Source organism: Micromonospora coxensis (assembly GCF_900090295.1).
Taxonomy (GTDB): domain Bacteria; phylum Actinomycetota; class Actinomycetes; order Mycobacteriales; family Micromonosporaceae; genus Micromonospora; species Micromonospora coxensis.
On sequence record NZ_LT607753.1, the window covers coordinates 969,524 to 1,025,158 of the forward strand.

50 protein-coding genes, 1 pseudogene and 1 riboswitch (1 of these 52 running past the window's edge) are annotated in these 55,635 nt (G+C 74.5%); of the genes and pseudogenes, 21 read left to right on the forward strand and 30 right to left on the reverse strand.

The window, feature by feature from the left end; translation table 11 throughout:
* A protein-coding gene (locus GA0070614_RS04310) for a sensor histidine kinase (protein ID WP_088974742.1) crosses the window boundary here: on the reverse strand, positions 1-44 show its 5' end (the start). Its footprint begins 1,195 nt before the window's first position; 44 of the gene's 1,239 nt are visible here — the first part of the coding sequence; it begins with the start codon at positions 42-44; the stop codon falls past the left edge of the window.
* A gap of 78 nt (positions 45-122) precedes the next feature.
* Positions 123-806, reverse strand: coding sequence for a DUF305 domain-containing protein (locus GA0070614_RS04315; RefSeq protein ID WP_088974743.1), 684 nt, complete (start codon positions 804-806; stop codon positions 123-125).
* A 138-nt stretch (positions 807-944) separates the two neighbouring features.
* Between GA0070614_RS04315 and GA0070614_RS04320 the strand changes: the two genes are divergently transcribed.
* Positions 945-2,417 carry an LVIVD repeat-containing protein gene (locus GA0070614_RS04320; protein WP_408630732.1) on the forward strand — a complete coding sequence of 491 codons (1,473 nt, stop codon included), beginning with the start codon at positions 945-947 and terminating at the stop codon, positions 2,415-2,417.
* A gap of 61 nt (positions 2,418-2,478) precedes the next feature.
* On the opposite strand, the gene GA0070614_RS04325 is transcribed toward GA0070614_RS04320, so the two are convergent.
* Positions 2,479-3,492, reverse strand: coding sequence for a carcinine hydrolase/isopenicillin-N N-acyltransferase family protein (locus GA0070614_RS04325; RefSeq protein ID WP_088974745.1), 1,014 nt, complete (start codon positions 3,490-3,492; stop codon positions 2,479-2,481).
* A gap of 103 nt (positions 3,493-3,595) precedes the next feature.
* Here GA0070614_RS04325 and GA0070614_RS04330 point away from each other — a divergent pair, with 103 nt between their 5' ends.
* Positions 3,596-3,817 (forward strand): DUF2188 domain-containing protein, encoded by a 222-nt coding sequence (locus GA0070614_RS04330; protein WP_088974746.1) that lies wholly within the window; start codon positions 3,596-3,598, stop codon positions 3,815-3,817.
* A gap of 107 nt (positions 3,818-3,924) precedes the next feature.
* On the opposite strand, the gene GA0070614_RS04335 is transcribed toward GA0070614_RS04330, so the two are convergent.
* From GA0070614_RS04335 to GA0070614_RS31625, 7 genes and pseudogenes are all read right to left on the reverse strand, one after another.
* Positions 3,925-4,854 (reverse strand): PfkB family carbohydrate kinase, encoded by a 930-nt coding sequence (locus tag GA0070614_RS04335; RefSeq protein WP_088974747.1) that lies wholly within the window; start codon positions 4,852-4,854, stop codon positions 3,925-3,927.
* 168 nt (positions 4,855-5,022) lie between these two features.
* A complete protein-coding gene (locus GA0070614_RS04340; protein WP_088974748.1) occupies positions 5,023-6,624 on the reverse strand; it encodes an asparagine synthetase B family protein in 1,602 nt (533 codons plus the stop codon).
* A 5-nt stretch (positions 6,625-6,629) separates the two neighbouring features.
* Entirely contained in the window at positions 6,630-7,586 is a 957-nt protein-coding gene (locus tag GA0070614_RS04345) for a DUF5715 family protein (RefSeq protein WP_088974749.1), read from the reverse strand.
* Between the two features lie 99 nt (positions 7,587-7,685).
* Positions 7,686-8,480, reverse strand: a complete 795-nt coding sequence (locus GA0070614_RS04350) for an isocitrate lyase/PEP mutase family protein (protein WP_088974750.1) — start codon at positions 8,478-8,480, stop codon at positions 7,686-7,688.
* A complete protein-coding gene (locus GA0070614_RS04355) occupies positions 8,477-9,439 on the reverse strand; it encodes a cytochrome P450 (protein WP_088979202.1) in 963 nt (320 codons plus the stop codon). The genes GA0070614_RS04350 and GA0070614_RS04355 overlap by 4 nt, the downstream gene beginning before the upstream one ends.
* A gap of 154 nt (positions 9,440-9,593) precedes the next feature.
* Positions 9,594-9,845, reverse strand: coding sequence for a hypothetical protein (locus GA0070614_RS31620; RefSeq protein ID WP_231933801.1), 252 nt, complete (start codon positions 9,843-9,845; stop codon positions 9,594-9,596).
* Positions 9,846-10,194: 349 nt separating this feature from the next.
* Positions 10,195-10,332 (reverse strand): annotated as a pseudogene (locus GA0070614_RS31625) (transcriptional regulator); the annotation flags it as partial.
* 137 nt (positions 10,333-10,469) lie between these two features.
* On the opposite strand from GA0070614_RS31625, the gene GA0070614_RS04365 reads away from it, so the two are divergent.
* The gene (locus tag GA0070614_RS04365; protein WP_088974751.1) at positions 10,470-12,722 is read left to right on the forward strand and encodes a family 43 glycosylhydrolase; all 2,253 of its coding nucleotides are present in this window, start codon (positions 10,470-10,472) and stop codon (positions 12,720-12,722) included.
* Between the two features lie 67 nt (positions 12,723-12,789).
* Here GA0070614_RS04365 and GA0070614_RS04370 read toward each other — a convergent pair whose 3' ends face one another.
* Positions 12,790-15,003, reverse strand: coding sequence for a glycoside hydrolase family 9 protein (locus tag GA0070614_RS04370; protein ID WP_088974752.1), 2,214 nt, complete (start codon positions 15,001-15,003; stop codon positions 12,790-12,792).
* A 115-nt stretch (positions 15,004-15,118) separates the two neighbouring features.
* Positions 15,119-15,646, reverse strand: a complete 528-nt coding sequence (locus GA0070614_RS04375) for a 2'-5' RNA ligase family protein (RefSeq protein ID WP_088974753.1) — start codon at positions 15,644-15,646, stop codon at positions 15,119-15,121.
* Between the two features lie 53 nt (positions 15,647-15,699).
* Between GA0070614_RS04375 and GA0070614_RS04380 the strand changes: the two genes are divergently transcribed.
* On the forward strand, positions 15,700-16,128 hold the full coding sequence (locus GA0070614_RS04380; protein ID WP_231933526.1) for a nucleoside deaminase: 429 nt from the start codon (positions 15,700-15,702) through the stop codon (positions 16,126-16,128).
* On the opposite strand, the gene GA0070614_RS04385 is transcribed toward GA0070614_RS04380, so the two are convergent.
* Together GA0070614_RS04385 and GA0070614_RS04390 are read right to left on the reverse strand one after the other, a co-directional pair.
* Complete coding sequence (locus GA0070614_RS04385; RefSeq protein ID WP_088974754.1) at positions 16,125-16,730, reverse strand: response regulator transcription factor; 606 nt, start codon at positions 16,728-16,730, stop codon at positions 16,125-16,127. The genes GA0070614_RS04380 and GA0070614_RS04385 overlap by 4 nt on opposite strands.
* Positions 16,727-17,878 carry a sensor histidine kinase gene (locus GA0070614_RS04390; protein ID WP_088974755.1) on the reverse strand — a complete coding sequence of 384 codons (1,152 nt, stop codon included), beginning with the start codon at positions 17,876-17,878 and terminating at the stop codon, positions 16,727-16,729. The genes GA0070614_RS04385 and GA0070614_RS04390 overlap by 4 nt, the downstream gene beginning before the upstream one ends.
* Before the next feature lie 362 nt (positions 17,879-18,240).
* Here GA0070614_RS04390 and GA0070614_RS04395 point away from each other — a divergent pair, with 362 nt between their 5' ends.
* Together GA0070614_RS04395 and GA0070614_RS04400 are read left to right on the forward strand one after the other, a co-directional pair.
* Positions 18,241-19,074, forward strand: a complete 834-nt coding sequence (locus tag GA0070614_RS04395) for a hypothetical protein (protein WP_231933527.1) — start codon at positions 18,241-18,243, stop codon at positions 19,072-19,074.
* A gap of 68 nt (positions 19,075-19,142) precedes the next feature.
* Entirely contained in the window at positions 19,143-20,936 is a 1,794-nt protein-coding gene (locus GA0070614_RS04400) for a DEAD/DEAH box helicase (RefSeq protein ID WP_088974756.1), read from the forward strand.
* A gap of 52 nt (positions 20,937-20,988) precedes the next feature.
* Here GA0070614_RS04400 and lon read toward each other — a convergent pair whose 3' ends face one another.
* On the reverse strand, positions 20,989-23,325 hold the full coding sequence (gene lon, locus GA0070614_RS04405; protein WP_088974757.1) for an endopeptidase La: 2,337 nt from the start codon (positions 23,323-23,325) through the stop codon (positions 20,989-20,991).
* Positions 23,326-23,652: 327 nt separating this feature from the next.
* Between lon and GA0070614_RS04410 the strand changes: the two genes are divergently transcribed.
* On the forward strand, positions 23,653-24,000 hold the full coding sequence (locus tag GA0070614_RS04410; protein WP_088979205.1) for a histone-like nucleoid-structuring protein Lsr2: 348 nt from the start codon (positions 23,653-23,655) through the stop codon (positions 23,998-24,000).
* Positions 24,001-24,912: 912 nt separating this feature from the next.
* Here the strand turns inward: GA0070614_RS04410 and GA0070614_RS04415 are convergent.
* Entirely contained in the window at positions 24,913-26,229 is a 1,317-nt protein-coding gene (locus GA0070614_RS04415) for a hypothetical protein (protein ID WP_172892366.1), read from the reverse strand.
* A 320-nt stretch (positions 26,230-26,549) separates the two neighbouring features.
* A complete protein-coding gene (locus GA0070614_RS04420) occupies positions 26,550-27,434 on the reverse strand; it encodes a PDDEXK family nuclease (RefSeq protein ID WP_088974758.1) in 885 nt (294 codons plus the stop codon).
* A gap of 101 nt (positions 27,435-27,535) precedes the next feature.
* Between GA0070614_RS04420 and GA0070614_RS04425 the strand changes: the two genes are divergently transcribed.
* The 3 genes from GA0070614_RS04425 to GA0070614_RS04435 all read left to right on the forward strand — a co-directional run bounded on the left by GA0070614_RS04425 (position 27,536) and on the right by GA0070614_RS04435 (position 30,186).
* Positions 27,536-28,639, forward strand: coding sequence for a DICT sensory domain-containing protein (locus GA0070614_RS04425; RefSeq protein WP_231933528.1), 1,104 nt, complete (start codon positions 27,536-27,538; stop codon positions 28,637-28,639).
* Between the two features lie 177 nt (positions 28,640-28,816).
* Positions 28,817-29,536 (forward strand): helical backbone metal receptor, encoded by a 720-nt coding sequence (locus GA0070614_RS04430; protein WP_088974759.1) that lies wholly within the window; start codon positions 28,817-28,819, stop codon positions 29,534-29,536.
* A gap of 176 nt (positions 29,537-29,712) precedes the next feature.
* Positions 29,713-30,186, forward strand: coding sequence for a universal stress protein (locus GA0070614_RS04435; RefSeq protein ID WP_088974760.1), 474 nt, complete (start codon positions 29,713-29,715; stop codon positions 30,184-30,186).
* A gap of 216 nt (positions 30,187-30,402) precedes the next feature.
* On the opposite strand, the gene GA0070614_RS04440 is transcribed toward GA0070614_RS04435, so the two are convergent.
* Positions 30,403-31,101 (reverse strand): CBS domain-containing protein, encoded by a 699-nt coding sequence (locus tag GA0070614_RS04440; protein WP_088974761.1) that lies wholly within the window; start codon positions 31,099-31,101, stop codon positions 30,403-30,405.
* Positions 31,102-31,325: 224 nt separating this feature from the next.
* On the opposite strand from GA0070614_RS04440, the gene GA0070614_RS04445 reads away from it, so the two are divergent.
* Together GA0070614_RS04445 and GA0070614_RS04450 are read left to right on the forward strand one after the other, a co-directional pair.
* Complete coding sequence (locus tag GA0070614_RS04445) at positions 31,326-31,892, forward strand: DoxX family membrane protein (RefSeq protein WP_172892367.1); 567 nt, start codon at positions 31,326-31,328, stop codon at positions 31,890-31,892.
* A gap of 211 nt (positions 31,893-32,103) precedes the next feature.
* On the forward strand, positions 32,104-32,481 hold the full coding sequence (locus GA0070614_RS04450) for an FKBP-type peptidyl-prolyl cis-trans isomerase (RefSeq protein WP_088979209.1): 378 nt from the start codon (positions 32,104-32,106) through the stop codon (positions 32,479-32,481).
* Between the two features lie 74 nt (positions 32,482-32,555).
* Here the strand turns inward: GA0070614_RS04450 and GA0070614_RS04455 are convergent, their stop codons facing one another.
* Complete coding sequence (locus tag GA0070614_RS04455; RefSeq protein ID WP_088974762.1) at positions 32,556-32,924, reverse strand: STAS domain-containing protein; 369 nt, start codon at positions 32,922-32,924, stop codon at positions 32,556-32,558.
* Positions 32,925-33,093: 169 nt separating this feature from the next.
* Here GA0070614_RS04455 and GA0070614_RS04460 point away from each other — a divergent pair, with 169 nt between their 5' ends.
* Positions 33,094-34,119, forward strand: coding sequence for an SMP-30/gluconolactonase/LRE family protein (locus tag GA0070614_RS04460; protein ID WP_088974763.1), 1,026 nt, complete (start codon positions 33,094-33,096; stop codon positions 34,117-34,119).
* 102 nt (positions 34,120-34,221) lie between these two features.
* On the opposite strand, the gene GA0070614_RS04465 is transcribed toward GA0070614_RS04460, so the two are convergent.
* From GA0070614_RS04465 to pdhA, 5 genes are all read right to left on the reverse strand, one after another.
* Positions 34,222-35,478, reverse strand: coding sequence for a L,D-transpeptidase (locus tag GA0070614_RS04465; RefSeq protein WP_408630757.1), 1,257 nt, complete (start codon positions 35,476-35,478; stop codon positions 34,222-34,224).
* A 203-nt stretch (positions 35,479-35,681) separates the two neighbouring features.
* On the reverse strand, positions 35,682-37,361 hold the full coding sequence (locus tag GA0070614_RS04470) for a right-handed parallel beta-helix repeat-containing protein (protein ID WP_088974765.1): 1,680 nt from the start codon (positions 37,359-37,361) through the stop codon (positions 35,682-35,684).
* 110 nt (positions 37,362-37,471) lie between these two features.
* Complete coding sequence (locus GA0070614_RS04475; RefSeq protein ID WP_088974766.1) at positions 37,472-38,911, reverse strand: dihydrolipoamide acetyltransferase family protein; 1,440 nt, start codon at positions 38,909-38,911, stop codon at positions 37,472-37,474.
* Positions 38,908-39,924, reverse strand: a complete 1,017-nt coding sequence (locus tag GA0070614_RS04480; protein WP_088974767.1) for an alpha-ketoacid dehydrogenase subunit beta — start codon at positions 39,922-39,924, stop codon at positions 38,908-38,910. The genes GA0070614_RS04475 and GA0070614_RS04480 overlap by 4 nt, the downstream gene beginning before the upstream one ends.
* Positions 39,924-41,126 (reverse strand): pyruvate dehydrogenase (acetyl-transferring) E1 component subunit alpha, encoded by a 1,203-nt coding sequence (gene pdhA / locus GA0070614_RS04485; RefSeq protein ID WP_172892555.1) that lies wholly within the window; start codon positions 41,124-41,126, stop codon positions 39,924-39,926. The genes GA0070614_RS04480 and pdhA overlap by 1 nt, the downstream gene beginning before the upstream one ends.
* A gap of 72 nt (positions 41,127-41,198) precedes the next feature.
* On the opposite strand from pdhA, the gene GA0070614_RS04490 reads away from it, so the two are divergent.
* Positions 41,199-41,705: an Lrp/AsnC family transcriptional regulator gene (locus GA0070614_RS04490; RefSeq protein ID WP_088974769.1), complete on the forward strand. Its 507-nt coding sequence runs from the start codon at positions 41,199-41,201 to the stop codon at positions 41,703-41,705.
* A gap of 6 nt (positions 41,706-41,711) precedes the next feature.
* On the opposite strand, the gene GA0070614_RS04495 is transcribed toward GA0070614_RS04490, so the two are convergent.
* Positions 41,712-42,686 carry a DNA polymerase domain-containing protein gene (locus GA0070614_RS04495; RefSeq protein ID WP_088974770.1) on the reverse strand — a complete coding sequence of 325 codons (975 nt, stop codon included), beginning with the start codon at positions 42,684-42,686 and terminating at the stop codon, positions 41,712-41,714.
* Between the two features lie 146 nt (positions 42,687-42,832).
* On the opposite strand from GA0070614_RS04495, the gene GA0070614_RS04500 reads away from it, so the two are divergent.
* On the forward strand, positions 42,833-43,453 hold the full coding sequence (locus GA0070614_RS04500; RefSeq protein ID WP_088974771.1) for an L-threonylcarbamoyladenylate synthase: 621 nt from the start codon (positions 42,833-42,835) through the stop codon (positions 43,451-43,453).
* 51 nt (positions 43,454-43,504) lie between these two features.
* Here the strand turns inward: GA0070614_RS04500 and GA0070614_RS04505 are convergent, their stop codons facing one another.
* Both GA0070614_RS04505 and GA0070614_RS04510 read right to left on the reverse strand, forming a co-directional pair.
* Positions 43,505-44,050 (reverse strand): hypothetical protein, encoded by a 546-nt coding sequence (locus GA0070614_RS04505; protein ID WP_088974772.1) that lies wholly within the window; start codon positions 44,048-44,050, stop codon positions 43,505-43,507.
* An 88-nt stretch (positions 44,051-44,138) separates the two neighbouring features.
* Positions 44,139-46,085: a Xaa-Pro dipeptidyl-peptidase gene (locus GA0070614_RS04510; protein ID WP_088974773.1), complete on the reverse strand. Its 1,947-nt coding sequence runs from the start codon at positions 46,083-46,085 to the stop codon at positions 44,139-44,141.
* 178 nt (positions 46,086-46,263) lie between these two features.
* Between GA0070614_RS04510 and GA0070614_RS04515 the strand changes: the two genes are divergently transcribed.
* Positions 46,264-48,513 (forward strand): VPS10 domain-containing protein, encoded by a 2,250-nt coding sequence (locus tag GA0070614_RS04515; protein WP_088974774.1) that lies wholly within the window; start codon positions 46,264-46,266, stop codon positions 48,511-48,513.
* A 63-nt stretch (positions 48,514-48,576) separates the two neighbouring features.
* Here GA0070614_RS04515 and GA0070614_RS04520 read toward each other — a convergent pair whose 3' ends face one another.
* Complete coding sequence (locus tag GA0070614_RS04520) at positions 48,577-48,807, reverse strand: hypothetical protein (RefSeq protein WP_088979210.1); 231 nt, start codon at positions 48,805-48,807, stop codon at positions 48,577-48,579.
* Between the two features lie 155 nt (positions 48,808-48,962).
* Between GA0070614_RS04520 and GA0070614_RS04525 the strand changes: the two genes are divergently transcribed.
* The 4 genes from GA0070614_RS04525 to GA0070614_RS04540 all read left to right on the forward strand — a co-directional run bounded on the left by GA0070614_RS04525 (position 48,963) and on the right by GA0070614_RS04540 (position 52,797).
* On the forward strand, positions 48,963-49,694 hold the full coding sequence (locus GA0070614_RS04525; protein WP_088974775.1) for a histidine phosphatase family protein: 732 nt from the start codon (positions 48,963-48,965) through the stop codon (positions 49,692-49,694).
* Positions 49,678-50,547, forward strand: a complete 870-nt coding sequence (locus GA0070614_RS04530; protein WP_088974776.1) for an NAD(P)H-hydrate dehydratase — start codon at positions 49,678-49,680, stop codon at positions 50,545-50,547. Before GA0070614_RS04525 ends, GA0070614_RS04530 begins: the two co-directional genes overlap by 17 nt.
* Before the next feature lie 146 nt (positions 50,548-50,693).
* The gene (locus GA0070614_RS04535) at positions 50,694-52,181 is read left to right on the forward strand and encodes a S8 family peptidase (protein ID WP_088974777.1); all 1,488 of its coding nucleotides are present in this window, start codon (positions 50,694-50,696) and stop codon (positions 52,179-52,181) included.
* Between the two features lie 115 nt (positions 52,182-52,296).
* Positions 52,297-52,797: a hemerythrin domain-containing protein gene (locus tag GA0070614_RS04540; protein ID WP_088974778.1), complete on the forward strand. Its 501-nt coding sequence runs from the start codon at positions 52,297-52,299 to the stop codon at positions 52,795-52,797.
* 49 nt (positions 52,798-52,846) lie between these two features.
* Here the strand turns inward: GA0070614_RS04540 and GA0070614_RS04545 are convergent, their stop codons facing one another.
* The gene (locus GA0070614_RS04545; protein ID WP_088974779.1) at positions 52,847-53,698 is read right to left on the reverse strand and encodes a metallophosphoesterase family protein; all 852 of its coding nucleotides are present in this window, start codon (positions 53,696-53,698) and stop codon (positions 52,847-52,849) included.
* A 46-nt stretch (positions 53,699-53,744) separates the two neighbouring features.
* Positions 53,745-53,993, reverse strand: coding sequence for an SDR family oxidoreductase (locus tag GA0070614_RS30125; protein ID WP_157744936.1), 249 nt, complete (start codon positions 53,991-53,993; stop codon positions 53,745-53,747).
* A gap of 96 nt (positions 53,994-54,089) precedes the next feature.
* Positions 54,090-54,179, forward strand: a riboswitch (ZMP/ZTP riboswitch).
* A gap of 18 nt (positions 54,180-54,197) precedes the next feature.
* On the opposite strand from GA0070614_RS30125, the gene GA0070614_RS04555 reads away from it, so the two are divergent.
* On the forward strand, positions 54,198-55,616 hold the full coding sequence (locus GA0070614_RS04555) for a glycine hydroxymethyltransferase (protein WP_088974781.1): 1,419 nt from the start codon (positions 54,198-54,200) through the stop codon (positions 55,614-55,616).
* The last annotated feature ends 19 nt before the right edge of the window (positions 55,617-55,635 follow it).

Sequence of the window (55,635 nt, forward strand, 5' to 3'; positions counted from 1 at the left end):
ACGGAGCGCAGCGGGCGGCCGAGGACCGTACGGTTCACGGTCACCCAGCGTACGTGCCGCCACCTGCGTCGATGCGCCCGATCGCCGGGGCGGACGGGCGCATCGACGGGACGGGTGGCGGCTCAGACCAGTTCGCGCATGCGGGCGATCTCGACCGCCTGCTCGGTGGCCACCGAGGTGGCGAACTCGTTGAGCTGCTGGTCGACGCCGACCGTGAGCAGGTCGGTGGCCATCCGCACCGCGCCGTCGTGGTGGTCGGTCATCATCCGTACGAAGAGCCGGTCGAACTCGGCGCCCCGGGCGTCGGTCAGCGCCCGGATCGCCTCGGGCGACTGCATGCCCCGCATGGTGCCGTGGTCGTGGCCCGGGACGTCGGCGGCCAGGCCACGGGCGCTGAGCCAGCCGCGCATCATGCCGATCTCCGGCCCCTGCGCGCCGCGGATGCGCTCGGCGAGGGCTCTGACCTGCGGGCTGCCGGCCCGGTCGGGGGCGAGCTGCGCCATCTCCAGGGCCTGCTGGTGGTGCGGGATCATCATCCGCACGAACCAGACGTCGAGGGAGTTGTAACGGGGCGCGGCGGTGTCGCGGACCTCGTGCGCGGGGCGGGCGACGGCCGACTCACCCGGCCGGCCGGGCACGATCACCGAGGGGCCGTCCGTCGGCGCGGGGGTGGGCGTCGCCCGGCCGGTCGCGCCGACCGTGACCGTGCCGGGGCGGTCGGTGGGTCGCAGGGCGAGCGCCAGGGCCACCAGCACCACGACCGCGACTGTGACGACGAGCAGGGTCCGTCCACGTGGGGCGGTCATGCCATTCCCCCTCCGGTCGAGGTGACAGCGATCGTATCCATTGACAACGGGGCAATCATGTGACCCAAATCACATCGATGATCGTCGCAGGACGGTAGGGTGTCCACAATCATCCTTGCCTTTCGAAGGGCCCTGCCGATGATCAGATTTCCCCTCCCCGGACGACGGCAACTGAAGATCGCCAGCATGGTCGCCACCGGCCTGCTGGTCGCCGGCGTGGCCACCGTTCCCGCGCAAGCGGCCGCGACGCCCGACGCGGAGGCGGCCGTCGCCTCCACCGCCACGCAGCCGGTCGCCACCAGCGCGCTCGGCGTCGACGAGATCTCCAGCAGCCCCAACCTGCGCCAGATCGCCAACCTGCCCAAGCAGGCGCCGTTCGACACCGCCGGCGCGTTCGGCACCGACATGGCCTTCCAGGGCCGGTACGCGTTCGTCGGCAACTACAACGGGTTCGTCATCTACGACATCGGCCGGCCCGCCGCACCGAAGATCGTGTCGCAGGTGCTCTGCCCCGGCTCGCAGAACGACATCTCCATCTACGGCAACCTGCTCTTCCTGTCCACCGATTCCTCCCGCAGCGACGACTCGTGCGCCAGCGTGGCCCAGTCCGCCTCGGTCAAGGAGTCCTGGGAGGGCATCAAGGTCTTCGACATCAGCGACAAGGCAAACCCGCGCTACGTCAAGTCCGTCGAGACCGCCTGCGGCTCGCACACCCACACCCTGGTGCCGGCGAAGGACCGCCGCACGGTCTACCTGTACGTCTCGTCGTACAGTCCGCGCGCCGAGTTCCCGGACTGCCAGCCGCCGCACGACTCGATCTCCATCGTCAAGGTGCCGGTGAAGAAGCCCACCGAGGCGGCCGTGGTGGCCACCCCGAACCTCTTCCCGGACGGCGGCTACGCGGGCATCCCGGGTCAGGCGTCGGCGACCAGCGGCTGCCACGACATCACCGCCTACCCGGCGAAGGACATCGCGGCCGGCGCCTGCATGGGTGACGGCGTCCTGCTCGACATCCGCGACCGCGAGGCGCCCCGGGTGATCAACCGGGTGCGCGACACGGTGAACTTCGCGTTCTGGCACTCGGCCACGTTCAACAACGCCGGCACCAAGGTCGTCTTCACCGACGAGCTGGGCGGCGGCGGCGCGGCCACCTGCAACGAGACCGTCGGCCCGAACCGCGGGGCGGACGCGATCTACGACATCACCGGCCGCGGCGACGCCCGGCAGATGGTGTTCCGCAGCTACTACAAGATCCCCCGGACCAACGCCGACACCGAGAACTGCGTGGCGCACAACGGCTCGCTGGTCCCCGTGTTCGGCCGCGACATCATGGTCCAGGCCTGGTACCAGGGCGGCGTCTCGGTCTGGGACTTCACCGACTCGGCCAAGCCGAAGGAGATCGGGTTCTGGGAGCGCGGCCCGCTGTCGGACACCCAGCTCAGCACCGGCGGCGCCTGGTCGACGTACTACTACAACGGACACATCTACTCCAGCGACATCCAGAAGGGCCTGGACGTGCTGGAGCTGAACGACTGGCGGACGTGGACGGCCAACCTGGTCCGCTTCCGTGAGCTCAACGTGCAGACCCAGGCCGGCTACCTGAGCTGGTAGGGGCGAGCGACACGCCAGGGCCCAGTCCCCGTCGGGGGCCGGGCCCTCGCGCGTACGCCGGTCAGCGCACCGGAAGCCGGTAGCGGCGCTCGCCGCCGCTGACCGGGACCACCCGCACCTCACCGCTGCGCAGCTCGTACGTCACCGACCAGCGGGTGTGCCCCTGCCGCACCGCGTCGAGCAGGCGCAGCGCCGCCGGGGCGTCCACCACCGCCCCGGAGCGCTCCAACTCGGCGGCGAGGATCCCGTAGCGCCGGTCGGCCCGCCGCTTCGCCTCCGGCACGTCGATCACCGGCACGTTGGTCAGCGCCTGCCAGCGCCCCTCGCCACGCTGCACCCGCATCGTGCCGTCGACGAACTCCACCACCGCCGACCGGCCGGCCGCGTCGGCGAGCAGGTAGTGCAGCGGCGGCCCACCCTCGAAGTCCAGGTTGTGCCGTTCGAACACGGCCACCGCCTCGTCCACCGTGGCCGCCCGGTCCAGCACCAGGCGCAGGATCCGCACCGAGCCGACGGTCGGCCGACCCGGCACCGGCTTCGCGGTGGCGTGGTCGTCGGCGGCCAGCCCCACCGCGAGCCCCCGCTCGTTCATCCCGTCGAAGGGCAGCAGCGGCGCGTTGAGCAGCCGCCGGTCCCCGGTCGGATCCGGCCCCACCCCGAGGTACGACATGTCCACCATCGACACCGACGCGTAGCCGTCCGGCGGGTCGGTGCGCAGCACCATGGCCGGGTGCGGCCCCCAGTCGAAGTTGCGGGCGAACAGCGGCCGGGACGCGTCCCCGGCGGCGGCGAAGAGCGAACAGCCGAACGGGCCCGACGCCGGCCGGGCGTCGGTGCCGACCGTCGCGTCGTACCCGCCGACGTAGGTCATCTCGTACAGCGGCAGGTCGCCGACCCGGCGCAGGCTGGCCAGGGTCCGGGCGACCTCGTCGGCGTCCTGCCGGGAGGCGGTGGGCGTCGCCGCGCCCGGGGCGGTCGGCTCCACCGGCCGGGGTGGGGTCTCCACACCCGATCCGGCGCAGCCCGTGGTGACGATCAGCAGGGCCAGTCCGGCGCCCGCGAGAGTCCTGCGCATGCCCGCAAGCTAGGGCAGGGATCGACCGTTGTCCACCACACGTCGTTTTCCGGTCTGCGGCCGAGGGTACCTGCGAGGCGTACCGACGAGAGGAAGGCGGCTCATGAAGCGCAACGAGTACCACGTGGTGCCGAACGGCGGCGGCTGGAAGGTCGAGCAGGGCGACAGGACTCTCGGCTCGTACGACACCAAGCACAGCGCGGTCGAGCAGGGGCGCAGGATCGCCCACGCCAACGAGCCGAGCCAGCTGGTGGTGCACACCGCCGACGGGAAGATCGAGACCGAGTACACCTACCGGGACGACCCGTTCCCGCCCGCCGGCTGACCGACACGCTCCCCTCCGGCGGCCTGCCGGAGCCACCTGGCCACAGGCGGCTCCGGCAGGCCGCCGTCCCTTGTCGACGTGGCGGCCAGGGCCTACGCGTCGACGGCTCAGGCCGGGATCAGCGCCAGCTGCCGCCCGATCGCCTCCTCGGAGAGTTCCGGACGCCCACCCGGGTGCCCCACGGTGGCCCCGGCAGCGGCGACGGCGCGCCGGGCGACGAGGTCCAGGGGCTCCCCGCGCAGCAGGCCGGCGGTGAGCGCGGCGACGAAGGCGTCCCCGGCGCCGGTGGTGTCCACCGTCGGGGTGTCGCTGAGCGGGAGGAAGAGGTCGCCGTCGGGCCAGGCGAAGGCGTTGCCGATCCCGTCCACCGCCACCGCGACCAGGGTCGGGCCGTGCCGGAGCAGCTCGCGGGCGGCCCGGCGACCGTCGGCGGCGTTCTCCGGTCGCGCGCCGGCCAGCAGCGCGGTCTCGGTCGCGTCGGCGCGCAGCACGTCGGCGAGGACCAGCAGTTCGGCGGCGTGGCTCCGGTCGTCCGGGGCGCCGTCGAGGACGACCAGCCGTTGCGCCTGGCGGGCGCAACGGGCCGCGGCGAGGGCGGCCTCGTACGGCTGCTGCAACTGCACCAGCACGCCCCGGGCGGCGCGCAGCCGGTCGGCGGCGCCGCGCACGTCGGCGGCGGTGAGCAGGACCGGCGCGGGCAGGTCCTCGACGTAGCGCCACGTCCCGTCGGCGTCCACCAGGTCGACGATCAGGCCGGTCGCGGTGCCCGGCCGGCGCACCACGGCGCTCACGTCGACGCCGTCGGCCCGGGCCCGGGCCAGCAACCGGTCGGCGATCTCGTCGTCGCCGACCACGCCGAGCAGCCCCACGTCGACGCCGAGCTGGGCCAGGCCGACCGCCTGGTTGGCGCCCTTGCCGCCGAGCAGTTCCCGACGGCGGCGCGCCGACGCCGTGCCGGAGGCCGCCGGGACCTCGTCCACCAGCAGGACGAGGTCCCGCGCGATCTGTCCCACCACCAGCACGTCCGCAGCCGCCATGCGATGGCTACTACCCCGGTGCGGCGGTGGCATGTCGGCGCCCACGGCCGGCCCGGACCCCGCCCGCAAGCCCGACGGCGGACCCGGCCCGGGCGGGACCGGCGCCGCCGGCCCTGGTGCCGGCGACCCCGGTGCCGGCGACCGCCGGCGGACGGAATCCGTGGCGGATCAGCGCACCGGGGTTCGCCGGGTCGGGCGCGGGCCGACGAGTCGGCGCACCAGCGGCGCCGCGTTCCACTTCGCCGCGCCGACCAGGTCCCGGGCGTGCTCCAGCACCGTGTAGTCGGGCCGGGCCTGCCCGTCGGCGATCGCCCGGTCCAGGTCGTTGCCGCACCGGGTCAGCACGGCGTCGAAGTCGCGGCGGACCGGTTCGAGCAGGTCGTAGCCGAAGGAGCGGTGCAGCCGGGCGAAGAAGGGCTTGTAGAGCCGGGCCCGCTCGTGCAGCCCCGACGAGTACGACATCGGGTTCTTCGGCCGCCGCCGGATGTAGTCCGGCAGCACGTCGGCGAAGGCCCGCCGCACGATCCACTTCTCCTGCCCGTCCCGCATCTTCAGCGACAGCGGCAGCCGCATCGCCAGCTCCACCACGCTCAGGTCGAGGAAGGGCACCCGCGCCTCGACACCGTGGTCCATGCTGGTCCGGTCGACCCGCTGCAACTCCGTACGCCCGAGGTTGCGGATCTTGTGGAGGAAGAGCCGGCGGGCCCGGTCCGGGCCGACCTCGTGGTACATCGGGTAGCCGCCGAACAGCTCGTCCGAGCCGTCGCCGGTCAGCACCACCTTGATCCCCAGCTCGCGCAGCCGCCGGAAGATCGGCACGGAGACCACCGCGTTGATGATGTCGCCGTACTCGGTCAGCTCGGAGATCCGGATCGCCTCCCGGATCTCGCCCAGCCGGATGTCGCGCGGGCGCAGCTCGATCACCTCGTGCGCGACGCCGAGGTCGGCGGCGAGCCGCCGGGCGTAGGCGACGTCCGGGCTGTCCGGCACCCCGACCGTCACCGCCACGCAGTCCGGGTGCATCTCGCGCACGTGCAGCAGGGCCAGCGAGCTGTCCAGGCCGCCCGAGAGCACCACCCCGACGGTCAGGTCGGTGTCGACGCGCATCCGGATGCTGTCGGTGAGCGCGGCACGGACGAGCAGGGCGGCCTCGTCCGGGTCGTCCACCGGGGGCAGCCCCTCGCCGAGACGGAGCAGGTCGAGGTACGGCCGCAGCGTGACCCGGCCGTCGGAGTCGGCCCAGCCGTGGTGCCCGGGCGGCACCTCGGCGACCGGGGCGCGCTGCCCCACCAACGCCTTGACCTCGCTGGCGACGTGCAGGCAGCCGGGCGTACGGGCCCAGTAGAGCGGCTTGACCCCGAGCGGGTCCCGGGCCAGGTACACCCGGCCGGTGGCGCGCTCGACGACGGCGAAGGCCCACTCCCCGCGCAGCCGGTGCACCGCCTCCTCACCCCAGCGCAGGAAGGCGGCGAGCACCACCTCGGTGTCGCTCTCGCTGCGGAAGTCGTGGCCGAGGCCGGTCAACTCCCGGCGCAACTCGTGGTGGTTGAAGACCTCGCCGTTGTAGCAGAGGACGTACCGCCCGTCGGCGGAGGTCCAGGGCTGCACGGCCCGGTCCCGGTCCACCACCCGCAGCCGCCGTACGCCGGTGAGCAGCCCGGACTCCTGCCGGGTCTCGGTGACCTCGCCGCGCGGGGCGAGGACGGCGAGCATCCGGCGGAAGACGGCCGGGTCGGCCTCGGGGCCGATGCTGAGCGCGATCCCGCACATCCGACTCAGGCCCCCATCTCGGCTTCGTACGCCGACCGGAGCCGGGCCCGGGCGGCCGGCGCGAGGCACAGGTGCCAGGCCTGCCCCTCGTCGACCACGTTCAGCTCACCGGCGGCCTGCCGGGCGAGCAGGATCTCGGCGAGGACGTCGCGGGCGCCGAACCGGGTGAACCAGCTCATCTCCACGTCGACGGCCCAGCCGAGGCAGTGGCCGCTGGGCACCATCGCGGCGTACCCGAGCCGGCGCAGCTGGTACTGGTGCTCGGCGCTGCGGACCAGGCTGGTGACCCAGAGCGGCGGGGTGCCGGCCGGGGTGGCCCGGTCGAACTCCCGCGCCAGGTCGTTGAGGAGCGCGATGACCTCCCGGCGGGCCCGGCGGAACTTCACCCCGGCGGTGCGCGGGGTGGCGTCGGGCCGCAGCCGCCGGCGCACGGCCCGCACGCCGCGCCCTAGGATGGTGGCGGGCTGTTCCTGGTAGCGGAAGGCGAGCAGGCCCCGCCGGCGCAGCCATTCCAGGTCGACCATGTCGGGGTGGGTGTTCACCTGCTCGTCGGTGAGGAAGGTGGGCGCGTCGCGCCACCACATCACGTCGATGCGGGAGAGCAGGTAGATCCGCACCAGCGCGGTGAGGTCCCCCGCCGAGCTGCGCTCGTTGGGCTGGTAGCGGGCCATCTCCAGCAGCAGGGTCTCCCGCGCGCCGATGAGGCCCTGCGGGGTGGCGTCGAGCACCGCCGCGATGGCGGGCTCCCGCAGCCGCTGGTCGAGCAGGACCTGGCGGGCGGCGGTGGAGGCGGCGTCGGCCAGCGCGCCGACCTCGACCAGCAGGTCGGTGACCGCGTGCCGGTAGGCGTCCAGGTCCGGCATGACCCGGGCGACCGCCCGGGCCGGCGAGGGCGACCGGCGCGCCGGGGCCGGTGAGGCGACGGACGGTTGGTGTCCGGAACTTCGGCTGGGCACACGCATGGTCAGGGTCCTCTCCCGGTACGACACGGTGCGGCTGAACCTGAAACACACCGTAAGCACCCGGAATTGCGAAAGCCCGAGCAATCTTCCCATCTACTCCTAAGGGCGACGAGTCGCCGTCATCTCCTGCACATCGGCGTACGACGGGATGCCGGGACCGGGGTCGGTGCCGGCGCGCACCGCCTCGACGGTGGCCCGTACGGCGGCCAGGGCCGCCCGGAACAGCAGCGACCCGGTGCTGACCCGGGCCACCCCGAGCCGACCGAGCGTGTCGAGGTCGGGTCCGCCCGGCTGGGCGAGGACGTTGAGCGGGGCGTCGACCCGCGCGGCGAGCGTCCGGACCGCGTCCGGGTCGCTCACCCCGGGCACGAAGACGCCGTCCGCCCCGGCCCGGCGGTAGGCGCGGGCCCGCAGCAGGGCCTGCCCGAGCGGGTCGGGTGTCCGGAGCCACCAGGTGTCGGTGCGGGCATTGACGAACACCGCCGGTGTCCGGGCCTTGACCGCCGTGATCGTGGCGGCCACGGCCGCGGGGTCGGCGAGGCTTCCGTCGGGCCGGCCGTCCTCCAGGTTGATCCCGACCACGCCGAGCGCGGCCAGCCGGGCGACGTACCGGGCGACGGCGTCCGGGTCGTCGCCGAACCCCGCCTCCACGTCCACCGTGACCAGCACCGGCAGCCGGACGAGCAGGGCGGCGAGGCGCAGCGTCTCGGCGGCGGTCGCCCCGGTGCCGTCGGGCCGGCCGGCGGACGCGGCGACGCCGAGGCTGGTGGTGCCGACGGCCGGGTGCCCGGCCGCCGCCAGGGCCGCCCCGGAGGCGTGGTCCCAGGCGTTGGGCAGCAGCAGCGGCCGGCCGGGGCGGTGCAGCGCCCGGAACGCGGCGTACCGGTCGGTCATCGCCGCGCCTCCCTCGTGCCGGTGGGCCGCGCGGGTGCCCCGGCGTACGGGCTGCGCAGCACGTCCACCACCGCGGCGGCCAGGGCGAGGGCGTGCCGGTCGCCGGGGCAGCCGTGCGCACCGACGCCGAAGGTGAGGTTCGGGCGGCCGGGCGTGAACCGGTCCGGGTCGGTGAAGACGGCCGGGTCGCGGTTGGCCGCGTCGAAGCGCAGCAGCAGCACGGCGCCCGCCGGGATCGGCCGCCCGCCCAGCGCGGCGGCGGTGGTGGCGATCCGGCGGGTGGCGCGTACCGGCGGGTCGAGCCGGAGCACCTCGCCCAGCAGGTCCGGGGTGGACACCGTGGCCGGCAGGGACCGGGCACGGCGGGCGGCGGCATCGATCAGCCCGGCGGTCGCGTCGCACGCCTGCACCAGCAGGCCGATCCGGTGCGCCGTCGACTCCTCCGGACCGGCGGGGCAGTTCGCCACCAGGGCGGCCACCGCGTCGTCCGCGCGCCGCACGGCCGTCGGGTCCGCGCCCGGTTGGTAGGCGGCGGCCACCACGGCGACCGCCGGCACGGCCGCCGCCGGGTCGGCCAGGCCGAGCCCGGCCGCCAGCACCCGCAGCGGTACGTCCCGGGCGGGCCGGTCGGCGCGGCGGTCGAGTGCGGCGACGGTGAGCCGGGCGGCCTCGCGGGCCAGCAGGTCCGGGTCCAGGTCGGCGAGCACGGTCACGGTGGCGGCCCGGCGGGGCGGGTGCCGCTCGGGGCCGCTGAACCGGGCGACCGTCGCGCGCAGCCAGCCGAGGGTGCCCGGCGGTCCGGGCTCGACCTGCGGCACCCCGAAGGCGGGATCGACGAGCCCGGCCCGCACGTCGGCGTGCCGGGTCACGGTCCAGGTGGCGCCGGTGGCGTCGGGGGCCGGTGGCGCGCACGGCGGGGTGTCGGGCGGGGCGGCGACGCGGAGCGGGGAGACGGTCATCCGCCGCACGCTAGGCCCAGTTCCGTTCGGCGCCCGCCGAAGTGTCGTCGGCCGGGAGGACGACGGGGCCAGGGACACGCCGCACGGCCCGGGGGCCGAGCCGGACGGAATCGGCCGGGCCGGACGGAATCGGCCGGGCCGGCGCGGGCCCGGGTCAGGCGCGGCCACCGCCGGTGTCCCGCACCGGCGGGGTCAGCTCGGCGGGGCTCAACCCCAGCGTGTCCCTCAGGGCGGCCACCCCGGCAGGGGTGATCCGGACGCTGCGGCCGACGCCGGGCGCGGTCCAGCCCAGCTCCGCGAAGCGCCGGCAGAGCGCCGCGCCGAGCGCGCCGCCGAGATGGGGGCGGCGTTCGGTCCAGTCGAGGCAGTCCCGCAGCAGCGGGCGGCGCCCGACGGGCCGGTCCACCGGCACGCCGAGGTCGGTCAGCCAGGTCCGGCCGTCCGGGGTGAGCGCCAGGCCGTGCGTGGCGTCGAGCAGCCCGCGGGTCAGCAGCGCGTCGCGCAGCCGGACGCCGAGCCGGCCGGCGAGGTGGTCGTAACAGGTCCGGGCGTGGGCGAGCGCCGCGTCGGCGGTGGCCGCGCGCAGCGACCGGGCCGGTCGGGGGGGCCGGCGGCGCGTGGCCGGCCAGGTCCTCGACCAGCTGGGCCACCGCCGGGCCGGCCAGCCGGAGGTAGCGGTGCCGGCCCTGGCGCTGCTCGACCAGCAGCCCGCCGCGGACCAGTCGGGTGAGGTGGTCGCTGGCGGTGGACGGCGCCACCCCGGCGGTCCGGGCCAGTTCCCCCGCCGTCCAGGCCCGCCCGTCGAGCAGCGCCAGGCAGATGGTGGCCCGGGTGGCGTCGGCGAGCAGGGTGGCGAGGTCGGCGAGGCGGGGGCCGTCGGTGGCGGCGGTCATCCGGCGATGGTCCCACGGCGACGCTCCGGCGGGCGCCGAACTCGGGACGACATCTTTACAACGTTGTATCCATCGTTGTAGAAACGGTCGGAACGACGCACCACCGCCCCTTCCGCCACCCACCCGAGGCAGGTCTGATGGGTCACCTCCGCCGCGGCGGCGCGCTCGCCGCCGTACTGGCTCTGCTGCTGGCGGCGTCCGCGCCGGCCACGGCCGGCACCGGCACCGGCACCGGCACCGGCACCGGCACCGGCTACCGCAACCCGGTCTCCGCCGGCTTCGCCGACACCTTCGCCGACCCGGTCGTGGTCCGGGGCGACGACGGCTTCTGGTACGCCTACGGCACCACCGATCCGCTGCGCGAGGGCGAGCGGGTGTTCCACCGGGTGCCCACCGCCCGCTCCGCCGACCTGGTCGACTGGACCTACCTCGGCGACGCCTTCGGCCCCGGGCAGCGCCCGTCGTACGCCGTGCCCGGCGCCGCCTTCTGGGCGCCCGACGTGCGCCGGATCGGCGACCGCTGGGTCATGTACGTGACCGTCACCGACACCACCGTCTCCGCCGAGGGCGGGGACTTCGCCATCGGCGCGGCCACCGCGCCCACCCCGGCCGGCCCGTGGACCTTCGCCGACCAGCCCGTGGTGGCGCCCCGCCCCGGCGGCGGGGGCGGGTGGCTCTGGACCATCGACCCGAGCGGGTTCACCGACGTCGACGGACGGAGCTACCTGTACCACGGCAGCTACTACGGCGGCATCTCGGTCACCGAACTCTCCGCCGACGGGCTGCGCGCCGTCGGCGAGCCGACCCTGGTCGCCATCGACAACAAGTTCGAGGGCGCCTACGTGCTGCGCCACGACGGCTGGTACTACCTGTTCGCCTCCACCGCCAACTGCTGCGCCGGCCCGGCGACCGGCTACTCGGTGCAGGTGGGGCGCTCCCGTGCCCCGCGCGGCCCCTTCGTGGACCGGACGGGCACCCCGCTGACCGCCTCCCGGGCCGGCGGCACGCCGGTGCTCACCCAGAACGGCAACCGGTGGATCGGCGCCGGGCACAACGGCTTCCTCACCGATCTGTCCGGGCAGGACTGGATCGTCTACCACGCCATCGACCGGTCCGACCCGTACCTGGACGAGCCGTTCGGCGTCAACGAGCGGCCGATGCTGATGGACCGGCTGGACTGGATCGACGGCTGGCCGACCGTCGACGCCGGGGCCGGTCCGTCCGAGGGCGACCGCCGCGCACCGGTGACCCGGGGCCGGCTCGACGCGCGCTTCGACTCCGCCGACCTGGCCGGTTGGCGGCCCGAGGCGGGCACGTGGCGGGTGACCGACGGACGGCTCACCGGCGTCGGCGCGCTCACCGGCCGTACGGTCACCGGCGGCGACCTGCGCGCCGAGACCCATCTGCGACTCGCCGGCGCGACGGCGGCCGGACTGCGCGTCGACCGGGTCGACGTGCGGGTGGACGCCGCCGCCGGCCGTCTCGTCGCCACCGGGCCCGACGGCCGCACGGCGAGCGCGCCGCTGCCCACCGGCTTCGCCGCGGCCGACCGGCACCACCTGGCCGTCGAGGTACGCGGCCGGCAGCTCGTCGCCGAACTGAGCCCGGCCCGCCTCGGCGACCAGCTCGCCGTGGTGTCGCTGCGCCTGGACCGGCCTTCGGTCGGCCGGCTCACCCTCGTCGCGACCGGCGGGGACGCCGAGTTCGACAACGTCAGCGTCGCCCCGCTGTACCGGCCGGCCCGCCGTGCGGTGGCCACGCCGCGCGTCGGTGACCTGCTGCCGACCTGGTCGGACGACTTCGCCGACGGCCTCGACCCGGCGTGGCGGTGGGTCCGCCGCGACCCGGCCGCCGGAGTCTCCGGCGGGGCGCTGCGCTGGCCGGTGCAGGGCGCGGACCTCACCGGCGCCGGCAACACCGCCGGGGTGCTGCTGCGCGACGCCCCGGCCGGGGACTACGTGGTGGAGACCAGGGTGACGCTGGACCTGGGCGAGGAGACGGTCCGCAACTACCAGCAGGCCGGCCTGGTCGCGTACGTCGACGACGACCGGTTCGCCCGGCTGGCCCAGGTCGCCATCTGGAACACCCGCCAGGTGGAGTACGGCTACGAGCTGCCCTTCGCCGGCCAGCCGGTCTACGGCGGCAGCATCGTGGGCACCCCGGCCACCACCACCTGGCTACGGCTGGCCCACCGGGTCGACCCGGCGAACGGCGAGCACGAGTTCCGGGCCGGCTCCAGCCGGGACGGGCGGACCTGGACCTGGGGTGCCGTCTGGACCTTCCCCGCCGACACCACCCCACGGATCGGCCTGGTCGCGCACGGCGGGGCCGAACCCGCGGTGACCGCGCAGTTCGACTACTTCCACGTGCACCGCACGGACGGTCGCTGACCCGGCCGGCCGGACCCCGGGGTCGCCCGCCGGTGCGCGGCGGGCGACCCCGGTTCCGGTCAGCGGGTCAACGCAGCGTGCAGGCCGTGCCGTTGACGGCGAAGCCGACCGGGGCCGGGTTGGCGCCGGTGTGGGAGGCGTTGAAGCCGAGGCTCACCGATCCGCCGGGAGGGACCGCCCCGTTCCAGCTCTCGTTGGTCACGGTGACGTCGGCGCCGCTCTGGGTGAACCGGCCCGACCAGCCCTGGCTGATCCGCTGGCCGCCGGTGAACCGGAAGGTCAGCGTCCACGACGACCAGGCCGCGGGCGAGCTGTTCGTGACGCTCAGGTTGCCGGTGAAGCCGGTGCTCCAACTGTTGGCCGTGTACGTCACCGCGCAGCCGGGCACCGGCGGCGTGGTCGTGGGCGGGGTGGACGGCGACGGCGACGGCGAGACGGTCGGGGACGGGGTGGGGCCCGGCGGGGTGCTGCTGGCGCCGGCCCGCTCCGCCGCCCAGTTCGCCAGCCAGGCCAGCGCCGAGTTCCAGTTGATCGCCACCTCGTTGACCGAGTACGCCCCGATGTCGTCGACGAAGCACTTCTGCGGCTTGCAGCCGGCGAGCCGGGCCTGGGCCACCGGGTCCTGCAGTTCGCTGTTCGGACCGCCGGAGAGCGATCCGGGCGGCGCGGTGGGCAGCGCGGAGTCGGCCTGGTTGGCCCAGAACCGGTGGTGCACGTTGCGCACCGGCCGCTCGCCGTAGCCGGCCACGTAGGACTGGTTCAACGGGTTGCGCCCGAGCAGGTAGTCGTGGGCGGCGTACGCCCCGGAGCGGTACTTCTGCTGGCCGGTGAGGTCGAAGGCGAGGGCCAGGGCGTTGCCGTTGTTGGCGACGGTCCCGTTGGAGCCCCAGTAGAACTTCCCGTCGCCCCCGGCACCCGGGGACGGGTAGCCCTGCGCCGCGATCTGGCTCGACAGCCGGTCGGCGTAGGAGACGATCGCCGACCGGGTGGCGGCGACGTCGGCGGCCGGCAGGCCGGTCGGCACCAGGGCGAGAGTGGTGTCGCCGAGGCCGCCGGTCCAGTTCCAGTCGTAGCCACGGGTGGTGAAGCTGACGCCCTTGTAGTACGTCGAGCCGGTCACGTCGGCGCGGTAGCCGGCCGCCCTGGTCGTGACGTACAGCTCGACCGCCGCCCAGTAGAACTCGTCGCCCACGCCGGCGTCCTCGTACGCGCCGCCGCCCGTGGTGTCCGAGGCCGGGGCCAGCCGGTTCGGGTTGGCCTTCGCCGCGGCGTACGCCTTCTCCGCGGCGGCCAGCGCGCGGGCGGCGAAGGTCGGGTCGTACGGCTGCCACAGCCGGGCCGCCTGCGCGGCGGTCGCCGCCAGGTTCAAGGTCGCGGCGGTGCTGACCGGCGCGAGGAAGCGGGGCTGGCTGTCCAGCTCCGGCCGGGTGGGCACCCCGGTCCAGTTCTGGTCGTGGATCTTGTGGTGCGCCATGCCGGCGTACGGGCGACCGTCGGGCACCTGCATCCTCAGCAGGAACTCCAGTTCCCAGCGCGCCTCGTCCAGCACGTCGGGCACCCCGTTGGCCCGCTCGGGGATGGCGAGCGTGCCGTCGGCGAGCGCGGCCCGGTCGGCTCCGGGCAGGTGCAGGGCGCGCTCGTGGATGTTCTGCAGCTGCCAGGTGGCCAGGCCCCCGTTGACGACGTACTTGCCGTGGTCGCCGGCGTCGTACCAGCCGCCGCGCACGTCGAGGGTGTAGCCGCAGGAGGTGCGGCAGGGCACCGCGTTGTCGCCCTGGTTGGGCGCGACGTCGACGTGCCCGGCGGGGCGGGCGTAGCGGGAGCCGACGTACTGCGCCTCGATCGGGGTGCCGCTGCGCTGGTGGTAGAAGAACGCCAGCGCGTCGGTGCGCAGTTTGCGCACCGTGTCGGCGGAGATGTCGAACGGGTGGCTGTCGTTCCCGCCGACCGAGAGCACGTAGCCGCTGCCCGGGGTGTCGTAGGCGGAGAAGTCGGCGACGTGGACGCCGTCGCCGGAGAGGGCGTCGGCGCCACGTACGGTGGTCTGGCCGGAGGCGACGGTCGCGCCGGCGGCGTTACGCAGGGTCCAGGCGAGCGGTCCGGTCGACGTGCTGACCACGGTGGCCTGCTTGGGGGTGCCGGGGACGTACGCGACCTGGTTCACCCTGACCGGGGTGCCCGGGTCGGGAGCGGCGGCCGCGAGGGACGGCACGACGGCCAGGGCGCTCAGGGCGAGTAGTGCGGCGGCCGCGAGGGCGGCCGGCCGTTGGCGATGGGGCATGGGGCCTCTTCCGGGATGGCGTCGGGGTCACCACCTGCCGGACCTGCCCAGCGGAGAACCGTCGGGCGGTCGGACAGACCGTCGACGGGAGCGCTGGAGCAAGCCTAGGCCACCGTCACCGGACGGGAAAGCCCTTGCCCAACGGGCTCACGGTCCGGGTGTCGCCGTCGTAGCTGCGGGCGGCCACGAACTGTCCCGACGGCCGGTCGACGCCGGCCAGCGCCCGGGCAAGCCGCCGATCGTGGTCACGGAAGCGCAGCGCGAGGCTCAGGTGCGGGACCCACCGGCCCGGCAGGTGCCACGGGTTCTGTGCCCCGACGCCGGCCAGGACGTCGGCGACCGCCTCGTGCAGCCGGACCAGCTCGGGCGTGGGCCGGACCAGCCAGACCAGCGGGGCGCTGCCGTCGAGCACCTCGACCCGGTCGAGGTGGACCGCCAGCGGCAGCGCGTCGTCGAAGAGGTCGGCCAGCCGCGCCGCGGCCCCGGGCGGGAACGCCTCGACCGACGCCATGGTCAGGTGCGGCCGGTTGGTGGGGTGGGTGTTGCGGGCCAGGCTCGGCAGGCCGGCTACGGCGAGCCGGTCCCACGCGGCGCGCACCGTCTCCTCCAGCTCCGGTGAGCAGAGCAGTTCGACGGTACGCACACCGCCAGGCTAACCGGCGTGTGAGCACGGCCGGTGTGGGGAACCGCAGCGGGATGAGCGTGCTGACGGAGACCGACGAGCGACACCTGCGCCGGGCGATCGCGTTGGCCGGGGCGGCGCGGGCGGCCGGTGACGGCCCGTTCGGGTCGCTGCTGGTAGGCGGGGACGGACGGGTGCTGGCCGAGGAGGTCAACACCGAGCGGACCGACGACGACGTCACCGCGCACCCGGAGCTGAAGCTGGCCCGCTGGGCGGCCCGGTCCCTCACGCCGGACGAGGCCCGGGTCAGCACGATGTACACCAGCTGCCAGCCGTGCGGCATGTGCGCCACCGCGATCGACCGCTCCGGCCTCGGCCGGGTGGTGTACGCCCTCAGCGCCGAGCAGCTCGCCGCGCTGCGCCCGGCGCGGCCGGGCACCCCGGTGGCGTACGCCGGGCCGGCGCTGTTCGACGAGGCGCGCGCCCCGGTCGAGGGCTCCTAGAGCCACCCGGCCTCGCGGGCGATGCGGACGGCGTCGGCGCGGTCGACGGCGCCGAGCTTCTGCACGCAGGCGCTCAGGTGGTTGCGCACCGTACCCGGGGCGAGATGGGTACGCCGGGCGATCACGGTGACCGGGCTGCCGTACCCGACCAGCCGCAGTGTCTCCAGCTCCCGGGCGGTGAGCGGGCAGGGCGGCAGGGTCAGCGCGTCGGCGGCCAGCGCCGGGTCGACGTAGCGCGCGCCGGCGTGCACCCGGCGGATGACGTCGGCGAGGGCCCCACCGGGGGCGCCCTTGGCCAGGAAGCCGCGCGCGCCGGCGTCGAGGGCCCGGCGCAGGTGCCCGGGACGGCCGTGCCCGGTGAGGATCACCACCGCGCAGGAGGGCAGGGCCCGGCCCAGCTCGGCCGCCAGCTCGATGCCACCCAGCGGGGGCATCTCCAGGTCCACCACCGCCACGTCCGGCCGGTGTGCACGGGCCGCCTCCAGGGCGGCGCGCCCCTCCCCGGCCTGGGTCACCACCTCGATGTCGCCCTCCAGCCCGAGCAGGGCCGCGAGGGCCTGCCGGATCAGCTCCTCGTCGTCGGCGAGCAGGACCCGGATCACGGGGTCACCGGGACGGTCGCGGTCAGCGTGAAGACCGGCCCCTCGCACCGGGTACGCAGGCTGCCGCCCGCCTCGGCCAGCCGGTCGGCCAGCCCGCGCAGCCCGTGGCTGTGCCCGTCGGGGGCCGGGGCCGCCCCGACGCCGTCGTTGCTGACCGTCATCGTCGCCACGTCGTCCTCCCGGGTGATCTCGATCCGGCACCAGGTGGCCCGGCTGTGCCGCAGCACGTTCGTCCCCGCCTCGCGCAGCACCGCCGCCAGTTCGGCGGTGGCCGCGGCGGGCAGCCGCGCGGCGGGCAGGTCGACGTCGCAGCGCACCCCGCTGGAGCGCAGCACCTCCCCGATCGCGGCCAACTGCTCGGCGAGGTCGACCGTCCGGTAGCCGTGCACCGCGGCCCGGACCCGGTCCAGCGCCACCCCGGCGAGCCGCTGCGCCTCGGCCGCCTCCCGGCCGGCCCGCGCGGCGTCGACCGGGGCGAGCCGGGCGGCCAGTTCGGCCTTCAACGCGATCACGGTGAGGTCGTGGCCGAGCAGGTCGTGCACGTCCCGGGCGAAACGCAGGCGCTCCTCGGCGGCGGCGAGCCGGGCCTGGGCCTGCTGCCCCTGCCGGGCCACGACGAGCAGGTCCCAGAACCAGATCTGCACCCAGCTGACCGCCGCCACCCCGACGCCGACCCCGGCGGTGACGGCCGCGTGCGTCCCGGCGGAGCCCCCGGTCCACCACGCCACCGCCAGCGCGACGACGACGATCGCCCCGGTGGCGGCGAGCGCGGCGGCGGGCCGCAGCAGCAGCGGGGTCATCCCCACCAGGGACGCGCCGAGCCAGGCCCACGTCGCCCACTGGCCGGCCGCGACCGGACCGACCAGCGGCACGCTCGCCACGGCGGCGACGGCGAGCAGGGCGTACGAGCGGCGGCGCCGGCGCTGCGCCAGCCACGGGGTGACCGCCGCGTGCAGCACCATCGCCTGCGCGGCGGCGAAGGCCAGCAGCCCGCCGGCGCCGAGCGCGACGCGGACCGGGTCGGGCTCGCGGGCCAGGCCCACGCCGGGCAGCAGCAGGGTGGACCCCACGCCGGCGACCAGCGAGGCCAGCGCCACCCGGCGGGCCCGGCGCAGCCGCCGGTCCGTCCCCGTCGCACCGACCGTCATGTCCGCCGATCCTAGGGCGTGTGTCGATGTCCCCGGCCGAGCCGACGCGTGCTCCGGGCGGGGTCGGCAGGGCGGCGACCGGTCCGGCCGCTGTCGGCTCCGGGCCGATCTGCGACACCGCCGAGCGCCGCCCGACCCGGCGCGGCCGGGAACCCCGCCGGACGCCGCCCGACCCGACCCGGCCGAAGACGCCGCCGCGCGCCGCCCGACCCCGGCCCGGCCGAGGACCGCGCCGCGCGTCTCGGAGCGCGGCGACGCCGGACCGGACCCCGCTGACGTCACGGGTCGACCGTGGATTCCGCACGGCAGATCCGTGACGGACGCGCCTGCCCTCGCGCGCCGGCCGGCGGCAGGGTCGGGACATGTCCCACACACTCACCGTTCCCTCGTCCCCGCCCACCGACCGACCCGTCCGCCGCCTGCTGTGGCACCTGCTCGCGATGTTCGTCGCCATGGTGGCCGGCATGGTGCTGCTCGACCCGCTGTGGCGCACCGCCGGCGCGGCGCTGGGCTTCTCCGGCCTGCTGGCCCGCCCGGAGGTCGCCGCCCTGGTCATGGCGACCGACATGTCGATCGCCATGGCGCTGTGGATGTGGCACCGGGGCCATCCCGCCCGGGCCACCGCCGAGATGGTCGCCGCCATGTACCTGCCGTACCTGCTGCTGCTCGTCCCGTTCCTCACCGGGCTGCTCGACGGCGACGGCCTGCTCCTCGGCGGGCACCTGCTGATGGTGCCGGCGATGGTCGTGGTGGCGGTCCGGCACCGGCACGCGCACCCCGCCGCACCACCCCGGCGCCCGGTCGTCGCCGCGCTGGTCGCCCGGTGGCCGAGCTGGCTGGCGCTGCTGATGACCGTCGACAACTGGATCGCCCCGACGATGCTGCCGGCGCTGAGCCTGCTCGTGCTCCCGCTGGGCTTCCTGGTGGCCGGCACGGTACGCCGCAGCTGGCGGGACCGGGGCGCGGTGGCGTCCCAGCTCGCCGGCCTGGTCGGGTGGGGGACGCTGGCGACGCTGGCGGTCGTCGCCGACGACGGTCCGGCGCGCTGGCTGGTGGCCGGCGGCTGGCTGGCGCACGCCGCCTGGGACGTCGTACACCACCGTCGGGACCGGGTGGCGCCGCGCGGGTACACCGAGTTCTGCGCCGTCCTGGACATCTCCATCGGGCTGACCATGGTGATCGCCATCCTGGCCTGAACGTGGCGGGGGCGACGGTTGTGCCGGTCGCCGCGACGGGCCGGCCGGGGTGATGAAAAGCTTTGCCCATGAGTTCCGCACCCGCACCGACCGACCCCACCACCGCAGACGCCACCGACGAGGCGAGCGTCTTCGCGGACCTCGGGCTCCGCGACGAACTGCTCGCCGCGCTGACCGCGCTCGGTTACGAGGAGCCGACCCCGATCCAGCGAGAGGCGATCCCGCCGCTGCTGGCCGGGCAGGACCTGCTCGGCCAGGCGGCCACCGGTACGGGCAAGACCGCCGCGTTCGCGCTGCCCCTGTTGCAGCGGATGCCGGACCGGCGCACCGGCGGCGATCCCGTGGCGCTGGTGCTGGTGCCCACCCGGGAGCTGGCGGTGCAGGTGTCGGAGGCGTTCCACCGCTACGGCAAGGACCTCGGCACCCGGGTGCTGCCGATCTACGGCGGGCAGCCGATCGGCCGGCAGCTGCGGGCGCTGGACATGGGTGTGGACGTCGTGGTGGCCACCCCCGGGCGAGCGCTGGACCACATCGCCCGGGGGACGCTGCGCCTGGGCGAGCTGGCCACGGTGGTGCTCGACGAGGCGGACGAGATGCTCGACATGGGCTTCGCCGAGGACATCGAGGCGATCCTGGAGCACGCGCCCGCCCAGCGGCAGACGGTGCTCTTCTCGGCCACCATGCCGTCGCGCATCGACGGGATGGCGCGCCAGCACCTGACCGACCCGGTGCGGATCCAGATCGAGCGGGAGCGGCCGGTGGCCGGCGAGGCGCCCCGGGTGCGGCAGAGCGCGTACATCGTCGCCCGGGCGCACAAGCCGGCCGCGCTGGGCCGGGTGCTCGACGTGGAGTCCCCCACCGCGGCGATCGTGTTCTGCCGCAGCCGCGAGGAGGTGGACCGGCTCACCGAGACGATGAACGGCCGGGGCTACCGGGCCGAGGCGCTGCACGGCGGGATGAGCCAGGAGCAGCGGGACCGGGTGATGGGCCGGCTGCGCGCCGGCACCGCCGACCTGCTGGTCGCCACCGACGTGGCCGCCCGTGGCCTGGACGTCGAGCAGCTCACCCACGTGGTCAACTACGACGTGCCGTCGGCGCCGGAGTCGTACGTGCACCGGATCGGCCGGGTCGGCCGGGCCGGACGCGAGGGTGTGGCGATCACCCTCGCCGAGCCGCGCGAGCACCGGATGCTCAAGACCATCGAGCGGGTGACCGGCCAGCGGATCGCCATCGACAAGATCCCGACGGTGGCCGACCTGCGCACCCGGCGGCTGGAGCTGACCCAGGCGGCGCTGCGCGAGTCGCTGCTGGAGGACGACCTGGACCCGTTCCGGGTGATCGTCGAGTCGCTGTCGGACGAGTTCGACATGATGGAGGTCGCGCTCGCGGCGGTGAAGCTGGCCCACGAGGCGGCCGGGCCCACCACCGAGGACGAGGAGGAGATCCCGCAGGTGGCGGTCCGGGCCCCGCGCGAGGGCCGGCCGGAGGCCGGCGGCCGGGGCGAGCGGCGCGGCGGTGGGCGGCCGCGCACCGGCGGCACCACCCAGGTCTTCATCGGGCTGGGCCGGCGCGCGGGCGTGCGCCCGCAGGACCTGGTGGGCGCGATCACCGGGGAGACCGGGCTCGCCGGGCGGGACATCGGCTCGATCGAGATCGCCGACCGGTTCTCGCTGGTGGAGGTGCCGCTGGGGGTCGCCGACGAGGTGATCGCCGGGCTACGCGGCAGCACCATCAAGGGCCGCAAGGCGACCGTGCGCCGCGACCGGGACGGCGAGAGCGGCGCCGGGCGCTTCGAGGGTGGTGACCGGCGCGAGCGCCGGGACTTCGACGGCGGGCGGCGCGAGCGGCGCGACCGCCCCTGACGTGCGCGCCGAGGCCCCCGGCCGGGTTCGACCGGGGGCCTCGGCGGTGCGCTCAGGCCGCGCTGAGCGTCTGGCCGCCGAGCGTCCGCGGGTCGACCTCGGCCGGGCGCAGCGCCAGGGCGAGCACGTCGGCGACGTCGGCGAGGGTGTGCACGGTCAGCGCCTCGCGTACCTCGGTGGGCAGGTCGTCGAGGTCCGGCGCGTTGCGGGCCGGAATGATCACCTCGGTCAGGCCGGCCCGGTGGGCGGCGAGCAGCTTCTGCTTCACCCCGCCGATCGGCAGCACCCGGCCGGAGAGGGTCACCTCGCCGGTCATCCCGAACTCGGGGCGTACCGGCCGGCCGGTCACCAGCGACGCCAGCGCGGTCACCATGGTGATGCCGGCGCTGGGCCCGTCCTTGGGCACCGCGCCCGCCGGCACGTGCAGGTGGATCCGCCGCCCGGCGAGGGTGTTGGGGTCGATGCCGAGCCGGCGCCCGTTGGAGCGCAGGTACGACAGCGCGATGTGCGCGGACTCCTTCATCACGTCGCCGAGCTGGCCGGTGAGGGTCAGCCCGGGCTCGCCCTCCATGCTGGTCGCCTCGATGAACAGCACGTCCCCGCCGGCGCCGGTGACCGCCAGGCCGGTGGCCACGCCGGGCACGGCGGTACGCTCCGCCGACTCCGGGGTGAACTTCGGCCGGCCCAGGTAGCGGGCCAGGTTGTCGTCGTCCACCCGGACCGGCTGCGGGTCGGTGGCCAGGGCCACCGCGACCTTGCGCAGGATCTTGGCCAGGGCGCGTTCGAGCTGCCGGACGCCGGCCTCCCGGGTGTGCTCCCCGGCGATGCGGGCCAGCGCCTCGTCGGTGACGGTGACCTCGTCGGGGGTGAGCCCGGCCCGCTCCCGCTGCCGGGGCAGCAGGTGGTCCCGGGCGATGGCGACCTTCTCGTCCTCGGTGTAGCCGTCGAGGGTGACCAGCTCCATCCGGTCCAGCAGCGGGCCGGGGATGGCCTCGACCACGTTGGCGGTGGCCAGGAAGAGCACGTCGGACAGGTCGAGGTCGACCTCCAGGTAGTGGTCCCGGAAGGTGTGGTTCTGCGCCGGGTCGAGCACCTCCAGCAGGGCGGCGGCCGGGTCGCCGGAGTAGCCGACGGCCAGCTTGTCCACCTCGTCGAGGAGCACGACCGGGTTCATCGAGCCGGCCTCGCGCAGCGCGCGGACGATCCGGCCGGGCAGCGCGCCGACGTAGGTGCGCCGGTGGCCGCGGATCTCCGCCTCGTCGCGCACGCCGCCGAGGGAGACCCGGACGAAGGTGCGCCCGAGCGCCCGGGCGACCGACTCGCCGAGGCTGGTCTTGCCGACGCCGGGCGGGCCGGCGAGGGCCAGCACCGCGCCGGAGCCGCGCCCGCCGACCACGCCGAGGTTGCGCTCGGCCCGGCGGTTGCGCACCGCGAGGTACTCCAGGATGCGGTCCTTCACGTCGGCCAGGCCGGCGTGGTCGGCGTCGAGCACCGCGCGGGCCGCCGCCAGGTCGGTGTTGTCCTGGGTACGCGTGGTCCACGGCATCTCCAGCACCGTGTCCAGCCAGGTGCGGATCCAGCCCGCCTCCGGGGAGGCGTCGCTGGCCCGTTCCAGCTTGCCGACCTCGCGCAGCGCCGCCTCGCGGACCTTCTCGGGCAGCTCGGCGGACTCGACCCGGGTCCGGTAGTCGGCGGAGCCGTCGGGCTCGTCCTCGCCGAGTTCCTTGCGGATCGCGGCGAGCTGCTGGCGCAGCAGGAACTCCCGCTGGGACTTCTCCAGCCCCTCGCGGACGTCGTTGTTGATCTGCTCGGTCACCTCCTGCTCGGCCAGGTGCTCCTTCACCCAGCCGACCAGCAGCTCCAGCCGGGCGGTGACGTCCGGCGCGGCGAGCAGCTCGGTCTTCTGCGCCAGGGTGAGCCACGGCGCGTAGCCGGCCGCGTCGGCCAGCTCGGAGAGGTCGGTCATCCGCTCCATGGCGTCGATGACCTGCCAGGCGCCACGCTGCTGGAGGACGGAGGTCATCAGCGCGCGGTACTCACGGGCGAGTTCACGGGCCCGCCCGGCGGGGACGGGCTCGTCGAGCGGGGTCGCCTCGACCCAGAGGGCGGCGCCGGGGCCGGGCACGCCGGAGCCGATCCGGGCCCGGCCGAGGCCGCGCACCACGGCGGCGGGTTCGCCGTCGGGGAGTCGGCCGACCTTCTCGATGGTGGCGATCACCCCGACGGAGCCGTACTCGCCGTCGATGCGGGGCACGGCGAGGAGCTTCTTGTCGCCGGTGGCGCGGGCCGCGTCGACCGCGGCCTGGGTGGTCGGGTCGAGGGTCACCGGGATGACCATGCCGGGCAGCAGGACGGCGTCGGTCAGCGGAAGTACCGGAAGAGTTGCCATCGAACACCTGCTATCGGTTGGGTTGAGCGTGACAGGCTCAAGTCACAAAGCGTTCCCCTTGTTCCTCGGTGTGACTCAGGCCACGTTCACGACCCGCCCCGGCGGTCCCGGCACATCCCGGCGGCGCCACCGCAAAGGCCGTCCACCCACCCTCGACCCGACATGCCGGCCTGCTCACCGGGCACCGCGACCGCACGGCATTGACCGCGCACGGTTTTCCCACGATTGCGCGACTCGCCAAATGAAAGGGACGCATATTGTTGCGGATTTGCCGTGCGATACGTCAAACTCTTAGCCACACCCCGCCCGACACAGGGAGTAATGGCGATGGCAAGGAAAGTAATCACCGTTCTGACCGACGACCTCGACGGTGGAAAGGCCGATCGGACCGTCGAGTTCAGTCTGGACGGCGTGTCGTACACCATCGACCTCTCCGATGAGAACGCGGGTGTCCTCCGTAAGGCACTGGACCCGTACATCAGCGCTGGCCGGCGGATGGGGCGGGGCAACGTGGACGCCGGTCGTCCGGCACGCCGCCCGGCGCGCGCCGGAGTCTCCGGAATGGACCGTGAGCAGAACCGGGCCATCCGCGAATGGGCCGCGAAGAACGGCTACGAGATTTCCGAGCGCGGGCGCATCCCCGTCAACGTCGTCGAGGCGTGGAAGAACCGCTGACGGCCACCGGCGGGGTCACGATCCGCCGCGCCGGGGTCACGCTGGGAAATCAGTGACGACCCCGGCGCTTTTCGCGCTGTTCACAATTTCCACCCGGCCGGACCGCACCGTAGGAGAGTTACTCCCGGGGCGACCTGTCGGATGACGACACCGCGCTGTCCGCATCTCGGCCCGGTCCGCACTGCCGGCACCGTCCGGCGCGGCACCTCCCCGGGTCCTCCCGGCCGCCCGACCAGCACCCCGCCCGCCGTCGTGGCGCACGGCCGCCGCAGAAGCCCGGGCGTGCCGGCGCACGCCTTCCGGGGCGGCCATCTCCGCCGGTCCGCCCTCAGGGTGCACGCCGGCCGAGGCGGCACCTCTCCCCTGCCCTCCGCCCCGGCTGACCGACCCGCCGGAACGCTGCTGCCGGGCGGGTGCAGCGCCGTGCCCCTGCCGGCGCCGACCCCGCAACCGCCCGGCCGCCGAGCCGGCGGGGCGAGGCGCGCCCCCTGACGGTCTCCCGGCCTCGCCACGAACCTCTCCCGGCCCGCCTGCCACCGGCAGGGGGAGATGCCTCCGGACGGCCCTTGAACCTGGGGGCGTTTCTGGTGTTCGCGGCGACGGGGCACGTGTGGACGGGCGGGAGCGCCCACGACGTCGCCCGGGTGGGGAACCCTCGGCGGCCCGCCCGTCGGCCACGCCGCCGTCCGCCGGGCCCGCCGGGAGCCGGCTCGGCGGGCGGCCGGGTCCGTTGCCGGGCCGGGTCGGCCCCGGCAGGGCGGCCTGGCGCGCATCGGCCGGGTCGTGGTGGCGCCGTCGGCACGCGGCGCGGACCACGCCGGACGGCAGCACCGCGCAGCGGGCCGTCCGGACACGGCCACGGGCCGCCCGGGAGTCGTCCCCGGGCGGCCCGTGGCCGTCACGTACGTCGGGTCAGTCGACCTCGATGCGCACCACGTCGAAGGCGGGGGTCTGGTTGGCCCGCTCCATCATCGGCACCCGGTGCGAGCCGTCACCGGCCCAGACCGCGCACTGCGCGGTGCCGTTCTGCGGCAGGCCCGGCACCTGGATGACCACCTCGTCGGCCTCGTTGCCGCCCCGGCCGTCCTCGGTCGCCACGAAGAACGCCGGCACGGCCTCGGGGTTCGACGGCGCCGTGTCGGTGCTCTCCAGCATCCGGCAGGCGGTGTGGAAGTGACCGCGGGTCAGGCCCTGGCCGTTGAGGACCGAGCTCTCCAGGTAGTAGCCGCCCTGACCGGCCGCGAGGAACCGGTCGCGGACCAGGTTCCGGGTCGACACGCGCAGGGTGAACGCCTGGTTGCGCTGCACCTGGTTCGGGAACTGGGTGATCAGCAGCGACGGGTTGTTGGCCGCCGCGCCGACCTCGCCGAAGGCGGTGCTGACACAGCGGTTGCCGTTCTGGAAACCGTCGTGCGGCTGCAACCGGCTGTTTCCGCAGTCCTTCGCCAGGACGCCGAGCGCGTTGCCGTTGTTGTTGCCGCCGTTGTTGTTGCCGCCGTTCTGGCCACCGTTGTTGTTGCCGCCGTTCTGCCCACCGTTGTCGGCGCCGCCGTTCTGGCCGCCGTTCTGGCCGCCGTTGTCGGCGCCACCGTTCTGGCCGCCGTTGTTGGCGCTGACGGTGCACTGGGCGAGTTGGTCCAGGCCCTGCGGGCGCTGCGCCACCCGGCCGATCGCCGTGGCGATCCGGTTCAACGTCGCGCGGCGCTTGTCGGCCAGCGGGCGCAGGATGGCGTTGTTGACGAAGTCCTGCCCGTTGCGGCTGCCCTCGGCCGCCAACCGCCGGTTCGCCTCGTCGATCTGCGTCTTCAGCAGAGCCAGGTTGCGGTCGACCTCGTTACGGGCCCGATCGGGGATCTGCGGCAGCCGGCCGGTCACGTCCGGGCAGTTCACGCTGGAGGCGAGGGTGGTGACCGGCGCGTTGCCGGCCTTGACGGACTGGCACTCGGCGACCGACATCTGGCCGTCACCCCAGTGGTTGCGCACCCAGCGCCCGTTCTGCCACGTCTGGGTGGTGCTGGTACGGCCCCCGGGCGAGGTGGCGCCGGGACTCGGCTGCACACAGTTCGAGGAGACCGTCCGCGTGTTGGCGTTCTGCCGACGTTCTCCCGCCGACGAGATCTGCGTCACGGCGGCGATCCCGCCGAAGACCGCGAGGGCGCCGACCACCGCCAGCAGTCGCTTGCTCCGCGCGTTACCGGATGACCGGCGCGCCCGTGGGGACCTGCGCATCGAATTGCTCTCCTTCTCGATCCGGTACCTGACTCGTGATCCCGCCGGGCGACGGAATGCGGGGTGGGGTCACCCCGTCGGGATCACTGCGACGTTCCGGTCGCACGTCGATGGCCGACGATGCCCTTTCCGCACCGTCCGCCGCGTCGGTGGCGCGGCTGGAAGATCCGTGTCCATTCCCGCTTGAGTACGGAACCCCGTGGGCGATGGTTCAACCGGGAGCGCAGAATTCGTCGACGGAATTTCGACGACGGCCCTGAGCGGCACGGACGGGAACCGTAGGACGTCGACCGCCTACGGTCAGCGATCGGGGCGGTGGGTCAGTCGACGCAGAGGTGGTCGAAGGCGAAGCCGCCCACCATCTCGTCGCGGCGGTCCCGCAACGCCCGGATCTGCTGTCGCAGGTCGTCCCGGTCGACCAGCGTCGGCTCGTCGCTCTCCGGCGTGCGCAGCCGCTGTCCGACCGCGACGGTGGCGAGGTCCTCGGCCAGCCGGGCGGCGTCGACCCCGCACCAGAACCGGTGTTCCCGCACGGTCACCCGCTCGACCAGGCACCGACCGGGGCGTACCTCGACCCAGCTCCAGCCCTCGGCCGCCCCGTCGTGGAAGCGGACGTGCAGGCCACGCACGATCGGGTCGGCCAGGCGCCGGGACACGTACGCCTCGACGGCGTCGGCCCGGGTCAGCGCGCCGAGGTCGTTGACGTGGCCGCGGCGACCGTCCGGCAGCCGGCCGACGATGTCGCGGAACCCGACCGGCGGGTCGACCCCGTCGGCGTCCGGGCCGTCGGCGGGCGCGCCACCGGCGTACTCGCGGGCGTCGAGGACGTACGTGACGATCCGCCGGCCGTGCTCGGCGGCGCGCAGCGTCGGCGACTCGATCCGCAGCACGGGCAGCCCGACCGTGGCGCAGACCGCGTCGCGCATCCGCTCGGCGCGCTGCCCGGGCGAACCGGCCGGCGCGGCCGGGCCGATGGCGACCGCCAGGCGCGGCAGCCCGGTGTCGGCCGCGCAGACGACGTGGTCGAACTCCTCCCGCGTCGCCGAGCTCCACTGGTGCCCGGTGATCCCCTCCGGGCGTCGCGTCACCAGCTCCCCGAGCCGTCGGCGGCCGTGCACGAGCTGACCGGCCCGGGTGAACGACCCGACGCCGTCGCCCGGCACCGGCCGCAGCCGGGAACCGTCGTCGGTCGCGGTGGGCGTCATCGTCGGCAGGTCCTCCGGCTCGGTCGGTCGACCGCCGAGTCTAGGACCTCGGCCGATCTCGTCGGATCGCCGGTGCGGCCGGGGCGGTCTAGGCTCACCGGGTGCTGCACTCAGGGGCCCCCACCCAACGGTTCACCAAGCGGAGTCTGGTCACGGTCTCCCACGCCATCGAGGAGGCCGCGCTCGCCACGGCCGAGGACGGGCCGCTGGTGGTGATCGCCCTGTTCCAGCGGATGCCGTACTTCACCCGGGAGCTGGCCCGCTACCGGCGGATCGCCGCCGGCGCGGCGGTGACGGTCGTCGGCCTGGTCGGTGAGGCCCCGCCGGAGCTGCCCGCGGGGGCGTACGGGGTGGCGCTCGACGACGCCGAGGAACTGGCCCGGGAGTGGAGCGTGGTGGCGCTCACCCCACGCTTCGGCGCCAGCCTGGTGGCCCACGACCGGCGCGAGGTGGAGCCCGCCGCCACGCTGGAGGCCGGCCGGCTCTTCGACGGCCGGTGGGGATTCCGCCGCGACGAGGCGCTGCACGAGGTGGTGCGGCTGCGGGACCGGCTCGCCGACCGGCTCCCGGCGACCGCGCTGGCCACCGTCGACCAGGTGCTCGACCGGGTCCGCCACCTGCCGGCCACCCCCGGCGAGAGCCGCGCCGAGGCGGGGCTGCGGCTGATGGCCGCCCGCGCCGAACGCGCCCGCCGGGCCGCGTCGGCGACCACCGGCGAGCCGGCGGAGGCGGGACTGGTCGACGAGCCGACGTTGCGCCGGTGGACCGGCCTGGACGGGGTGACCGCGCCCGGCACCCTGCCGGTGGCGCTGGTGGGCGTCCGGGTCGCCGAGCCGGCCGGCACACCGGAACGCTTCGGCCGGCGCAGCACGGCCCGGGAGACGCAGGCGGTCGTCGGCGCGCTCACCGCCCCACTGCGCCCGGTCGACCGGGCGGTGCGGCTCGCCCCCGACGAGTACCTGCTGATCCTGCCGGCGGTGACCGAGGAGGAGGCGCTCGCGGTCGCCGCCCGGGTGCACGCCGAGCTGGCCGGGCTGGCGCGCTCGTTCCCGTTCGTCGCGTACGCCGTGCACGCGGCGGTGACGGTGACCGACCGGCGGCCGCTGCCGGTCGCCGACGTCCGGCACGCGGTGCAGTGGGCGGCCCGGGAGGGCGTGCCGGTGGCGGCGGTGGCCCGCGAGCCGGTCACCGCCGGCCCCGGCTGACCGGTCCGCGCCGGCACGGCGGCGCAGCACCGCGCCCGTGCCGTGCACGGCGTCGGCCCCGTGCCACGACACCGCCGTCTCCGGTCCCGGCCGCCGACCGACGATCATGGAGGCCGGACCGGCGGCGCCCGGCCGCCGACGAACCGGCGCGGTCCGCGCCGCAGGAGGGGGTACGCCGTGCGGGTCGTCTCGCTGGTGCCGTCGCTGACCGAGGCGGTCGCGGTGACCGTGCCGGAGGTGCTGGTCGGGGCGACCGACTGGTGCACCCACCCGGCCGGGCTGGACGTGGCCCGGGTGGGCGGCAGCAAGTACCCGGACCTGGACCGGGTGCTCGCCCTGCGGCCGGATCTGGTGCTGCTCAACGTGGAGGAGAACCGCCGGGAGGACGCCGACGCGCTGGCCGCCGCCGGTGTGCCGGTGCGGGTCACCTATCCGCGTACCGTGCCGCAGGCGTTTACCGAACTGGCCGACCTGCTGGCCGCGCTGGGGGTCGCCGGGGAGCCGGACTGGCTCGCCGCGGCGCGTCGGGCCTGGGCGGGCGCGTCCGCGCCCACCGCCGTACGCCGGGCAGTGGTGCCGGTGTGGCGGCGGCCCTGGGTGGTGCTCGGCGGCGACACCTTCGCCGGGGACGTGCTGCGCCGCCTCGGCGTGGTCAACCTGTACGACTACGCCCCCGAGCGGTACCCGCGACCGGACCTGGCGGCGGTGCGTGCCCGGGAGCCGGAGCTGGTGGTGCTCCCCGACGAGCCGTACCCGTTCAGCGCCACCGACGGTCCCGAGGCGTTCGGCGGCACGCCCTGCGCGCTGGTCTCCGGCCGCCACCTCACCTGGTACGGCCCGTCGCTGGCCGAGGCGCCCGGCCTGCTGGCCGCGCAGCTCGCCGCGCCGCTGACCTGACGCACCGCCGGCGGTGACGCACCACGCCGCCGGCCCCGGGCCGCGCACCGCCGGACGCCGCCGCCCCGGTGACCCGTTGACCCGGTGACGAAGGACCCGTCGCCACCGGGCCCTTCGCGCCTGTCCCCCACCGCCGCGTCCGGGGTGGACTGCGGGTACGAGGAGAGGAGTGCGTCATGGAGAGCAACCGACTGATCGTGGTGGGGGTCGACGGATCCGAGGGCGGCCGGCGGGCGCTGGACTGGGCGGTCGACGAGGCGGCGGCCCGCGGCGGCAGCGTCCAGGCGGTCGTCGCCTGGCGGTGGGACCGGATCGAGTTCGGGCCGGCGAACACGGTCGCGCCGGTCGACGAGCGGCAACGCGCGACCGAGGTGCTCGACGACGAGCTCCGGGGCCTGGCCGTCCGCAAGGGACCGGGCTGCACGGTGGCCGGCGAGGTCGTCGAGGGGCCGCCGGCGGACGTGCTGACCGCCGCCGCCCGCACCGCCGACCTGCTGGTGCTGGGCAGCCACGGGCACAACCGGCTGCGGCACACCGTGCTCGGCTCGGTCAGCGAGGAGTGCGTGCGCAAGGCGTACTGCCCGGTGGTGGTGGTCCCGGTGCCGGCGGCGGCGCCCCGGACGACGAACGAGCCGGCGCTGCGCGGCTGAGCCGGCGCCGAGGTGGCGGCCGTTGCCGGACGGTACGGCCGCCACCGCCCTGTCCAGGACCAGCCACTGCCCTGTCCAGGACCCGCCACCGGAGGACGGGAGACCGCTCCTGGGCAGGCAGCGGGTTCCGGGTGGGGGACCCCGGAGCAGGCGGCGGGCTCCGGGCAGGGAGCGGGCCCCGTCCAGGGGGTGTGGACGGGGCCCGGGGAGGGTGGCTCAGGCGACCGGGGTGACCTGCCCCGGCGGCAACTCGACCAGGATGGTGTCGTCCACGTCGTACCCGATCCGGTCGACCACCCGGACCACGCCGCTGACCTGGCCGGCGAGCCGGACCGCGAGGTCGGCGGCGCTGCGCCGGTCCAAGCGGCCGTCCAGGGTGACCTCACCGGCGCGCACCTGCACGGTGACCAGCCCGTCGCGTACCGCCAGCACCCGGCGCAGCACCTCCTGCACCACGTCCTCACGGATCTCGGCGTCGGTGCGCAGGTGCACCCGGAGCAGGTCGCTGCGGGTGACGATGCCGACCAGCCGGCCGAGGTCGTCGAGGACCGGCAGCCGCTTGACCGCCTCCCGGTCCATCAGCCGGGCCGCGGCCGGCAGGGTGGACCCGGGGAAGGTGGTGACGGCCGGCGCCGTCATCAGCTCCTTCGCCACCAGCGCGTCGGCCTTCTCCCGGGCGGTGCGCCGCCGCCGGCCCTCGAAGATACGTCGCTCGTCGGGGCTGCCGGCCCGCTCGACCTTGTGCAGCAGGTCGGCCTCGGACACCACCCCGAGCACCCGACGGAAGCCGTCCACCACCGGCACGGCGCTGATCCCGCGCCGGATCAGCGTGTCGACGATCTGGCGGTACGGGGTCTCCTCGCCGACCGTCACGACGTCCCGGGTCATCACGTCGCCCACCTGCCACGTCCTCATCACGACCTCCTCGGATGGTCTCCGACACAACGCTACGACCGCGTTGACCAGGCATGTCAGGGGCGGTGGGCCGGGCTGTGCGGGGCCGAAGGTCCCGTCCGGCGGGCCCGTTCCGGGGTCCAAGGTCCCGCCCCTGAACGGCCCGGTCGGCCCTGCTCGGCGAGGCGCCACGGAGGTGGAATGAATGTGCCACCGGAAAGCGCGGTGCGAGGCAGAGAAGGGACGTGGACACCATGACCGCGACGATCGAGCGGAACACCACCGCCAGGACCATCGCTCCGGTGGCCGAAACCGAGACCACCCGCCAGCGGGCCGCCCGGTACGTCTGGGCCGGCACCCGGATCGCCCTCGGCTGGATCTTCCTCTGGGCGTTCCTCGACAAGGCCTTCGGCCTCGGTCACGCCACCGAAGCGAAGAACGCCTGGATCAACGGCGGCAGCCCGACCAAGGGGTTCCTGACCTTCGGCGCGGCCGGCCCGTTCAAGGGCATCTACAACGACATCGCCGGCGCCACCTGGGCCGACTGGCTCTTCATGGTCGGTCTCGCCGGCATCGGTGTGGCCCTGATCCTCGGCATCGGGATGCGGATCGCCGCTGCGGCCGGCGCGCTGCTGCTGGTCCTGATGTGGACCGCCGTCCTGCCCCCCGAGAACAACCCCTTCATGGACGACCACCTGATCTACGCCGCGGTGCTCGCCGGCCTCGCCCTGGTGGGCGCGGAGAACACCTTCGGCCTCGGTCGGGCCTGGGGCAACCTCCCGATCGTCCGGAAGTACGGCTGGCTCAAGTGACCCGACGGGTCCCGGAGGGGGCGCCACCACCCGGTGGCGCCCCCTCCGGCGTCTGCGGACCGCCCCGGGCGGTCCGCGTTCCGCCGTCTCCGGGGTGTGGCCGGCATCGGCGAGACGCGATCGGGCAGGATCGACCTCGACCGGACGATGGACGGCCGTGGCCGCGCGCAGACGGGCCACCGCCACTACGGCAGGAGAGCAGCAGATGACCATGCCCCAGGCAGGCAAGCCCGAGGTCGGCCCGATCGAGGGCGCGCCCCCGGCCGAGCTCGTCATCGAGGACATCACCGTGGGCGAGGGCCCCGAGGCCCGGCCGGGTCAGCTGGCCGAGGTCCACTACGTCGGGGTCTCCCACTCCACCGGCCGGGAGTTCGACGCCTCGTGGAACCGGGGCGAGAGCTTCGAGTTCCCGCTCGGCGGCGGTCAGGTCATCGCCGGCTGGGACCAGGGCGTGGTCGGCATGAAGGTCGGCGGTCGGCGCCGGCTGACCATCCCGCCGCACCTGGGCTACGGCGCGCGCGGCGCCGGCGGCGTGATCAAGCCGAACGAGACCCTGGTCTTCGTCGTCGACCTGGTCGGCGTCCGCTGACCGACCGCGGGGTCGCCGGTCCGGCCGGCGGCCCCGCGCACCAGCACACCGGGCGGTCGGCCGGGCTCCGCCGGTCAGGCGCAGGCGGCCAGCTCGCTGCGCCGGCAGGGCACGGCCGGCGTCGTCGTCACCACCGGGATCACCCGGTGCACACCGGTGACGCGCAACACCCGCGACACCACCGGGTCGGGATCGGCCAGCACCAGTTCCCCACCCCGGGCGCGCACCCGCAGCCGTGCGGCGAGCAGCGCCCGGACGCCGGCCGCGGAGAGGAGCCGGACCCCGGAGAGGTCGACCCGGAGCACCGGCCGGGCCGGGGCGGCCCAGAGCGCCGCCCGCAACTCGCCGACCGAGGCGAGGTCGATCTCGCCGGTCACCCGTACCTCGACCGCGTCGTCACCCACGCCGAGCTGCACGTGGAGCCGGTCATCGCGCTGTCCCATACGGACGAATCTAGCCCGGACCACCGACATTTCCGCCCTGCCGAGGGTCGAATCCGGGTACACCCCGGGTGGTCCCCGAGACCGTCGGCGGGTCCTCCCTGAGGAGGAGGCGCGCCACGACACGCCGCCCGGCCGGGTGCGAGGCGGATCGGCGGGTGAGAATGACCCGATGGTCGTACCACGCCAGCGCCAGCGCCCGCCCCGCCTGATCCGGCCCGTCCGCGAGCCGGCCACCGTCCCACCGCCGCTGGACGGGGCGTGGGCCGCCACCGACCGCCGGCTCGACCGCGCCGAGGTGCTGCCCCTGCCGCCCGGCGCGCACGGTCCCGAGGACGTGCTCGTCGATGCCGACGGCCGGGTCGTCAGCGGCGACGAGGACGGCCGGCTCTGGTGGTGGCCCGCCGACGCTCCCGCCGGCACCACGCCGCAGCTGCTCGCCGAGACCGGGGGCCGGCCCCTCGGCATCGAACTGGACCCGGTCGACGGCACCCTGGTGGTCTGCGACGCGTACCGGGGGCTGCTGCGGGTCACCCCGGACGGGGCGGTGCGGGAGCTGACCGGCGACGCCGTCCCGGTGCACCTGCCCGACAACGCCACGGTGGCCCGCGACGGCACCGTCTACTTCACCGACAGCTCCGACCGTTTCCCGCTGTCGCACTGGAAGCACGACCTGCTGGAGCACCGCCCCAACGGGCGGGTGCTGGCGTACGACAAGGGCAGCGGGCGCACCGAGGTGGTGGCCGAGGGGCTCTACTTCCCCAACGGCGTCGCGCTGACCCCGGACGAGTCGGCGCTGATGCTGGTCGAGACGAGCACCCACCGGCTGGTCCGGGTCTCGCTGCCCGACGGCGCGGTCACCGTGCTGACCGACCTGCCCGCGTACCCGGACAACCTGACCGCCGTCGGCGACGGCACGTACTGGATCGCGCTGCCGAGCCCCCGGCTGCCCGTGGTCGAACGGCTGCTGCCGCACCCACGGCTGCGGCAACTGGTGGCGCTGCTGCCCGACGCGGTACGACCGCAACCGCGCCGGTACGGACTGGTCGCCCTGGTCGACGGCGACGGGACGGTGCTGCGGACCCTGCACGGCCCGGGCGGGGCGTACTGGATGATCACCGGGGTCCGGCAGCACGGCGACCGGCTCTGGCTGGGCAGCCTGATCAGCGCCGGCATCGCCCGGGTCGACCTGGACTGACCGCGCCGATCACCGCGCCGCCTGGGCCACCCGGGCCGAACGACCGCGACCGGCCCGCCGCCCGGCGGGCCGGTCGTACCGGCCGTTCCTCCCCCTGCGGTGTCAGCCGCCGCTGGCCGACGGCCCCGGCGCGGGCGACGAACCGCCCGCCACCGCGCCCGGGTGCCCGTGGCCCATGGCGGGCGCCGGCTTGAGTCCCGGCGGCACGGGCAGCGCGCTGCCCCGGACGAACTCGTCCCAGCTGACGTTCCAGGCCGTCCAGCCGTTGCCGGGCTCCAACTGCACCTCGGTGCCCTTCACGGTGATCAGGTCACCGACCTGGGTGACGCCCATCAGCCAGTCGGCGGCCGAGGACGAGACGTTGGCGCAGCCGTGCGAGACGTTGGTGTTGCCCTGGTCCCCCTCCGACCACGGCGCGGCGTGGATGAACTCACCGCCCCAGGTGTAGCGCTGGGCGTCCTCGACGTCGACCACGTACGGATCGGCCGAGCCCCGGGTGTCGAAGGTCGTCTGCTCGTGCTTCTCCATGATCACCATCTTGCCGCTGGAACTCGGCGTGCTCGGCTTGCCGAGACTCACCGGGATCTTGCGGATCAGCTTGTGGTCCTGGAAGACCGACATCTGCTTGGTGGCGTTGTCGATCTCGAGGGCCACCTGCCGGCCGATCTTCGAGGTCGCCTTGCGGTCGTCGTCGCCGACGTACTCCTTGCCGATCGGCAGGCCCTCCAACGCCGAGCGGACGCTGATCCTCGTGCCCGGCTTCCAGAAGTCCGGGGCCCGGTAGTAGACCTGGCTGCCGTCCTCCAGCCACGACCAGGTGCCCGGCTGCGGCGGGTCGACCTTCACGAACAATCGGCGCTGCACCGCCGCCCTGGCCTCTTTCGGAATTGCCGGATCGAATGCGACGGTCACCGGCATCGCCGTGCCGTACGTCTGGTTACCGGCGAAGTACAACGTGCTGGCGATCTCCTGCTTGTTCGATTTCGGCGCGGTGGTGAACGTCGTCCGTTTCACCGTGGTGCGCCCCGACGGGCCGGTCGCCGTCACCTCCGCCGTGTAGGTCCGGCCGTTTTCCAGCGGGGTGCCCGGCACCCAGCTCGAACCGTCCTCCCGGGGCTCCCCCGCGATCTTCCTGCCCTTGTCGTCGGTGAGCGTGACCCCGCTGACCTTCCCCCCGGTCACGGTGGTGCCCACCTCCGCGCTGACCGGCACGTCCCGCGTCCGGTCGACCGGGCTGAGCGTGACCGCCAGATCCGCCGCCGCCCGTCCGGGCGCCGACCCGTCGGCCGGTTTCCGCTCGGCGGTGCACCCGCCGAGGATCAACGGTGTGGCTGCGATGGTCACCGCGAATAGCGTCAATCGCCGCCTCACGTCCATGTTCGGCCCCCCATTTCCGCTTCCCTTGGCCACATTCTGTACGGCGACTCTCCGGGCGCGGCGCTCTTTCGCGGGAATTGCTCGCAAACGGGCGGGCATTTGGTCGTACGTGTGCTGGCAGGTCGCCGTAAGGGCGGCACGTCCCGCTTCGGCGTGGCTGGGACGGCGCGTACCGGCCGTGCCGGTCAGTCCCACTCCTCGTCGCCGTGGTTGCGGTCCCACCGGCCACCGACGGGCGGGGTGTCCAGCCGGACGGCGGCCTCCACGTTGCCCGCGAAGTCGTTGTCCTCGACCCGGCAGGAGACGCAGCTGCCCCGGTCGGTGATCCACAGGCCGTGGGTCTGGGTCCGCTCGTCGTGGTGGTCCCAGACCCGGTTGCCCCGGATCGTCGCCGAGTCGAACGGCGCGTTGACGGTGATCCCGGCCCGGACGGTGGGCGCGGCCGGCAGCTCGTACCGCTCCCCCGGCGGCGGGGTGTCGGCACTCCAGGCGGTGAACGAGTCGGGACGCACCGGGGCGAGGCTGAGTTCGGTCGCGTCGTTGGCGGCCACCACCGCGACGCGGTCACCGACCCGGACGACCTTGCCCCGGTGTCCGTCGTGCTGCCAGTTCGCCCGGCGGTCCACGATCAGCTTCTCGGTGTAGCGCACCGAGTCCCCGCCACCGGACTCGGCGCCCGAGCACTGCCGCCCGTTGCCGCGGATCCGGTTGTCGATCAGCATCGCGTCCCGCACCGGCCGGTCGAATCGGATGGCGTCGCCGCTGTTGCCGTAGAAGTCGTTGCTCTCGATGACGATCTCGTGGGCGTGGTCCTGGTCCTGCTCCTCCACGCCCAGGCTGCGCTGGTGGTAGCCGTAGCGGCCGTTGCCGCTGATCCGGTTGCCCCGGATGGTGTACGGCCCGGGGGTGTTGCCGATGCTGATCCCGTCGCGGACGTTGCCGTCGATCACGCAGTCGGTCAGGATGCCGCCCCGCCCGGCCGTGTGGGTGGTGCCCTTGGCGGAGACGTCGAACCCGGCCTCCAGGTTGCCGGTCATGGTGCAGGCGGAGACGATCAGGCCGTTGGCGCCCCAGTCGGAGATGCCGAACCGGTTGCCCTGGGCGTGGCAGCCGATGATCCGGATGCCGCGCGGGCGCAGTCCGCCGTTCTGCTGCAACTCCAGGAAGATGCCGTTGGTGGCGTTGCCGACCGCCGAGCAGTTGATCACGTTGAGCCGCTCGACGCTGCCCCACCCGCCGATCCCGATGCCGATGCCCGCGCCACCCATCTCGGTGCCGTTGTCCAGCCGTCCGCAGCCGACGACCAGCACCCCGTCGATCAGCGTGTCCTGCAGGAAGTCGCAGCCCAGCCCGGTTGCGGCGGTGTGGTGGATGTAGAGGTTGCGGAACATGCCCCGCACGACGTACTGCAACCCGAGCCCCTTGGCCAGCGGGTTGTACTCCGCCGACGACACCCCCGAGCCGTCGATCTCGAAGTCGGCGAAGGTGCAGTACGCCAGATGCCGTTCGGGATCCGCGCCGTGCAACTGGGCGGTGTAGAAGGCCAGCGGGACCGGGTCGGCGCGGTTGCCGGCGTTGCTCAGCACGAACCGGGTCGCGCCGGGACCGGCGCCGACCAGGGAGACCCCGCTGCGCCACACCGTCCCGGCGTCGCGGATCGAGTACACCCCGGGCGGGCAGTAGATCACCCGGGCCCGGCCGTCCGCGGCGTACGCGTCACCGAGCCGGTCCACCAACGCGGCGAACGCGGGCTGGTCGTTGGTCCGCCCGTCGCCCGTCAACCCGTGTTCGCGCGCGTCGCTCATCAGCGGCGCTCCGGCCACCGGGTGCAGCCGCACGCCGCCGGGCACGTTCGGGTGAGCCATCGGTCCCTCCCCTCGATGACCGGGCTCGCATTCCCGGTCCGCGCGGAGAGAAACAGGAACGCCCGGAGCCCCGCCACCGAGGGACGGTGCCGGGGCTCCGAGGCACGGATTCAGACGTTGGCGACCAGCAGCGCCGGCTGCTCGACACAGTCGGCGACGTGCCGCAGGAAGCCGCCGGCCACGCCGCCGTCGCAGACCCGGTGGTCGAAGGTGAGGCTGAGCTGCGTCACCTTGCGCACCGCGAGCTGCCCGTCGACCACCCAGGGCTTGTCCACGATGCGGCCCACCCCGAGCAGCGCCGCCTCCGGGTGGTTGATGATCGGGGTGGAACCGTCCACCCCGAACACTCCGTAGTTGTTCAGGGTGAAGGTGCCACCGGTGAGCCGGGCCGGCGGCAGGGTGCCGGCCCGCGCGGCGGCGGTGGTCTCCGCCAACGCGGCGGCCAGCTCGCGGGTGGTGAGCCGCTGGGCGTCGCGCAGCACCGGCACCAGCAGGCCCCGGTCGGTCTGCGCGGCGATGCCCAGGTGCACCCCGGCGGACTGGACGATCCGCTGCCCCTCGGTGTCGACGTGCGCGTTGAGCTGCGGGTACTTCCGCAGCCCGCTGAGGCAGATCCGGGCCATGAGGGCCAGCACGCTCACCGGGGCGTCCGGGGTGGCCGCGTTGATCGCCGCCCGGGTCTCCAGCAGGCCGGTGGCGTCCACGTCGACCCAGATGGTCACCTCGGGGATCTCCCGCCGGCTGCGGGAGAGCTTGTCGGCGATCACCTTGCGGATGCCGGTGAGCGGGATGACCACGTCGCCCTCGCCGGCCGGGGCGAGGCCGACGTGCGCCTGCGGCGCGTCCGGCACGGCGGCGAGCCGGGCCGCCGGGGTGGCCGTGGCGGCCTCCACGTCGGCGCGGCGGATCACGCCGCCGGGTCCCGTGCCGCGCAGCGTCGCCAGGTCCACGCCGCGCTCCTTCGCCAGCCGCCGCACGATCGGCGAGATGACCAGCGGCGCCGTCCGGCCGTCGGGGCCGGCGTCACCGGCGGCCGACGGGTTCGGCGCAGCGCCCGGCGTCGTCCGGTCGGCGCCCTGCGCCGTCGCCGGCGCCGACCCGACACCGGCGGCGGCGCCGGTCGAGGCGGGCGTGCGGGTGTCCGGCTCGGGGGCGACCGCCAGCCGGGGGCGGCGTCGCCGCCGGCCCGAGCCGCCGTGCCCGGTGCCGTACCCGATCAACACGTTGCCGGAGCCGGCCCGCTCCTCCTCGCGGTAGGTGGCGTGCCCGGCGGGTTCCCCGGCGGAGCCCGCGTCGTCCAGCGGCGCGACGGTGATCAGCGGCTGGCCGACCGGGCGGACCTCGCCCGCCGCGCCGTGCAGGGCCACGACCCGACCGGCGTACGGGCAGGGCACGTCGACCACGGCCTTGGCGGTCTCCACCTCCACCACGGTCTGGTCCACGGTGACCACGTCACCGACGGCCACCCGCCACTCGACGATCTCGGCCTCGCTGAGCCCCTCGCCCAGGTCCGGCAGCAGGAAGACCTGGGCCCGCTCCACCGTGGTCACGCCGCGCTCCCCTGCGACAGCCAGCGGGCGTCCGGCTGGTCGTCCCACTGCAGGCGGGCCACCGTGTCGAGCACCCGGTCCACCGAGGGCAGGTGGGTGTGCTCCAGCATCGGCGCCGGGTACGGGATGTCCAGGCCGGACACCCGCAGCACCGGGGCGTGCAGGGCGTGGAAGCAGCGCTCCTGCACCCGGGCGGCGATCTCCGCGCCGACCCCGGCGAAGCCCTGCGCCTCCTGGATCACCACACAGCGGCCCGTCCTGCGCACCGAGGCGGCGACGGTGCCGTCGTCGAACGGCACGATGGTGCGCACGTCGACGACCTCCAGGTCCCAGCCCTCCTCGCGGGCGGCCTCGGCGGCCTCCAGCGCGACCGGCACCGCCGGCCCGTACGCGACCAGGGTGGCGTCCGTGCCGGCCCGGCGTACGACGGCCGTGCCGAACGGCGCGGTCCGGGCGGGCAGCTCGGCCTCGGCGCTGGAGAAGTAGAGCTTCTTCGGCTCCATGAACACGACCGGGTCCGGGTCCTCGATCGCCTCGCGCAGCAGCGAGTACGCGTCCTCCACGGTGGCCGGGGTGACCACCTTCAGGCCCGGGGTGTGCGCGTAGTACGCCTCCGACGAGTCGCAGTGGTGCTCCACGCCGCCGATGCCACCGGCGTACGGCACCCGGATGACGATGGGCACGCTCAGCGACCCGCGGGTGCGGTTGCGCAGCTTCGCCACGTGCGAGGCGATCTGCTCGAACGCCGGGTACGCGAACGCGTCGAACTGCATCTCCACCACCGGGCGCAGCCCGGACATGGCCAGGCCGACGGCGAAGCCGACGATGCCGGCCTCGGCGAGCGGGGTGTCGAAGCAGCGCTTGTCGCCGAAGCGGGCCTGGAGCCCGTCGGTGATCCGGAAGACGCCGCCGAGCTGGCCGACGTCCTCACCGAAGACGAGCACCCGCTCGTCGTCGAGCATCGCGTCGGCGAGCGCGGCGTTGAGCGCCTTCGCCATGGTCATGGTGGCCATCAGGCGTCCCCCTCCTCGGCACCGGCGGCCAGTTCGGCGCGGACCTGCTCGCGCTGCTCGACCAGCTGCGGGGTCGGCGCGGCGTAGACGTGGTCGAAGAGGCTGAGCGGCTCGACCGACGGCTGGGCGTTCATCCGCTCGCGCAGGTCGGCGGCGTACGCCTCGGCCTCCTCGGCGATCGCCGCGACGGCGGCGTCGTCCAGCACACCCCGGGCGCGCAGGTAGGTCTCCAGCCGGGCCACCGGGTCGCGGTCGCGCCACGCCTCGACCTCGTCGGCGTCGCGGTAGCGGGTGGCGTCGTCGGCGTTGGTGTGCGGCTCCATCCGGTAGGTGTGCGCCTCGACCAGGAACGGGCCGTGCCCGGCGCGGGCGTGCGCCACCGCGCGGGTGAGCACCGCCAGCACGGCGACCGGGTCGTTGCCGTCGACCTGCTCGCTGGGCACGCCGTAGCCGACACCCTTGTACGCCAGGCTCGGCGCGGCGGTCTGCCGGGACAGCGGGACGCTGATCGCGTACTTGTTGTTCTGCACGAAGTACACGACCGGCGCCTTGAACACGGCGGCGAAGTTGACGCCCTCGTGGAAGTCGCCCTCGCTGGTGGCGCCGTCGCCGATGAAGGCCAGCGCCACGGTGTCGCGCCCCTGGTAGGACTCGCCGTAGGCCAGGCCGGCGGCGTGCACGCACTGGGTCGCCAGCGGGGTGCACTGCGGCGCGGTGTGCCGCAGCGCGGCGTCGTACCCGCAGTGCCAGTCGCCGCGCAGCAGGGTGAGCACCTCGACCGGGTCGATGCCCCGGGAGGTCAGCGCCATCGACTCGCGGTAGGTGGGGAAGACCCAGTCGTCGTCGCGCAGCGCGAGGATCGCGCCGACCTGGCAGGCCTCCTGGCCCCGCGAGGACGGGTAGACGGCGAGCCGGCCCTGCTTGGTCAGCGCGGTGGCCTGGACGTCGAAGCGACGCCCGACGACCATCCGGCGGTACATCTCGCGCAGCGCCTCGACGGGTGGCTCGGGATAGTCGGCGCGGGACGGCAGCGCGGTGCCGTCCGGGTTCAGCAGCCGGACCGGCTCGGCCTGCGGCAGCAGACCGGCGGACGGGTCCGGTGCGGCCGGGGTGGCCGGCCGGCGGGTGCGCGGGGATGCCCTGCGGACCGCCTGGGGTGTGGTCGTCACGGCGGGGACCTCCTGGACGTGTGGTGGCCTTATGCTCCTGCCGTTGGATGATTGACTCAAGACGCGCGGTCAACGTGGGATGAATGGCATGGACAGGGGGCTGATGTGAGCCAGGAGACCCCACCGACACCGGGCGGGCCGGGCGGAACGGGACGTTCGGCCGGGCCCCTGGACGAGGTCGACCGGCGCATCCTGGACGAACTGGTCCGCGACGGCCGGCTCTCCATACGTACGCTCGCCGAACGGGTGCACGTCTCCCGCACCAACGCGTACGCCCGGGTGGAGCGGTTGCTGCGCGACGGGGTGATCACCGGGTTCGCCGCCCGGGTCGCCCCGGAGCCGGCCGGGCTGGGCACCTCGGCGTACATCGCGCTGACCATCCAGCAGAACACCTGGCGGGAGGTGTCGGCGGAGCTGGCCCGGGTGCGCTACGTGGAGCACGTGGCGCTGCTCAGCGGCGAGCACGACGTGCTGGCCCTGGTCCGCGCGCCGGACAACGCCACCCTGCGGGACGTGGTGCTGGACCGGGTGCAGGGCATCGCCGGGGTGCTGTCGACCCGCAGCTGGCTGGTCTTCGAGGAGTTCACCGGCGCGCAGAGCCCCTGGGAGTAGGGGCGCTCAGCGCTCCGGCGGCGCCTCCAGCCCTTCCCGGTCGGCCAGCTCCAGCAGGGGCTGCAGGGAGAAGCGCCGCTCGTCCAGCCCGGCGTGCGGGTCGCCCCGGTCGGCGAACCGGGCCGGCATGCCGACCACGTCGAAGTCCTCCGGGCGGGCGTCGTCCAGCTCCGACCAGTCCAGCGGCGCGGACACCAGCGCCGCCGGCGTCGGGCGGATCGAGTACGCCGAGGTCATCGTGTGGTCGCGGGCCATCTGGTTGTAGTCGACGAAGACCGGCCGGTCGCGCTGCTCCCGCCACCACGTGGTGGTGACCAGGTCGGGGCGACGGCGCTGCATCTCCCGGCCGAGCGCCAGCACCGCCCGTCGGCACTCGCCGAAGCTCCAGCGGGGCTCGATGGAGAGGTAGACGTGCACGCCCCGGCCGCCGGTGGTCTTCGGGTACCCGACCAGGCCCAGCTCGTCGAGGAAGGCCCGCACCTCGTGCGCCACCGGCACCACCTGGTCGAAGCCCACGCCGGGCATCGGGTCCAGGTCGATCCGCAACTGGTCGGGGTGCTCCACGTCGGCGGCGGTGACCGGCCACGGGTGGAACCGCAGGGTGCCCAGGTTGGCCGCCCAGGCCACCACGGCCAGCTCGCTCGGGGCGACCTCGTCGGCGGTCCGCCCGCTGGGGAAGGTGATGTGCGCGGTGCGCACCCAGTCTGGCGCGCCCGCCGGCAGGCGCTTCTGGTAGAAGGCGTCACCCCGGTTGTCCTGCCGGGTGCCGATCCGGGCCCCCTCGAACACCCCGCGCGGCCAGCGTTCCAGCATGGTGGGGCGGTTTCGCAGGGCGCGCAGGATGCCGTCGCCGACGGCGAGGAAGTAGCGCACCACGTCCACCTTGGTCAGCCCGCGCTCGGGGAAGTAGGGCTTGTCCGGGCTGGAGACCCGGACGACCCGCTCCCCGACCCGGATCACCTCGGCCGCCGTCGTCGCCACGCCTCACACCGTAACGGCAGGCGCCGACACCCGGGCCCGGCTCGCGGAGACGGGGCGTGCGGCCGTCCGGCGCATCGCGGGATCGGCGTAGCCTGCGGGGTGGGCCCGCCTCCGCCGGCCCGGACCTGCGCTCCTAGGCTGCCGCCATGGCGACGTACCTCGACGTGCACCCGGAGAACCCGCAACCGCGGACGATCAGCCGGGTGGTCGACCTCCTGCGCTCCGACGGTTTGATCGCGTACCCGACGGACTCGTGCTTCGCCCTCGGCTGCCGGATGGGCAACCGGGACGGCATCGACCGGATCCGCGACATCCGCCAGCTCGACAGCCGGCACCACTTCACCCTGGTGTGCCGGGACTTCGCGCAGCTCGGCCAGCTCGTCCAGATCAACAACGCCCTGTTCCGGTCGCTGAAGGCGGCCACGCCCGGCAGCTACACCTTCATCCTGCCGGCCACGAGGGAGGTCCCGCGCCGCCTGCTGCACCCGAAGAAGAAGACCGTGGGCGTCCGCATCCCCGACCACCCGGTGGCGCAGGCGCTGCTGACCGAACTGGGCGAGCCGCTGGTGTCGAGCACCCTGCTGCTGCCCGACGAGGCCGAGCCGATGACGCAGGGCTGGGAGATCAAGGAGCGGCTCGACCACGTGCTCGACGCGGTCATCGACTCCGGCGAGTGCGGCACCCTGCCCACCACCGTGGTCGACTTCTCCCAGGGCGAGGCGGAGATCGTCCGCCGGGGCGCCGGGGACCCGTCCCGCTTCGAGTAGGCCCTCGCGCGTCAGCCGACCGGATGACGTGATCCACTCCGGGCGGCGGGGTCAGACCGGCTCGTCGTCCGACGAGGGCAGCGGCAGCAGCAGGGCGGTGCTGCCGGTGCGCCGGTCGGAGTGCGGGGGTGGCGGCAGGTCGGCGCCCGGTGCCCGGCTGTGCAGCCGGCCCGCGCCGGGCGGCCCGGCGCGACGGGAGACCTGGCAGGTCACCTGGTGGATCGGCGCAGGCGCGGTACCGAACCGGCCCGGTCCCCAGCGCACCCAGATCGCGACGCGGCCGGCCGCCGCCTCCGCCGCCAGCTTCTCCCAGGTACGCCGCCGATCGGTGTGGTCGACCTCGACGACCACGGGTGGCCCGTCCGGCCGGGCGCACGCCACGTCGAGCACCGACTGCCGGCCCGACAGCGGTGGCGGTAGGGGCAGCACGCTCGTCGCCCGGCGGTAGACCCGCCAGCCCTGGTCACCCGCCCAGGCGACCACCGAGTCGATGATCCGCGCCGTCACCGCGTCCGTGCCGAGGTCGACGAAGGCGAGCCGGGCGAGCGCCTGCCCGAGCGACGCCGCCAGCCGTTCGCCGTCCGCAACCCCGTCCATGCGCGCAGGGTAGCGGCTCACCCGGCACCCCCGTCCTCCCGATCGACCGGCCCGCCGCCCGGGGCGGCGGGCCGGTCACGATTCGCCGTCAGGACCGGGCGGGAAGCTGACGGTTGTCGGGCGGGGCGAGGCGGTCGGCCGACGGGTCGGGAGCGGTGACCACCTCCGGCACGCCGGTGACCGGCGGCAGGGTTGCGGGGCCGGTGACGGGCAGCGTCAGCGTGCTGCGCCCGAGGTCCACCCGGACGGTGGCGTCCCGGTCGTCGGTCTCGGTGAAGCCCGGGTCGCTCTGGGCGAGGACGAGACCGAGGACGTGGCCGGCCGGCAGCACCGCGTCGTACGCGTTGAGCGGCAGGGTGACCGTGTACCACCGGTCCGGGCGCAGCGGGCTGGTGAACCGCAGGGACCGGTGGTGCGCCGCGTCGAGCCAGCCGCGGGTGAGCACGCCGTGGTCGGTGACCGCGGTGATCTCGGCCGTGTCCCGGTAACAGGCGTCGTCGGCCTCGGTGGACTCCCCCCAGCACGACTCGGTGGTCAGCGTCCGGACCCCCTCGGAGTTGCGGTACTGGATCCGTTCCGCGGTGCCGTAGTCGACGAGTCGCGCGCTCAGCGCGGTGGTCGGCCGGTCGACCCTGATCCGCAGGCGCACCGACGGCGTCCCGGAGATCCGCAGCGGCGCGGTCAGCGGGCCGGAGAGGAACACCAGCCGCCCGGCGCGGGCGGTCGTCGGTTCGGTGACCACCTGCGGCTCGGTCAGCGACTCGTCGGTGTACGCCCGCACCACGCCCGGCCGGGCGCCCCGACCGCCGAGCGTGCCGGTCGTACCGTCGCCGGCCCCCAGGGACACCGGAACGTCCCGGGTACCCGGCGCCGGCCAGTCGCGCTGCTCGGTCCACACCCCGGGGGCGGTCTCCAGGGTGGCGCGGGGCTCCCGCATGACGCCGTTGGGCAGGCCCTGCAACCAGTAGTCGAACCAGCGGTGCAGGGTGGCCACCCACTCGGCCCGGCGGACGTCGAACGGGTCCTCGTGCCCGGCCTGGTAGAGCCAGAGCCTGCGCGGCACCTGCCGGTCGGCGAGCGCGTCCCACCAGCGGGCGAACTGGCCGGTGGTGACGTTCAGGTCGTTGACGCCGTGCGCGACCAGGACGCTGGCCCGGACCTGCCCGACCGAGCGGCGGTAGTCCCGCTCCGCCCAGTACGCGTTGTAGTCGCCGGTGTCCTCCGCGCTCTCCGCGCGCAGCCGGGCGAGCACCGCGGCGCACGCCTCGGCGGGCCTGCCGTTGACCACCCGGTGCAGGTAGGCGGGATAGTCCGAGGCGCGCAGCAGGCCCCGGTACCGCTGGTAGTCGTACCAACTGGAGATCGCGGAGATCGGCACGACGGTCGCCAGGCCCCGCACGCCGGTGGCCGCCACGCCGTTGGCGACCGAGCCGTCCCACGACTTGCCGATCATGCCGACCCGGCCGGTGCTCCACGACGCGGTGACCGGCTCGCCGTCCAGCGTGAAGCCGCGGGCCCGGCCGTTGAGCCAGTCCACCACCGCCCTCGCCCCGGCCACCTCGGCCCGGCCGCCGACGTCCTCGCAGCCGGTGGCGCGCGCGGTGCCGCTGAGGTCGACCGCGGCGAAGGCGTACCCGCGGGGGACGAACCAGTTGTCGTAGAAGAGCGGCGCCTTGGCGATCACGCCGTTCGCGTCGTACGTCTTGCGTTCGCTCTCGTTGCCCCGGCCGCAGCAGTGGTAGTACGGCGAGGCGTCCATGATGACCGGCACCCGGACGCCGGCCTGCGCCGCCTCCCGGGGCCGGACCAGGTCGACCATGACCCGGTCCCGCGCGCCGTCGCCGTCGGCGTCGGTCGGCGTCTCGACCTGGACGCTCTCCCGGACGGCGTCGGCGTAGGAGTAGACCGGCACCGTGTGGTCGCCGACGATGTGCGGCGGGTCGGGCGCGGCGTGGGCGGGGGTGGTGGGGGCGGCCGTGACCAGCAGCGCCGTGAGGGTGGCGGCGGCCAGCGCCCGGCTCCGGGCAGGCGTCATCGTGGTCCTTCCGACGGGTACGGCAGGTCAGGCCATTCCACCCCATCGATGCGACCGCTGCCTAGACCCCGTGTCCATCCGGTCACTTTCGGCGACGCCGAAGGGTTGACCATCGACAACTGTCTTCGTAACGTTCGGCGGGACCGTCGACCCTCCCTCCACCGGCGAAGGGACCTCCGTGGCACGACGACGTACCCTCTCCCTGATCCTGGCCACGACGCTGCTCACCGGCGGCACCGTGGCCCTCTCCCCCACCGGCGCCGGCGCCTCCCCGCCGCGTCCCGAGGACGAGTACCGGCCGGTGCGCGGGCCCTCCGCCCCCGCCGAGTACCGCTATCTCCAGAAGACGGTGCGCGGCGAGGCGCTGCCCCGGCACGCCTACGACACGGCGGCGAAGGCCGGGGCCCGGCTGCCCGCGGTCGGCGGCCGCTGGACCTCGGTCGGGCCGACCAACATCGGCGGCCGGATCACCTCGCTCGCGCTGGACCCGCACCGTCCCGACACCGTCTACGCCGCCGCGGCCAGCGGCGGGATCTGGGTGAGCCGCGACGCCGGCAACCGCTTCGAGCCGGCCTGGCCGGACGGCTGGACCCAGGCGATGGGCGCGGTGGCGACCGGCCCGGACGGCACCCTGTACGCCGGCACCGGCGAGGTCAATCCCGGTGGCGGCAGCATCACCTACGAGGGCACCGGCCTGTACGCCTCCCGCGACGGCGGTCGCACCTGGCGGTCGCTGGGCCTGCGCGACTCCGGCGCGATCGGCGCGATCACCGTCGACCCGGCCGACCCGAAGCGGATCTTCGTGGCCGCCGCCGGTTCGCTCTACAACGGCGGTGGCGAGCGGGGCGTCTACCGCTCCACCGACGGCGGGGCGACCTGGCAGCGCGTCCTCACCGGGACCAACGAGTTCACCGGCGCGACCGAGGTGCTGATCGACCCGCGCGACGCCGACCGGCTCTACGCCGTGCTCTGGGACCACCGCCGTACCCCGGACCTTCGCACCTACGGCGGGGTCGGCTCAGGGATCTACCGCTCCACGGACGGCGGGGCGACCTGGGCGCGCCTGGCGGGTGGGCTGCCGGCGGCCGGGCCGGAGGTGGGTCGGATCGGCCTGGGCCAGTCCGCCTCGGACCCGGACCGGCTCTACGCGATCGTCAACTCCACCGCCGGCCCGTTCGCCGGCTTCTACGGCAGCGGCGACGGCGGCGACACCTGGGCCCGGCTGCCGGACACTCCGGAGCTGACCACCTCGCAGTCCACCTTCGGCTGGTGGTTCGGCAAGGTCTGGGTCGACCCGGACGAGCCGCAGCACGTGCACGTCGCGGGCGTGCCGCTGCTGACCACCAAGGACGGCGGACGGACCTGGACGGCGGACAGCAGTTCCATCCACGTCGACCACCACGCGATGGTCTGGGACCGGCGGTACCCGCAGCGGGTCTACCTCGGCAACGACGGTGGGACGTACCGCTCCGACGCCGACGGTGACGGCGGCTGGGTGAAGGCCACCCACGAGCCGTACACCCAGTTCTACAGCGTGGCGATCACGCCGCAGGACGTCAGCCGGATCTCCGGCGGCACCCAGGACAACGGCTCGCTGCGCTCCTGGGGCGGCCCGGCCTTCAACGAGTACCTCGGCGGGGACGGCGAGGAGAACCTGATCGACCCGACCGACAAGGAGAACGTCTACGCCTGCTACCAGTACGGCAACTGCTTCTTCTCGACCGACGGCGGCGAGACGATGACGTACTTCGGCAACCGGGTCACCGCGGCCCGGCGCAACTGGTTCACCCCGGTGGTCTTCGACCCACGCGACCCGGCGGTGATGTACTACGGCGCCAACGTGCTCAACCGGTCCACCGACGGCGGCCGGACCTGGACGGCGATCAGTGGCGACCTGACCGGCGGGCCGGGCCGCGACCCGATCTACACCAACTACGGCACCATCACCACGGTCGCCCCGGCCGGGGACGGCCGGACCGTCTACGTCGGCACCGACGACGGCCGGGTCTGGGTGACCCGGGACCTGGGCGGCTCCTGGCAGCTGCTGCTCTCCGGGCAGCCGTGGGTCACCCGGGTCGTGGTCGACCCGGGGCGGGCCGACCGGGTGTACGTGACCCTGTCGGCGTACCGGTCGGGCTCCCCGCAGCCGTACGTGCTCGGCTCACTGGACGGGGGACGGCACTTCCACGACCTCAGCGGCACCCTGCCGAAGGCGCCGGTCAACGACTTGGCCATCGGCAAGGGGCTGACCCTCTACGTCGGCACCGACCAGGGCGTGTTCGTCAGCCCGACCGGCGGCGGCGTCTGGCTGCGCCAGGGCCGGGGCCTGCCGTTGGTCCCGGTCGACGACATCGAGTACGACGGCACCAACCACCGCCTCGTGGCGGGGACCTTCGGCCGGGGCATCTACGCCGTCCAGGTCCCCTGAGCGTCGCGGCTGCCGGGCCCGGACGCGGCGAGCCGGCTGCGTCCGGGCCCGGCAGCGCGCAGGTCAGCGACCTTCCTGCTGCAGCCGCTCAATGAGCATCTGCTTACCCTGCTCACCGGCCTTGCGGTTGTTCTCCTGGATCTTGCGGAACCAGGTGGCCAGCTCGCTGTCACCACGGGCGTCGGCGTCCGCGATGTACGTCTCCAGCTGCCAGATGTGCTGCAACGACATCTGCACGGCGTGGATGAGGTCGTAGTTCTTGTCCTTCACCGGGCTGGCCGGTTCCCTGACCATGGTGGCCACGGCACACCTCCCTGGGTCGGTCTCGGTGAGCCCAGCGGTTACCCGTCCCGGGTGGCTTCACGCCCCGCCGGCCGACGGCGCCGGCGACCACGCGGTGGCGCAGCCCGCACGGTTACCCGGCACGGCCGCCGGGTACGCATCGGCCCATGGCGGAACTGGCAGCCCTCTGGATCGTCCGGCACGGTGAGAGCACGGCCAACGTGGCGGCCACCGCGGCCGAGCGGGCCGGCGCGGACCTGATCGACCTCACCCACCGCGACGCCGACGTGCCGCTGTCGGCCACCGGCGAGGAACAGGCCCGGGCCACCGCCCGCTGGCTGGCCGGCCTGCCCGCGCCGCGCCGCCCCGACGTGGCGGTGGTGTCGCCGTACCTGCGGGCGGTGCGGACCGCGGAGCTGGCGCTGGCCGGCACGGGCGTCCCGGCCAGCCGGGACGAGCGGCTGCGCGACCGGGAGCTGGGCATCCTCGACGGGCTGACCGGGCACGGGGTCGCCCGCCGGTTCCCCGACGAGGCCGCCCGCCGGCAGCGGCTCGGCAAGTTCTACTACCGGCCACCGGGCGGCGAGTCGTGGACGGACGTGGCGCTGCGGCTGCGCGCGCTCCTCGGCGACCTGCGCCGCGACCACGAGGGACGGCGGGTGCTGCTCTTCGGCCACGACGCCCTGGTCTTCCTGCTCCGTTACCTGGTCGAGGGGCTGACCGAGGCGGAACTGATGGGGCTGACCCGGGAGCACGTCATCGCCAACTGCTCGGTGACCGGCTGGTCGGCCGACGCCGACGGCCGGCTCGTCCTCGACACCTTCAACGACGTCCGGCACCTGCGCCAGCAGGGCGCCCGCCCCACCGAGGAGGACGAGATCCATGCCGAACCGGTCTGAGACGAGGGTGATCACCCCGCGGCTGCTGCGCGACTGGGCACTGCCGGTCCCGACCGGCGGCAAGGAGAACCGGGGCACGGTGCTGGTGGTCGGCGGCTCCCGCTTCACCCCGGGCGCGGTGCTGCTGGCCGGGGTCGCCGCGTTGCGCGCCGGCGCCGGGGTGCTGCAACTGGCCGCCGCCGGGTCGACCGCCACGGCGCTGAGCATCCAGGTGCCGGAGGCGCTGGTGGTCGGGCTGCCGGAGACCCCGGACGGGGCGGTGGCCGGAGACGCCGGCGACCGGCTCGGTGAGCTGGTCGGGCAGGCGGACGTGGTGGCGGTCGGCCCGGGGCTGCACGACATCGACGAGGCGACGCGGGTGCTGCACCTGGTCCTGGACGCGGCCGGCCCGCGCACGGCGCTGGTGCTGGACGCGTACGCGCTCGGCGCGCTCAGCCACGAGCCGGACCTGCTGGTCGACGCCGGCCGGCCGGTGGTGCTCACCCCCAACCTGACCGAGGCGCGGCACCTGCTGGGCCGCGAGCCCGGCGACGACCTGGACGCCGAGGCCGGTGAGCTGGCCCGCCGCTACGACGCCGTGGTGTCGCTGTACGGCCACATCGCCACCGCGGACGGTGAGAGCTGGCGGGAGGAGAGCGGCGACGCCGGCCTGGGCACCTCCGGCAGCGGCGACGTCCGTGCGGGGCTGCTGGCCGGGCTGCTCTCCCGGGGCGCGACCCCCGCCCAGGCCGCCTGCTGGGCCGCCTGGGCGCACGCGGTGAGCGGTCAGCGGCTGGTCCCCCGGTTCGGGCGGATCGGCTTCCTCGCCCGCGAGCTGCTGGACGAGATCCCGCACACCCTGGCCACCGTATGACGGTCCCCGACCAGCCAATCGGATGTGTGTAACGCCACACGAGGCTCCTACGCTGTTGGTTCGGAAGCGGGCACCCCGCCCCCTTCCCGCCGGCCGCTCCCCACCAGGGGGCGTACCCCGGCTGGAAACAGCCCCTGGGAGTCTGTGTGAAGAACCTCCGTCGCAAGACACTGGCTGCCGCGTCCGCCGTCACCCTCGGCGTCGGCCTCGCCGTCACCGGCGGGCTGGCCCCGGCGGCCTCGGCCGCCGGGCCGGACACCACGTTCCTGGTCCTGGCCCCGCAGGGCGCCGCGACCGACAAGGCGGCGGCCCGCGTGGCCGCGGCCAAGGGCACCGTGGTGGCCACGTACGACCAGATCGGCGTGCTCGTCGTCCGCTCGACCAACCCCGAGTTCGTCACCGACGTGGCGGGTGCGGGCGTCGAGTCGGTCGCGTCCACCGCCGGCCTGGGCACCGCCCTGGAGGAGGGCGAGACCCTGGAGGTCTCCGCGGCCGAGGCGGCGAACACCACCGCCGACCCGACCAAGGAGCCCCTCTTCGGTCAGCAGTGGGACATGCCGATGATCGACGTCCCGCAGGCCCACGCCGTCAACGCCGGCCGTGCCGACGTGGTGGTGGGCGTGCTGGACAGCGGCATCTCCAGCAGCCACCCCGACCTGGCGACCCAGATCGCCAAGGACAAGAGCGCGTCCTGCATCGGCGGTGTCACCGACACCACCGAGGCGGCGTGGAACCCGACCACCTCCGACCACGGCACCCACGTGGCCGGCACCATCGCCGCCGCCGTCAACGGCGTCGGCGTGACCGGTGTCGCGCCGGGCGTCAAGGTCGCCGCGGTGAAGGTGGTCAACGACGACGGCTACATCTTCCCGGAGGCTGCGGTCTGCGGGTTCATGTGGGCCGCCACGCACGGCATGGAGCTGACCAACAACAGCTACTACATCGACCCGTGGGAGCTGAACTGCCGCAACGACGCGCGCCAGCGTCCGGTGTGGCAGGCGGTCCAGCGGGCCATCCGTTACTCGCAGAGCAAGGGCGTGCTGCACGTGGCGTCCGCGGGTAACTCGAACTACGACCTCGCGCACAAGATCACCGACGACGGCAGCCCGAACAACGGCACGCCGGAGGTGCGCGAGAACCTCACCAACGCCTGCCTCGACCTGCCGGCCGAGGCTCCGGGCGTGGTCACCGTCTCGGCGGTCGGCCCGACCGGGGCGAAGAGCTACTACTCCTCGTACGGCCAGGGCGTCATCGACGTGACGGCGCCGGGTGGCGACACCCGCTTCCGTACCCAGGGCGTCCGCTCCACCCTCACCGACGGCATCCTGTCGACCACCTTCAACACGGCGACGCGGACCAACGGCTGGGGCTACAAGCAGGGCACCTCGATGTCCGGCCCGCACGCCACCGGCGTCGCGGCGCTGGCGGCGTCGGCGAACCCGGGCATGAGCCCCGGCCAGCTGGCGGCGTTCCTGGAGCGCACCTCGGTGTCGCAGTCCTGCCCGGAGGGCGTCTACAACCCGGTGCCGCTGATCCCGACCGGCCCGAACGCCTACGACGCGACCTGCTCCGGCGGCGAGCGTAACGGCTTCTACGGCGCCGGCATGGTCAACGCGTACAACGCGGTGAAGTAGCAGCACCACGGCACCAGCGGTGGGACCCGGCGGACATCCGCCGGGTCCCATTCGTTTTCGCAGCTCATACCAGGGGTAGGAGATCCGGCGTCAGACGAACCAAGGAGGTCCGCCGGTGTCCACCGATGCCATCGTCCTGCTCAAAGAGGACCACAAGGAGATGCGCCGCCTGTTCCGCGAGTTCCAGAAGGCCGAGGACGGTCCGGCCGAGGCGCGCGGCCGGCTGGTGCGGCAGATCCTGGAGGCGCTGACGGTGCACACGTACCTGGAGAACGAGGTGATGTACCCGGAGGTCCGCAAGCTGCTGCCGGACCTGGAGGACGACATCCTCGAGTCGTACGAGGAGCACCACGTCGCCGACCTGCTCTGCGCCGAACTGGCCGCCATGGACCCCTCCGACGCGCGCTTCGTGGCCAAGACCACGGTGCTGATCGAGAACGTCGAGCACCACGTCGAGGAGGAGGAGCAGGAGTGGTTCCCCAAGGTGCGCGAGGCGCTCGGCCGTAACCAGCTCCAGGAGATCGGCCAGCGGATGATCGACATGCGCGCGGACGCGCCGCGCAGCCCGTCCGAGCCGAAGGCGATCAAGAAGGCGGTCGACGCGGTGACCGCCTGAGCCGCCACGACGCGACGGGGCCCGGCCGTCGGCCGGGCCCCGTCGCGTGTCAGGGGACGTCCGGTGCGGGCAGGATCCGGCGCAGCCGCCCCGGGGGTACGCTCCGCTGCCGCCACTCCCTCGGGTAGCCCACCGAGACCTCCTCGAAGCGCACCCCGTCGTGCCACGTGGTGCGCGGGATGTGCAGGTGCCCGTAGACGACCGCCACGGCGTCGAAGCGCCGGTGCCAGTCGGCGGTGGCCTCGGTGCCGCACCACTGGGCGAAGATCGGGTACCGCAGCACCCGGGTCGGGTCCCGCACCAGCGGCCAGTGGTTGACCAGCACGGTCGGCAGGGCGGGGTCACGCCCGGCGAGCCGCCGGGCCGTCTCGGCGACCCGCGCCGCGCACCACTGCGCCCGGTCCGGGTACGGGTCGGGGTGCAGCATGAACTCGTCGGTGCAGACGATCCCGGTGCGGTACGCCTCGGCCAGGGCCGCCTCCCGGTCCAGCCCCTCGGGTCGCCAGCTGTAGTCGTAGAGCAGGAACAGCGGCGCGACGAGCACCGGCCCGCCCGCGCCCCGCCACACCGGGTACTCGTCCTCCGGGGTCACCACGCCCAGGGCCCGGCACCGCCGCACCAGGTGCTCGTAGCGGGCCAGGCCCCGCAACGTGACCGGGTCGCCCCGGGGGGTCCACAACTCGTGGTTGCCGGGCGACCACACCACCTTCTCGAACCGCTCGGCGAGCAGACCGAGCGCCCACTCGACGTCGGCGGCGGTGTCGGCGACGTCCCCGGCGACGATCAGCCAGTCCCGGGGCGATTCCGGTCGCAGGGCCTCGACCAGCGCCCGGTTCTCCGGGTACCCGATGTGCAGGTCGCTGATCGCGACCAGGCTCCCGTCGCGCTCCTGTCCCGACATCAGCCGATCGTACGCAGACCGCGAAGCGTCGTGGGGAACGCGAACCTCACTCCGCCGAGCCCGGTTCGGCCATCGTGCGGTGCTGCTCGGACTTGAGCCGGTCCGGGGTGAACCGCGCGGCCGCCGCCTGGACCTTGTTCCTCAGCGAGCCGGCGACCACCTTCTCCTCGCCCTTCATCAGCGCCGCGAAGCCCGGCGCGGCGACCGTCGCCGGGTCGTCCTTCGGCCCGGCGCCGACCCGGGTGTCCTCCATGTCGGCACGCGCGAAGAACTTCGTGTCGGTCGGCCCGGGCATCAGCGAGGTGACCGTGACCCGGTGTCCTCGGGACCCGACCGCATCGGCCGGCGGCGAGGTGGATCCGGACGCCACGAGGGCGACCCGGTAGGATCGCCGGTGGGCCGTGACTGGCGCGTGGGGATGGAGCACCATCGGGAAGCGGTCCCGTCATGAGGACGCACGCCGAGCGCCTGGGCCTTCCGCACGTCAGTAGGAGGTCGCATGTCGCTGAACGCCGAATCCACCGCCTTCCGCAGCGCGCTCGAGGTGATCCGTGCCGTCGAGCCCCGGGTGGCCGACGCCATCGGCGCCGAGCTGACCGACCAGCGCGAGTCGCTCAAGCTCATCGCCAGTGAGAACTACGCCTCCCCGGCCACCCTGCTGGCCATGGGCAACTGGTTCAGCGACAAGTACGCCGAGGGCACCGTCGGCCGCCGGTTCTACGCCGGCTGCCAGAACGTCGACACCGTCGAGGCGCTCGCCGCCGAGCACGCCCGGGAGCTGTTCGGCGCGTCCCACGCGTACGTGCAGCCGCACTCCGGCATCGACGCCAACCTGGTCGCCTTCTGGGCGGTCCTGGCCGACCGGGTGGAGTCCCCCGCCCTGAAGAAGGCCCAGGTACGCCAGGTCAACGACCTCACCGAGGCGGACTGGTTCGCGCTGCGCCGGGAGCTGGGCAACCAGCGGATGCTGGGCATGTCGCTGGACGCCGGCGGTCACCTCACCCACGGCTTCCGGCCGAACATCTCCGGCAAGATGTTCGACCAGCGCAGCTACGGCACCGACCCGGCCACCGGTCTGATCGACTACGACAAGGTGGCCGAGGCGGCCCGCGAGTTCAAGCCGCTGATCCTGGTGGCGGGCTACTCGGCGTACCCGAGGAAGGTCAACTTCCGGATCATGCGGGAGATCGCCGACTCGGTCGGCGCCACCTTCATGGTCGACATGGCCCACTTCGCGGGCCTGGTCGCCGGCAAGGTCTTCACCGGCGACTTCGACCCGGTGCCGCACGCGCACATCGTCACCACCACCACCCACAAGTCGCTGCGCGGTCCGCGCGGCGGCATGGTGCTCTGCGGGCCGGAGCTGGCCGACCAGGTCGACCGGGGCTGCCCGATGGTGCTCGGCGGCCCGCTGCCGCACGTGATGGCGGCCAAGGCCGTCGCCCTGGCCGAGGCCCGCCGCCCGGACTTCGCCGACTACGCCCAGCGGATCGTCGACAACGCCCAGGCGCTCGCCGAGGGCCTGACCCGCCGGGGCGCGAAGCTGGTCACCGGCGGCACCGACAACCATCTCGTGCTCATCGACGTCTCCGGTTACGGCCTGACCGGCCGGCAGGCCGAGCAGGCGCTGCTGGACTCGGGCATCGTCACCAACCGCAACGCCGTCCCGCAGGACCCGAACGGGGCCTGGTACACCTCCGGCATCCGGATCGGCACCCCGGCGCTGACCACCCGGGGCCTGGGCACGGCGCAGATGGACGAGACCGCCGAGCTGATCCACACCGTGCTCAGCCAGACCACGCCGGGCGAGTCGAAGGCCAAGTACGTGCTGGACGCGGCGCTGGCCGACAAGGTGAGCAAGCAGGCCAGCGAGCTGCTGACCGGCTTCCCGCTCTACCCGGCCGTCGACCTGGGCTGACCCTCGCGCGCTCCCGACG

Coding starts and splice junctions, on each gene's coding strand:
- GA0070614_RS04440 (WP_088974761.1), bottom strand. CDS start 31,101: ATGAGGACGTGGCAGGTGGGCGACGTGATGACCCGGGACGTCGTGACG.
- GA0070614_RS04335 (WP_088974747.1), bottom strand. CDS start 4,854: ATGGCGGCTGCGGACGTGCTGGTGGTGGGACAGATCGCGCGGGACCTC.
- GA0070614_RS04545 (WP_088974779.1), bottom strand. CDS start 53,698: ATGTCGGGACAGGAGCGCGACGGGAGCCTGGTCGCGATCAGCGACCTG.
- GA0070614_RS04420 (WP_088974758.1), bottom strand. CDS start 27,434: ATGACGCCCACCGCGACCGACGACGGTTCCCGGCTGCGGCCGGTGCCG.
- GA0070614_RS04340 (WP_088974748.1), bottom strand. CDS start 6,624: ATGTGCGGGATCGCGCTCAGCATCGGCCCCGAGGCCGACCCGGCCGTC.
- GA0070614_RS04470 (WP_088974765.1), bottom strand. CDS start 37,361: ATGGCTCACCCGAACGTGCCCGGCGGCGTGCGGCTGCACCCGGTGGCC.
- GA0070614_RS04450 (WP_088979209.1), top strand. CDS start 32,104: ATGCCCCAGGCAGGCAAGCCCGAGGTCGGCCCGATCGAGGGCGCGCCC.
- GA0070614_RS04325 (WP_088974745.1), bottom strand. CDS start 3,492: ATGCGCAGGACTCTCGCGGGCGCCGGACTGGCCCTGCTGATCGTCACC.
- GA0070614_RS04320 (WP_408630732.1), top strand. CDS start 945: ATGATCAGATTTCCCCTCCCCGGACGACGGCAACTGAAGATCGCCAGC.
- GA0070614_RS04365 (WP_088974751.1), top strand. CDS start 10,470: ATGGGTCACCTCCGCCGCGGCGGCGCGCTCGCCGCCGTACTGGCTCTG.
- GA0070614_RS04520 (WP_088979210.1), bottom strand. CDS start 48,807: ATGGTCAGGGAACCGGCCAGCCCGGTGAAGGACAAGAACTACGACCTC.
- GA0070614_RS04460 (WP_088974763.1), top strand. CDS start 33,094: ATGGTCGTACCACGCCAGCGCCAGCGCCCGCCCCGCCTGATCCGGCCC.
- GA0070614_RS04505 (WP_088974772.1), bottom strand. CDS start 44,050: ATGGACGGGGTTGCGGACGGCGAACGGCTGGCGGCGTCGCTCGGGCAG.
- GA0070614_RS04410 (WP_088979205.1), top strand. CDS start 23,653: ATGGCAAGGAAAGTAATCACCGTTCTGACCGACGACCTCGACGGTGGA.
- GA0070614_RS04400 (WP_088974756.1), top strand. CDS start 19,143: ATGAGTTCCGCACCCGCACCGACCGACCCCACCACCGCAGACGCCACC.
- lon (WP_088974757.1), bottom strand. CDS start 23,325: ATGGCAACTCTTCCGGTACTTCCGCTGACCGACGCCGTCCTGCTGCCC.
- GA0070614_RS30125 (WP_157744936.1), bottom strand. CDS start 53,993: ATGCCCGGGCCGACCGACACGAAGTTCTTCGCGCGTGCCGACATGGAG.
- GA0070614_RS04480 (WP_088974767.1), bottom strand. CDS start 39,924: ATGGCCACCATGACCATGGCGAAGGCGCTCAACGCCGCGCTCGCCGAC.
- GA0070614_RS04435 (WP_088974760.1), top strand. CDS start 29,713: ATGGAGAGCAACCGACTGATCGTGGTGGGGGTCGACGGATCCGAGGGC.
- GA0070614_RS04530 (WP_088974776.1), top strand. CDS start 49,678: ATGCCGAACCGGTCTGAGACGAGGGTGATCACCCCGCGGCTGCTGCGC.
- GA0070614_RS04380 (WP_231933526.1), top strand. CDS start 15,700: ATGAGCGTGCTGACGGAGACCGACGAGCGACACCTGCGCCGGGCGATC.
- GA0070614_RS04355 (WP_088979202.1), bottom strand. CDS start 9,439: ATGACCGTCTCCCCGCTCCGCGTCGCCGCCCCGCCCGACACCCCGCCG.
- GA0070614_RS04415 (WP_172892366.1), bottom strand. CDS start 26,229: ATGCGCAGGTCCCCACGGGCGCGCCGGTCATCCGGTAACGCGCGGAGC.
- GA0070614_RS04370 (WP_088974752.1), bottom strand. CDS start 15,003: ATGCCCCATCGCCAACGGCCGGCCGCCCTCGCGGCCGCCGCACTACTC.
- GA0070614_RS04345 (WP_088974749.1), bottom strand. CDS start 7,586: ATGCGTGTGCCCAGCCGAAGTTCCGGACACCAACCGTCCGTCGCCTCA.
- GA0070614_RS04315 (WP_088974743.1), bottom strand. CDS start 806: ATGACCGCCCCACGTGGACGGACCCTGCTCGTCGTCACAGTCGCGGTC.
- GA0070614_RS04555 (WP_088974781.1), top strand. CDS start 54,198: ATGTCGCTGAACGCCGAATCCACCGCCTTCCGCAGCGCGCTCGAGGTG.
- GA0070614_RS04330 (WP_088974746.1), top strand. CDS start 3,596: ATGAAGCGCAACGAGTACCACGTGGTGCCGAACGGCGGCGGCTGGAAG.
- GA0070614_RS04510 (WP_088974773.1), bottom strand. CDS start 46,085: ATGACGCCTGCCCGGAGCCGGGCGCTGGCCGCCGCCACCCTCACGGCG.
- GA0070614_RS04395 (WP_231933527.1), top strand. CDS start 18,241: ATGTCCCACACACTCACCGTTCCCTCGTCCCCGCCCACCGACCGACCC.
- GA0070614_RS04500 (WP_088974771.1), top strand. CDS start 42,833: ATGGCGACGTACCTCGACGTGCACCCGGAGAACCCGCAACCGCGGACG.
- GA0070614_RS04455 (WP_088974762.1), bottom strand. CDS start 32,924: ATGGGACAGCGCGATGACCGGCTCCACGTGCAGCTCGGCGTGGGTGAC.
- GA0070614_RS04525 (WP_088974775.1), top strand. CDS start 48,963: ATGGCGGAACTGGCAGCCCTCTGGATCGTCCGGCACGGTGAGAGCACG.
- GA0070614_RS04350 (WP_088974750.1), bottom strand. CDS start 8,480: ATGACCGACCGGTACGCCGCGTTCCGGGCGCTGCACCGCCCCGGCCGG.
- GA0070614_RS04390 (WP_088974755.1), bottom strand. CDS start 17,878: ATGACGGTCGGTGCGACGGGGACGGACCGGCGGCTGCGCCGGGCCCGC.